Source organism: Mesorhizobium sp. WSM4884 (genome assembly GCF_029625675.1).
Classification (GTDB): domain Bacteria; phylum Pseudomonadota; class Alphaproteobacteria; order Rhizobiales; family Rhizobiaceae; genus Mesorhizobium.
In genome coordinates this window covers 340619-396141 of the sequence record NZ_JARTVO010000002.1, presented here as the reverse complement: position 1 = coordinate 396141, position 55523 = coordinate 340619, and the positions used below count along the sequence as shown (strand labels likewise).

Annotated in this window: 59 protein-coding genes and 1 pseudogene (2 of these 60 running past the window's edge); 37 read left to right on the top strand and 23 right to left on the bottom strand. The window is 64.5% G+C overall.

The features are described 5' to 3' along the window. From P9236_RS04560 to P9236_RS04540, 5 genes are all read right to left on the bottom strand, one after another. Nucleotides 1–30, bottom strand: the beginning of a protein-coding gene (locus P9236_RS04560; protein ID WP_278073400.1) for a LacI family DNA-binding transcriptional regulator. 993 nt of this gene lie to the left of the window's left edge; the window shows 30 of its 1023 coding nt (coding positions 1–30); it begins with the start codon at nt 28–30; its stop codon lies off the left edge, out of view. A gap of 59 nt (nt 31–89) precedes the next feature. Next, a complete protein-coding gene (locus P9236_RS04555) occupies nt 90–884 on the bottom strand; it encodes an ATP-binding cassette domain-containing protein (RefSeq protein ID WP_278073399.1) in 795 nt (264 codons plus the stop codon). Nucleotides 885–887: 3 nt separating this feature from the next. Next, nucleotides 888–1874, bottom strand: coding sequence for an ABC transporter permease (locus P9236_RS04550; protein ID WP_278073398.1), 987 nt, complete (start codon nt 1872–1874; stop codon nt 888–890). 103 nt (nt 1875–1977) lie between these two features. Beyond that, nucleotides 1978–2910, bottom strand: coding sequence for a substrate-binding domain-containing protein (locus tag P9236_RS04545; protein ID WP_278073397.1), 933 nt, complete (start codon nt 2908–2910; stop codon nt 1978–1980). A gap of 271 nt (nt 2911–3181) precedes the next feature. Continuing rightward, nucleotides 3182–4339 carry a fumarylacetoacetate hydrolase family protein gene (locus P9236_RS04540; RefSeq protein ID WP_278073396.1) on the bottom strand — a complete coding sequence of 386 codons (1158 nt, stop codon included), beginning with the start codon at nt 4337–4339 and terminating at the stop codon, nt 3182–3184. A gap of 194 nt (nt 4340–4533) precedes the next feature. Here P9236_RS04540 and P9236_RS04535 point away from each other — a divergent pair, with 194 nt between their 5' ends. From P9236_RS04535 to P9236_RS04510, 6 genes are all read left to right on the top strand, one after another. After that, nucleotides 4534–5817, top strand: a complete 1284-nt coding sequence (locus P9236_RS04535; RefSeq protein WP_278073395.1) for an FAD-dependent oxidoreductase — start codon at nt 4534–4536, stop codon at nt 5815–5817. 110 nt (nt 5818–5927) lie between these two features. Next, entirely contained in the window at nt 5928–6815 is an 888-nt protein-coding gene (locus tag P9236_RS04530; RefSeq protein WP_278073394.1) for an ABC transporter permease, read from the top strand. Beyond that, nucleotides 6812–7633, top strand: coding sequence for an ABC transporter permease (locus tag P9236_RS04525; protein WP_278073393.1), 822 nt, complete (start codon nt 6812–6814; stop codon nt 7631–7633). Before P9236_RS04530 ends, P9236_RS04525 begins: the two co-directional genes overlap by 4 nt. 26 nt (nt 7634–7659) lie before the next feature. Beyond that, a complete protein-coding gene (locus tag P9236_RS04520; protein ID WP_278073392.1) occupies nt 7660–8730 on the top strand; it encodes an ABC transporter substrate-binding protein in 1071 nt (356 codons plus the stop codon). 210 nt (nt 8731–8940) lie between these two features. Continuing rightward, entirely contained in the window at nt 8941–9549 is a 609-nt protein-coding gene (locus tag P9236_RS04515) for a cupin domain-containing protein (protein ID WP_278073391.1), read from the top strand. Then, nucleotides 9539–10624 (top strand): ABC transporter ATP-binding protein, encoded by a 1086-nt coding sequence (locus P9236_RS04510; protein ID WP_278073390.1) that lies wholly within the window; start codon nt 9539–9541, stop codon nt 10622–10624. The genes P9236_RS04515 and P9236_RS04510 overlap by 11 nt, the downstream gene beginning before the upstream one ends. Nucleotides 10625–10642: 18 nt before the next feature. Here the strand turns inward: P9236_RS04510 and P9236_RS04505 are convergent, their stop codons facing one another. Beyond that, nucleotides 10643–11344 carry a GntR family transcriptional regulator gene (locus P9236_RS04505; RefSeq protein ID WP_278073389.1) on the bottom strand — a complete coding sequence of 234 codons (702 nt, stop codon included), beginning with the start codon at nt 11342–11344 and terminating at the stop codon, nt 10643–10645. Nucleotides 11345–11573: 229 nt separating this feature from the next. Here P9236_RS04505 and P9236_RS04500 point away from each other — a divergent pair, with 229 nt between their 5' ends. The 9 genes from P9236_RS04500 to P9236_RS04460 all read left to right on the top strand — a co-directional run bounded on the left by P9236_RS04500 (nt 11574) and on the right by P9236_RS04460 (nt 20860). After that, on the top strand, nt 11574–12614 hold the full coding sequence (locus tag P9236_RS04500; protein WP_278073388.1) for an ABC transporter substrate-binding protein: 1041 nt from the start codon (nt 11574–11576) through the stop codon (nt 12612–12614). A 78-nt stretch (nt 12615–12692) separates the two neighbouring features. Next, nucleotides 12693–13772 (top strand): ABC transporter ATP-binding protein, encoded by a 1080-nt coding sequence (locus P9236_RS04495; protein WP_278073387.1) that lies wholly within the window; start codon nt 12693–12695, stop codon nt 13770–13772. Continuing rightward, a complete protein-coding gene (locus tag P9236_RS04490; protein ID WP_278073386.1) occupies nt 13769–14692 on the top strand; it encodes an ABC transporter permease in 924 nt (307 codons plus the stop codon). The genes P9236_RS04495 and P9236_RS04490 overlap by 4 nt, the downstream gene beginning before the upstream one ends. After that, nucleotides 14689–15489, top strand: coding sequence for an ABC transporter permease (locus tag P9236_RS04485; protein ID WP_278073385.1), 801 nt, complete (start codon nt 14689–14691; stop codon nt 15487–15489). Before P9236_RS04490 ends, P9236_RS04485 begins: the two co-directional genes overlap by 4 nt. A gap of 23 nt (nt 15490–15512) precedes the next feature. Continuing rightward, nucleotides 15513–17099, top strand: coding sequence for a gamma-glutamyltransferase (gene ggt / locus P9236_RS04480; protein WP_278073544.1), 1587 nt, complete (start codon nt 15513–15515; stop codon nt 17097–17099). A gap of 50 nt (nt 17100–17149) precedes the next feature. Next, on the top strand, nt 17150–18679 hold the full coding sequence (locus tag P9236_RS04475) for an acyl--CoA ligase (RefSeq protein ID WP_278073384.1): 1530 nt from the start codon (nt 17150–17152) through the stop codon (nt 18677–18679). Then, nucleotides 18679–19686, top strand: a complete 1008-nt coding sequence (locus P9236_RS04470) for a 2-dehydropantoate 2-reductase (RefSeq protein WP_278073383.1) — start codon at nt 18679–18681, stop codon at nt 19684–19686. The genes P9236_RS04475 and P9236_RS04470 overlap by 1 nt, the downstream gene beginning before the upstream one ends. 36 nt (nt 19687–19722) lie before the next feature. Next, entirely contained in the window at nt 19723–20367 is a 645-nt protein-coding gene (locus tag P9236_RS04465) for a 2'-5' RNA ligase family protein (RefSeq protein WP_278073382.1), read from the top strand. Between the two features lie 130 nt (nt 20368–20497). Next, nucleotides 20498–20860: a nuclear transport factor 2 family protein gene (locus P9236_RS04460; protein WP_278073381.1), complete on the top strand. Its 363-nt coding sequence runs from the start codon at nt 20498–20500 to the stop codon at nt 20858–20860. Between the two features lie 94 nt (nt 20861–20954). On the opposite strand, the pseudogene P9236_RS04455 reads toward P9236_RS04460, so the two are convergent. After that, a pseudogene (locus P9236_RS04455) lies at nt 20955–21089 on the bottom strand (polyketide cyclase); the annotation flags it as partial. A 92-nt stretch (nt 21090–21181) separates the two neighbouring features. Here P9236_RS04455 and P9236_RS04450 point away from each other — a divergent pair. After that, nucleotides 21182–21535, top strand: coding sequence for an ArsC family reductase (locus tag P9236_RS04450; RefSeq protein WP_278073380.1), 354 nt, complete (start codon nt 21182–21184; stop codon nt 21533–21535). A 52-nt stretch (nt 21536–21587) separates the two neighbouring features. Here P9236_RS04450 and P9236_RS04445 read toward each other — a convergent pair whose 3' ends face one another. The 3 genes from P9236_RS04445 to P9236_RS04435 form a co-directional block, all read right to left on the bottom strand. Then, nucleotides 21588–21938, bottom strand: coding sequence for a DUF488 domain-containing protein (locus P9236_RS04445; protein WP_278073379.1), 351 nt, complete (start codon nt 21936–21938; stop codon nt 21588–21590). 91 nt (nt 21939–22029) lie between these two features. Further along, nucleotides 22030–23286, bottom strand: coding sequence for an aminopeptidase (locus P9236_RS04440; protein WP_278073378.1), 1257 nt, complete (start codon nt 23284–23286; stop codon nt 22030–22032). Nucleotides 23287–23370: 84 nt separating this feature from the next. Further along, nucleotides 23371–24285, bottom strand: a complete 915-nt coding sequence (locus tag P9236_RS04435; protein ID WP_278073377.1) for a LysR substrate-binding domain-containing protein — start codon at nt 24283–24285, stop codon at nt 23371–23373. Between the two features lie 97 nt (nt 24286–24382). Between P9236_RS04435 and P9236_RS04430 the strand changes: the two genes are divergently transcribed. The 3 genes from P9236_RS04430 (at nt 24383) to sbmA (ending at nt 27280) form a co-directional block, all read left to right on the top strand. Next, on the top strand, nt 24383–24589 hold the full coding sequence (locus P9236_RS04430) for a hypothetical protein (protein WP_278073376.1): 207 nt from the start codon (nt 24383–24385) through the stop codon (nt 24587–24589). A gap of 148 nt (nt 24590–24737) precedes the next feature. Next, nucleotides 24738–25898 (top strand): YbfB/YjiJ family MFS transporter, encoded by a 1161-nt coding sequence (locus P9236_RS04425; RefSeq protein WP_278073375.1) that lies wholly within the window; start codon nt 24738–24740, stop codon nt 25896–25898. 122 nt (nt 25899–26020) lie between these two features. Continuing rightward, nucleotides 26021–27280, top strand: coding sequence for a peptide antibiotic transporter SbmA (sbmA, locus tag P9236_RS04420; RefSeq protein WP_278073374.1), 1260 nt, complete (start codon nt 26021–26023; stop codon nt 27278–27280). Between the two features lie 49 nt (nt 27281–27329). Here the strand turns inward: sbmA and P9236_RS04415 are convergent, their stop codons facing one another. Beyond that, the gene (locus P9236_RS04415) at nt 27330–28346 is read right to left on the bottom strand and encodes a polysaccharide deacetylase (protein WP_278073373.1); all 1017 of its coding nucleotides are present in this window, start codon (nt 28344–28346) and stop codon (nt 27330–27332) included. A 204-nt stretch (nt 28347–28550) separates the two neighbouring features. Here P9236_RS04415 and P9236_RS04410 point away from each other — a divergent pair, with 204 nt between their 5' ends. Together P9236_RS04410 and der are read left to right on the top strand one after the other, a co-directional pair. Further along, a complete protein-coding gene (locus P9236_RS04410; protein ID WP_278073372.1) occupies nt 28551–29216 on the top strand; it encodes a tetratricopeptide repeat protein in 666 nt (221 codons plus the stop codon). 67 nt (nt 29217–29283) lie between these two features. Beyond that, nucleotides 29284–30714 carry a ribosome biogenesis GTPase Der gene (gene der, locus P9236_RS04405; RefSeq protein ID WP_278073371.1) on the top strand — a complete coding sequence of 477 codons (1431 nt, stop codon included), beginning with the start codon at nt 29284–29286 and terminating at the stop codon, nt 30712–30714. A 96-nt stretch (nt 30715–30810) separates the two neighbouring features. On the opposite strand, the gene P9236_RS04400 is transcribed toward der, so the two are convergent. Beyond that, nucleotides 30811–31731, bottom strand: coding sequence for a LysR substrate-binding domain-containing protein (locus tag P9236_RS04400; protein WP_278073370.1), 921 nt, complete (start codon nt 31729–31731; stop codon nt 30811–30813). A 117-nt stretch (nt 31732–31848) separates the two neighbouring features. On the opposite strand from P9236_RS04400, the gene P9236_RS04395 reads away from it, so the two are divergent. From P9236_RS04395 to P9236_RS04365, 7 genes are all read left to right on the top strand, one after another. Then, nucleotides 31849–33126, top strand: a complete 1278-nt coding sequence (locus P9236_RS04395; RefSeq protein WP_278073369.1) for an MFS transporter — start codon at nt 31849–31851, stop codon at nt 33124–33126. Nucleotides 33127–33280: 154 nt separating this feature from the next. Next, on the top strand, nt 33281–34462 hold the full coding sequence (locus P9236_RS04390) for a cell wall hydrolase (protein WP_278073368.1): 1182 nt from the start codon (nt 33281–33283) through the stop codon (nt 34460–34462). A 266-nt stretch (nt 34463–34728) separates the two neighbouring features. Further along, entirely contained in the window at nt 34729–35121 is a 393-nt protein-coding gene (locus tag P9236_RS04385; RefSeq protein WP_278073367.1) for an AtpZ/AtpI family protein, read from the top strand. Nucleotides 35122–35187: 66 nt separating this feature from the next. Next, the gene (locus tag P9236_RS04380; protein WP_278073366.1) at nt 35188–35946 is read left to right on the top strand and encodes a F0F1 ATP synthase subunit A; all 759 of its coding nucleotides are present in this window, start codon (nt 35188–35190) and stop codon (nt 35944–35946) included. A gap of 80 nt (nt 35947–36026) precedes the next feature. After that, nucleotides 36027–36251: a F0F1 ATP synthase subunit C gene (locus tag P9236_RS04375; protein WP_027164582.1), complete on the top strand. Its 225-nt coding sequence runs from the start codon at nt 36027–36029 to the stop codon at nt 36249–36251. 62 nt (nt 36252–36313) lie between these two features. Then, nucleotides 36314–36895 (top strand): F0F1 ATP synthase subunit B, encoded by a 582-nt coding sequence (locus P9236_RS04370; protein WP_278073365.1) that lies wholly within the window; start codon nt 36314–36316, stop codon nt 36893–36895. A gap of 10 nt (nt 36896–36905) precedes the next feature. Next, nucleotides 36906–37397: a F0F1 ATP synthase subunit B gene (locus P9236_RS04365; protein ID WP_278073364.1), complete on the top strand. Its 492-nt coding sequence runs from the start codon at nt 36906–36908 to the stop codon at nt 37395–37397. Between the two features lie 288 nt (nt 37398–37685). On the opposite strand, the gene P9236_RS04360 is transcribed toward P9236_RS04365, so the two are convergent. After that, entirely contained in the window at nt 37686–38384 is a 699-nt protein-coding gene (locus P9236_RS04360; RefSeq protein WP_278073363.1) for a ribonuclease HII, read from the bottom strand. A 213-nt stretch (nt 38385–38597) separates the two neighbouring features. Further along, nucleotides 38598–39752, bottom strand: coding sequence for a PA0069 family radical SAM protein (locus P9236_RS04355; RefSeq protein ID WP_278073362.1), 1155 nt, complete (start codon nt 39750–39752; stop codon nt 38598–38600). 148 nt (nt 39753–39900) lie between these two features. Here P9236_RS04355 and P9236_RS04350 point away from each other — a divergent pair, with 148 nt between their 5' ends. Both P9236_RS04350 and P9236_RS04345 read left to right on the top strand, forming a co-directional pair. Further along, nucleotides 39901–40404, top strand: coding sequence for a glycosyltransferase (locus tag P9236_RS04350; RefSeq protein WP_278073361.1), 504 nt, complete (start codon nt 39901–39903; stop codon nt 40402–40404). Nucleotides 40405–40580: 176 nt separating this feature from the next. After that, entirely contained in the window at nt 40581–41555 is a 975-nt protein-coding gene (locus P9236_RS04345; RefSeq protein ID WP_278073360.1) for a hypothetical protein, read from the top strand. Between the two features lie 59 nt (nt 41556–41614). On the opposite strand, the gene P9236_RS04340 is transcribed toward P9236_RS04345, so the two are convergent. The 7 genes from P9236_RS04340 to P9236_RS04310 form a co-directional block, all read right to left on the bottom strand. After that, nucleotides 41615–42040, bottom strand: coding sequence for a hypothetical protein (locus P9236_RS04340; protein ID WP_278073359.1), 426 nt, complete (start codon nt 42038–42040; stop codon nt 41615–41617). A gap of 123 nt (nt 42041–42163) precedes the next feature. Further along, nucleotides 42164–42721, bottom strand: coding sequence for a molybdenum cofactor biosynthesis protein B (moaB, locus tag P9236_RS04335; RefSeq protein WP_278073358.1), 558 nt, complete (start codon nt 42719–42721; stop codon nt 42164–42166). Beyond that, on the bottom strand, nt 42708–43604 hold the full coding sequence (locus P9236_RS04330) for a 4-(cytidine 5'-diphospho)-2-C-methyl-D-erythritol kinase (protein WP_278073543.1): 897 nt from the start codon (nt 43602–43604) through the stop codon (nt 42708–42710). The genes moaB and P9236_RS04330 overlap by 14 nt, the downstream gene beginning before the upstream one ends. A 25-nt stretch (nt 43605–43629) precedes the next feature. Then, entirely contained in the window at nt 43630–43815 is a 186-nt protein-coding gene (locus tag P9236_RS04325) for a membrane protein (protein ID WP_027164591.1), read from the bottom strand. A gap of 83 nt (nt 43816–43898) precedes the next feature. After that, nucleotides 43899–44756, bottom strand: coding sequence for a S49 family peptidase (locus P9236_RS04320; RefSeq protein ID WP_278073357.1), 858 nt, complete (start codon nt 44754–44756; stop codon nt 43899–43901). 210 nt (nt 44757–44966) lie between these two features. Beyond that, nucleotides 44967–45761 (bottom strand): methyltransferase, encoded by a 795-nt coding sequence (locus tag P9236_RS04315; protein WP_278073356.1) that lies wholly within the window; start codon nt 45759–45761, stop codon nt 44967–44969. Beyond that, complete coding sequence (locus tag P9236_RS04310; RefSeq protein WP_278073355.1) at nt 45761–45985, bottom strand: DUF2007 domain-containing protein; 225 nt, start codon at nt 45983–45985, stop codon at nt 45761–45763. The genes P9236_RS04315 and P9236_RS04310 overlap by 1 nt, the downstream gene beginning before the upstream one ends. Nucleotides 45986–46146: 161 nt before the next feature. On the opposite strand from P9236_RS04310, the gene P9236_RS04305 reads away from it, so the two are divergent. From P9236_RS04305 to P9236_RS04285, 5 genes are all read left to right on the top strand, one after another. Beyond that, nucleotides 46147–47160: a polyprenyl synthetase family protein gene (locus P9236_RS04305; protein ID WP_278073354.1), complete on the top strand. Its 1014-nt coding sequence runs from the start codon at nt 46147–46149 to the stop codon at nt 47158–47160. A gap of 104 nt (nt 47161–47264) precedes the next feature. Beyond that, a complete protein-coding gene (locus tag P9236_RS04300) occupies nt 47265–47930 on the top strand; it encodes a GntR family transcriptional regulator (protein WP_278073353.1) in 666 nt (221 codons plus the stop codon). Nucleotides 47931–48137: 207 nt separating this feature from the next. Continuing rightward, nucleotides 48138–48737 (top strand): biotin transporter BioY, encoded by a 600-nt coding sequence (locus P9236_RS04295; RefSeq protein ID WP_278073352.1) that lies wholly within the window; start codon nt 48138–48140, stop codon nt 48735–48737. Between the two features lie 6 nt (nt 48738–48743). After that, the gene (locus tag P9236_RS04290; RefSeq protein ID WP_278073351.1) at nt 48744–49160 is read left to right on the top strand and encodes a DUF1284 domain-containing protein; all 417 of its coding nucleotides are present in this window, start codon (nt 48744–48746) and stop codon (nt 49158–49160) included. A 197-nt stretch (nt 49161–49357) separates the two neighbouring features. Continuing rightward, the gene (locus tag P9236_RS04285; RefSeq protein WP_278073350.1) at nt 49358–51133 is read left to right on the top strand and encodes a tetratricopeptide repeat protein; all 1776 of its coding nucleotides are present in this window, start codon (nt 49358–49360) and stop codon (nt 51131–51133) included. 83 nt (nt 51134–51216) lie between these two features. On the opposite strand, the gene P9236_RS04280 is transcribed toward P9236_RS04285, so the two are convergent. Both P9236_RS04280 and P9236_RS04275 read right to left on the bottom strand, forming a co-directional pair. After that, nucleotides 51217–51447 carry a hypothetical protein gene (locus tag P9236_RS04280; protein ID WP_278073349.1) on the bottom strand — a complete coding sequence of 77 codons (231 nt, stop codon included), beginning with the start codon at nt 51445–51447 and terminating at the stop codon, nt 51217–51219. A 171-nt stretch (nt 51448–51618) separates the two neighbouring features. After that, nucleotides 51619–52080, bottom strand: coding sequence for a GNAT family N-acetyltransferase (locus tag P9236_RS04275; protein WP_278073348.1), 462 nt, complete (start codon nt 52078–52080; stop codon nt 51619–51621). 168 nt (nt 52081–52248) lie between these two features. Here P9236_RS04275 and P9236_RS04270 point away from each other — a divergent pair, with 168 nt between their 5' ends. Next, nucleotides 52249–53193 (top strand): glycine--tRNA ligase subunit alpha, encoded by a 945-nt coding sequence (locus P9236_RS04270; RefSeq protein WP_278073347.1) that lies wholly within the window; start codon nt 52249–52251, stop codon nt 53191–53193. A gap of 398 nt (nt 53194–53591) precedes the next feature. Further along, nucleotides 53592–55523, top strand: partial view of a glycine--tRNA ligase subunit beta gene (gene glyS, locus P9236_RS04265; RefSeq protein WP_278073346.1) — the 5' portion only. Its footprint extends 366 nt past the window's final position; 1932 of the gene's 2298 nt are visible here — the first part of the coding sequence; the start codon lies at nt 53592–53594; the stop codon falls past the right edge of the window.

Here is a 55523-nt window from a genome sequence, read left to right as displayed (position 1 = left end):
TCTGGCGATGTCGGCGACGGTGGCTTTCATGGGTGCAGTCATAGGATGGAATGCGAGCCCCTGTTAGGCCAAATCAACGCCAGGCCAAATCAGCCATGCGGCTGCGGGCCGTCGGAAATCGCGTCGCGGATCTCCTTGTCCGACATGCCGGTGATGATGCGCTCGACCTCCGCGACCGTGGTCTTCTTCGGATCGATGTCGTCCGCCACCACCTTGCCGCGCCGCATCACCACGATGCGATCGACCACCTGGAAGACGTGATGGATGTTGTGGGCGATGAAGATGCAGGAGTGACCGGAATCGCGCGCGCTGCGCACGAAGCTCAATACGCCTTGCGTCTCGGCGACGCCGAGATTGTTCGTCGGCTCGTCGAGGATAATGAGGTCGCTGTCGAAATGCATGGCGCGCGCGATCGCCACCGCTTGCCGCTCGCCGCCGGAGAGCGAGCCGATCGGCGTCGTTGGCGGGATGTTCTTCGAGATGCCGACCTGTTTCAGCAGGTCACGCGCCACCGAATTCATCGCCTCCTGGTCCATGCGGTTCAAAAAGCGCGGCGGCTTGATCGGCTCGCGACCGAGGAACAGGTTGCGGGCGATCGACAGCTGCGTGACGAGTGCCGAGTCCTGGTAGATCGTCTCGATGCCTTCGGCGATGGCGTCGCTGGTGCTGCGGAAGTTCACCTTCTTGCCGCGCACGAAGATGTCGCCGCTGGTCAGCGGCACCGCGCCCGACAGCACCTTGATCAGCGTCGACTTGCCGGCGCCGTTGTCGCCGAGCAGGCCGACGATCTCCCTTTCGTTGACGCGGAAGTTGGCGTCCACCAGCGCCTGCACGCGCCCATAGGACTTGCGGATGTTCGTCATGCGGATGAGGGGTTCGGCCATGGTTCACGTCCCTGCCTGGTGCCGGCGTTCGAGCCATGAATGCAGCGCCATCATGCCGAGGATGATCGCGCCGATGAAGATGTTGTAGGCGAGCCCCGGCACGCCGATCAGCACGATGCCGTTGCGCATGACGCGCAGGATCAGGATGCCGAGCACCGTGCCGACTATGGTGCCGCGCCCACCGGTCAGCGCCGTGCCGCCGATCACCACCATGGCGATGACCTCGAGCTCGTAGCCGGTGCCGCTGTTGGGGTTGGCGGCCGAAGTGCGCAGCGAGGAGATAACGCCGGCGAGCGAAGCCATCACCGCCGACAGGATGAATAGGCCGATCTTGACGCGGTTGACGTTGACGCCGCGCGCACGCGCCGCATTCGGGTTGCCGCCCGCAGCCTGGATCCAGTTGCCGGTACGGCTTTGCGTCAGCACGTAGCCGAGCAGGATCGCAGCGCCGATGAACCAGAACAGCGATGCATAGATGCGGAACGGCCCGATGTAGAAGTCTCCGACCAGGATGTCCGCGAGCCAGCTGCCTTCGGCGCTCCAGGTACGTTGCGGAAAGCCGTCGGTGACGAAGAGCGCCGTGCCGCGCACCACCAGAAGCATGCCGAGCGTGACCAGGAAGGACGGGATCTTGAGCTGGGTGACGAACCAGCCATTGACCAGCCCGATCAAGGCCGCGACCGCCAGCGCGATGACGAAACCCATCTCCAGCGAGGTGACGCCGCCGTTGAAAAGCGTCCACATCAGCACCGGCGAGAAGCCGAACAGCGAGCCGACCGAGAGGTCGAACTCGCCCGATGTCATCAACAGCGTCATCGCCAGCGCGATCAGGCCGAGCTCGACGGTGAAGGCGAGGATGTTGGAGATGTTCTGCGGCGACAGGAAATCCGGGTTGATGACCCAGAAGACGACGAGTTCGACGATGAGCAGCACGAGCGGACCGAATTCCGGCCGCGCGATGAAACCTTGGATGAAGGAACGGTTTTCCATTGCGCCCGCGACGTGAATGAACTTGGCTGAAGCCCGCGCGGCGGCAGGCTCGGCGAAAGGAATGGCCGTGGCCGGCAGGAGCGGCCACGGCCATTGTCGCGGATTATTTGCCGGACAGGATCTTGTCGTAGACGCCGGCTGTGTCCTTCTCATAGAGCGCGCCGGTGATGACGTTGAAGCCTGGAGGAATGCCCGCGGATGCCATCGCCGCCATCGACAGCGCGATATAGCTGGTCGCCTGCGGATCCTGCCACTGCGCGGCGTTGACATAGCCGTTCAGCACTTCCTGCGTGGTGTCGAGCGAGTTGCCCCAGCCGACGACCGGGATCTCGCCCGGCTTGACGCCGACCTGGTCGAACACGCGTTTGACCGAGCCGGTGACGAGGTCGCCGAGGCCGATCATGGCCTTCACCTTGCCTTTGTGGGCGGTGAGGTAGTCGACCATGCGGTTGATCACTTCGGCCTGGTCGAGCGTCGCTTCGGTCACTTCATAGGTGATGCCGAGCGGTTCGAACACGCTCTTGATGCCTTCCTCTTCCTGCACGCCATAGGTGGCGCCGGGCACCTCGACGGGCATCCACACGAAATCGCCCTTCTTCACCAAGCCCTTGTCGACCAGATACTGAGCCCAATGCTTGCCGAACGTGACGTTGTCGCCGCCGACATAGGCGTTGAAGTTCGCCTTCGGATCGGGCGTGTTGAAGTTGATGATCGGGATGTTGGCCGCGCGCGCTTCCTTGACGATCTCGACGAGGCTGCCCGGATCGGGGCTGGTGGTGACGATGCCGTCGGCCTTGGCCGAGATGGCGGCGCGCACCGCCTCCTGCTGCGAGGCGACGTCGCCATTGTGGAACGAGGTGTTCACCTTGTTGCCGGTATCGGTCGCCCATTGCTTGGCGCCGGCCAGGAAGTAGGTCCAGACCGGATCGGCCGGACCGCCATGCGAAATCCAGTAGAAGGTCTTGGCCTCTGCCATCGCCGGAATGGCGATGGCAGCGATCAAGCCAAGCACGAGCAGTCTCAGCCTCGAAAGCATTCGATTTCCTCCCATGTTGAAATTCATCTCCACATCAGGCGCGATACGATCCGCGAGGATCGCATCTCCTGCCCGCGCCGACCGGAACGTCTAGAGCATTCCCTTTTTCGGCCGCTGACAAGCCTCCATCGCCAATGGATGTTGGGGCAGGCGCTCGCGCCATCAGCGAACCCATCAGATTGCATCAGTTGCGGTGATTTTTCTTTGGGCAAGCAACGCCATCAGCCCATCGGCTTGCGGGCTTTGGGCAATGTCACGCTTGGCGTGGGCGCTAGATCAGGTTGGCCTTGGCGAGATCGCGCATGAGGTGGCTGGCGCCGTAGGTCCAGTGCGGGCAATCCGGCGACAGCCGCACCCGGTTGACCAGCGCGCCCAGCTTTTCGGACGAGATGGTGACGATGTCGCCGATCTTGTGCGTGAAACCCTTGCCCTTCTCGCCGCGATCCTTCGAGGGCACGAACATGGTGCCGAGATAGAGCGCCAGCCCGTCCGGATACTGGTGATGCGGGCCCATGGCGGCCTTGACCAGCTCTTCCGGCGAGCGGCTGATTTCCGCCATCGAGCTTGCCCCTTCCAGCGAAAACCCATCCTCGCCCTCGACGCTGAGACGCACCGTGGCGCGCTTCACGTCGGCGATTGCGAACGTCTCGTCGAACAGCCGGATGAAGGGTCCGAGCGAGGCGGAGGCGTTGTTGTCCTTGGCCTTGCCGAGGAGAAGAGCGGATCGCCCCTCGACGTCGCGCAGGTTGACGTCGTTGCCGAGCGTGGCGCCGACGATGCGGCCCGAACTGTCGGCGATCATGGCGATCTCCGGCTCCGGATTGTTCCAGGTCGAGACGGGGTGCAGCCCGACATCGGCGCCGAAGCCGACGGAGGCCATCGGCTGGCATTTGGTGAAGATTTCTGCATCCGGGCCGATGCCCACTTCCAGATATTGCGACCAGGCGCCGCGCGAAATCAGCTTGGCCTTGATCTCCATCGCTTCCGGCGAGCCGGGCTTCAGCTTCGACAGATCATGGCCGATCAGCCCGGCGATGTCGGCGCGGATAGCGTCGGCCTTCTCCGCCGAGCCGCGCGCCTGTTCCTCGATGACGCGTTCGAGCAGACTGACGACGAAAGTGACACCCGAGGCCTTCACAGCCTGCAGGTCGACGGGGGAAAGCAGGGTCGGCTTCGTCGCATCGCGCTTTGCTTCGAAGCTGTTTGCGGCAATGTCTTCCAGCGCGCCGATCGCCTTGCCCTTGGCCGAGCGCACGTAGCCGGCGGGATCCTTCAGCTCGCACAGGTCGCGCACCGTGGGCGCCGCGCTCGAGGTGATGTCAATGACCTCGCCGTCGCGCACCGTGACTACAAGCGGATGGGAGGCTTGGCTGGTCCTGGCGCGGCCGACGAAAAGGCCATCGGCGGGAAGGCGGGTCGGGTGGGTCATGGTTTTATCCTCTCGATTGGCGCGCGGCACTTTCCCCGGATTTAACGCAAAGGTCTATCCCGTCGATAGCCAGCTTATGGGCCATCGGCATGCTGTCACATAGCCAAGCCCGGACTGGCCCATCGACCACTCTTTCAAGTTTGTGAAATCGGCAATAGGATTTTCACGACACTTCAGCGCTTCAGGTGAACCACGTGCCCGCAGCCTTTTCCGATCCGATCTGGCGGAAGCCCAATACGGCCCCGGCATTTCAGTCCGAGCTGTCGGACGGCGGCACGCTCGACGCGATCATCGTCGGCGGCGGCATCATGGGCTTGTCGAGCGCCTTGCATGCGGCCCGCGCCGGTCTCTCGGTCCAGGTGCTGGATGCCGGCGCGATCGGTGAGGGCGCTTCGGGCCTCAATGGCGGCCAGGTCATCCCCGGCCTCAAATACGATCCCGAATGGCTGGTCGGGCATTTCGGCAGGGAGCGCGGCGAGGCCCTGGTCGACTTCGCCGCCTCGACGGCCGATGCCGTGTTCGATCTGATCCGCGACGAGAAGCTCGCGGTGCCGTTCACCCGCAATGGCTGGATCCAGGCCGCGCATACCGAGACCGCGTTGAAAGCGGCCGCCAATCGCGACCGGCAATGGCTGGCGCGCGGCGCCGACGTCAAGCTGCTCGACCGGGCTGAGATCGCGGCGATGACCGGCGCCAAGGGCTATTTGGGCGGCTGGCTCGACCGTCGCGCCGGAGCCATCGACCCGCTGTCCTACACGCTGGAACTGGCGCGTGTTGCCGCGGCGGCCGGCGCAAAGGTCGCCGAACGGCAGAAGGTGGTGAAACTCGCCAAGGAAGCCGGCCTGTGGCGGGTTTCGACACAAGACGGGACCGAGTTGCGCGCGAAGTCGGTCGTACTCGCCACCAACGCCTATACGGACGGCCTGCTGCCCGGCCTCGCCCGGACGATCGTGCCGCTGCATTCCTTTCAGATCGCCACCGCGCCGCTTCCGGCCGAGCTCGCGGCGGGCATCCTGCCGGGCGGGCAAGCCGTTTCCGATTCGCGTCGCATCCTCGTCTACTACCGCAAGAGCGCGGACGGCCGGTTGGTGCTCGGCGGTCGTGGCCGCATGGCGCTGCCTTCCAGCGCCGCCGACTGGGCGCATCTCGAACGCGCGCTCATTCGCCTCTATCCCGCGCTTGGCGGCATCACGATCGAAAAACGCTGGTTCGGCCGCGTGGCGATGACGCCTGATCACCTGCCGCATCTGCATGAGCCGGAAAAGGGCCTGCTCGCCGTGGTCGGCTGCCAGGGCAGGGGCGTCGGCTTGATGAGTGCGCTGGGAAAACGCATGGCGGATTATCTGCCGAGCGGCGACGCCAGGCAATTGCCGTTCCCGCTGTCGCCGATCCGGCCGATCCCGTTCCACGCCTTCCGCCAGGTCGGCGTCGCCGCCACCATCACCTGGTACCGTATGCTCGATGCATTCGAGCGCTGACGCTGAACGCGTGCAGTGCACAAGCGATTCCGCTTGACAGTTTCATGAATATGAAAAAGCATTAGATGATTTCAAAAAAACCGATGGGCAGCCCCCAATAAGGCAGTCAGATGTCCACCATCGTTGCAGCGCGGCCATCGCCGGAAACCCGCATCTCGCCGGTCTTCCGCTTCGCCATGCTGCTGCCGGGCGGGCTTGTCACCTTCTTCCTCATCCTGTTCGCGCTCGGCCTGGTGGTCTTCCTCGCCTTCAGGGGCAATGACGGCTCGCTACTCGGCGCCGGCTTGACGGCAGAAAACTTCGTTACCGTCACCACCGATCCGCTCTACTGGACGGTGACGCTGCGCTCGCTGATCATTGCCGGCCTGGTGACGCTGGCAACCGTCGTCACCGCCTATCCGGTTGCCTACTATCTCGCCTTCCATGCGGGGCGGCGGCGCAACCTGCTGCTCTTCCTGGTCACGCTGCCGTTCTGGACCAGCTATCTGCTGCGCGTTTTCGCCTGGAAGATCGTGCTTGCCTATAACGGCGTGCTGAATTCGGCTTTCATCGAAAGCGGCCTCTGGTCGGAACCGACGCTCGCCTTCCTCAACACGCCGGCCGCGGTGGTCGTCACACTCGCCCACGCCTACGCGCCCTTCGCCATCCTGCCGATCTACGTGGCGCTGGACACAATCCCGAAGTCGCTGCTCGAAGCCGCCTCCGATCTCGGCGCGCGGCCGTTCACGTCGTTCCGCCGTGTCGTGCTACCCAATTCGATGCCAGGCGTGCTGGCTGCAGCGCTCGTCGTCTTCGTGCCGACCGTCGGCGACTATGTCACGCCGGCCATGGTCGGCGGCCCGGCCAGCACCATGATCGGCACGCTGATCCAGTCGCAATTCGGCAAGGCCAATGACTGGCCGTTCGGCGCGGCACTCTCGGTCTGCGTAATGCTGGTGATCCTGTGCGTGGTTCTTCTCGCGCGCGGCGCCGACCGCAGATTTGGCAGCCGCACATGAGCGGCGCGCGCACCGACACCAATGCCGGCGGCCGCTGGCTCGGCTTCTATGTGCTAGCCTATCTGGTCTTCCTCTATCTGCCGATCCTTTTGATCCCGCTGTTTTCCTTGAACGATTCCATCCAGGCCGCGTTTCCGCTACAGGGCTTCACGCTTGGCTGGTACGAGACGCTCTACGACAATCCGGCGCTCTCCGGAGCGCTCGCCAACAGCCTCGTCATCGGCGTCATTGCCGCTTCCGGCGCGACGCTCTGCGGCATCACCGTTTCCTACATGGACCTCTACGGCCGTTCGCCGCTGGCGGCCACGATCAGCGCCGTCGCGCGGCTGCCGATCCTGATCCCCGGCGTCATCGTAGGCATTTCGCTCTTGATCCTGGTCAACCTCATCGGCCTCGGCCCGTCGCGCGTCGCCATCGTGCTCGGCCATATCCTGGTCGCCCTGCCGACGACGGTGGTGGTGATGCGCAGCCGCTTCGCAGCCATCCCGAAAACTATCCGCGAGGCGGCGCTCGACCTTGGCGCCTCGGACTGGACGACGTTCCGGCGCGTCATGCTGCCGCTGAGTGCGCCCGCCGTGCTGTCGGCCTTCATGCTCGCCTTCCTCACTTCCTTCGACGAGTTCATCGTCGTCTTCTTCCTCGCCGGCACCGAGCCGACGCTGCCGCTCTACATCTGGAGCCAGCTGCGCTTCCCACGCTCCCTGCCGACCGTGATGGCGCTCGGCACCGTGATCCTCACCGTGTCTTTCATTATCGCTGCGCTCGCCGAGATCCTGCGCCACCGCGGCCTCGGCGCCGCGCGCCGCAATCCAGCCTGAACCACAACAAGAAGAGGAGAACGGAAATGACATTCCACCTGAAATCGATCACCGGACATAAGGCCCGGGCCGGCCTTGCCGCATTGGCCTTGGCGCTGTCGTCGACGGTCGCGTTTGCCGCCGACAAGCTGCAATATTTCACCTGGTCGGGCTACGAGCTGCCCGATTTCAACAAGAGCTTCCTCGCCGCGCATCCGGACGGCGTCGAGGCGACGATCTTCGGCGACGACGACGATGCCTTCACCAAGGTCAAGGCCGGCTTCCGTCCCGACATCGCGCATCCCTGCTACGACAAGGTGGCGCGCTGGAACAAGGAAGGCCTGTTGCAGCCGATCGACACCAAGCGAATCAAGAATTGGGATTCGGTCTTCCCGGTGTTCAAGAACCTGCCGGACCTGCAGGCCGGCGACGGCAAGGTCTGGATGGTGCCGTGGGACTGGGGCAACACCTCGATCCTCTATCGCACCGATCTGGTGAAGAACCCCGAGGCGAGCTGGAACCTGCTGTGGGACAAGCAATATGCCGGCCGCATGGCGACCATCGACGCCGTGCACGACACGCCGATCGTCGCCGCACTGCTGGCGGGCGTGAACCCCTTCGACATGACTCCGGACCAGATGGACAAGGTTGCGGCAAAACTGCGCGAGCAGCGGCCGCTGCTGTCCAGCTACACCACCGACATGACCTCGGTCGAGCAGGCGCTGGCCAGCGGCCAGCTGGTCGCCGCCATGACCTGGAACGCATCCGCGACTTCGCTGAAGAAGCAGGGCGTTCCGGTCGAGTTCATGAAGCCGAAGGAAGGCATGCTGACCTGGGCCTGCGGCTTCGTCATGCTGAAGGACGCCAAGAACGTCGATCTCGCCTATGACTTCATCAACAGCCGGCTCGACGCCGACTCCGGCAAATATCTGATCCAGTCCTATGGCTATGGCAGCTCGCTCTCGACCGCTTTCGCCGGCGTGTCGAAGGACGAGCTGGACAAGCTGCAGCTGCCGGCGGACCCGGACGTGATGCTGAAGAGCACTATCTTCACCGGACCGATGAAGCAGAATGACGATGTGGCGAAGATGTTCGAGAAGGTGAAGGCGGGCGGCTGAGCGGCGCGGCCTCCCCTTCTCCCCTTGTGGGAGAAGGTGGATCGGCGCGCTAGCGCCGAGACGGATGAGGGGTGTTGGAAGGAATGAGACGTTAGCATTCTCTGGAACACCCCTCATCCGTCGCCTTCGGCGACACCCTCTCCCACGAGGGGAGAAGGGGGAGCCTGGCGGCGCTACGCTGCGCCGTAGAAAGACAACGAGGACCATTGCATGGATGTTTTTGACGAAGCCACCGAAAGGCCGAAAGACGATGCTGACGTCCGCGTCGGCCGGCGCGTGCGGGCGCTGAGGCTCGAGCGCAAGCTGTCGCTGGCCGAGCTTGCGGCCAAGGCCGGCATCTCCATCGGCGCGCTCAGCCAAATCGAGCGCGGCATGTCCTCGCTGCGCGTCAAGGTGATCTGGCCGCTCGCCGCCGCCCTCGACATTGAGCCTTCGGCGCTGATCGCCGACGGTAATGAAGCGGTCAACGACCTCTACTGCGTGCGGGCCGACAAGCGGCGCGCGATCCCTGTGAAATCCGAAGGCATCGCCAAGTCGCTTCTGTCGCCGCCCGCCGCGACGCTCACCGGCATGCTGGTGATGGTCGAGGCCGGTGGCGGCACGGCGGAAGCCTACGCCCATGCCGGCCACGAATTCGGCTTCGTGATGACAGGCGAGGTCGAACTGGTGGTCGACGCTACGACCTATGTGCTCAAGGCCGGCGACAGTTTTGCCTTCAAGAGCACGCTCTTGCATGCCTTCCGCAATCCCGGCGCCGAGCGCTGCCAGATCCTCTGGGTCAACACCACCAAGCCGTCCGAGGTGCGCGATGGCGCCTGATGCGCTCGTTCGGCTGCAGAAAGTTTCGAAGGTCTTTCCCGGCGGTATCGTGGGCCTCGATGCCGTCGATCTCGACATTGCGGCGGGCGAGTTTCTGACCCTGCTCGGCCCCTCCGGCTGCGGCAAGACGACGAGCCTGCGCGTCATCGCCGGATTCGAGAGCCCGACCAGCGGCAACGTCCTGCTCGAAGGCCGCGACATCACCGGCCTGAGACCCTTCGACCGTCCGGTCAACACCGTCTTTCAGGATTACGCGCTGTTTCCGCACATGGACGTCGCCGACAATGTCGGCTTCGGCCTGTCGCTGCGCAAGCTGTCCGGCATCGAGCAGGCCAAGCGTGTCGGTCAGGCGCTCGACATGGTCGGGCTCGCCGATAAGCTACGCGCCCGCATCTCCGAACTCTCCGGCGGCCAGCGCCAGCGCGTCGCGCTCGCCCGCGCCATCGTCTGTGAGCCGCGCGTGCTCCTGCTTGACGAGCCGCTGTCGGCGCTCGACGCGCATCTGCGCGAGCAGATGCAGGTGGAGCTCAAGCGGCTGCAGTCGCGGCTCGGCACCACCTTCGTCATGGTCACTCACGACCAGACCGAGGCGCTGTCGATCTCCGACCGCATTGTCGTCATGGACAAGGGGCGCATCGAGCAGATCGCGCCGCCCGCAACGCTTTACGACCGGCCCGCGACGAAGTTCGTCGCCTCCTTCATCGGCACGATGAATCTTCTGCAGTCGCGCTTTGTCGGCCGCGACGGCGAGCGCCTGCGCTTTGCCGCCGGCGAGCTGCCGCTGGAGGCTGTCTCGGACACCGGCGAGACGCCGGCCGTGGGCGATACGCGCACCATCGGCGTGCGCCCGGAGGATCTGCTGGCGGCCGCCGAAGCCGCCGAAGGCACTGCGCCGGCCAGGGTCAGCGGCATCGTCTTCCACGGCCGCTCGCTGCGCCTGCACGCCGAGCTGAAGCAGGGGACTGCGATCATCATCGATGCTCCGCGCCGCGCCGACGGTTTTCAATTCCGCATTGGCGACGTGGCGCATGTCAGCCTGCGCCGCGGCGCCAACTGCCCGATGCTTGCGAGCTGATGCGATAGAGAGCTTCGCTCACGACGCCTTGGCGAAAAACCCCTGGTAGTCGGACTTGGCTTGCAGCAGGCGCAGAATGTTCTCGCGCGAGCCGCGCACATGGGCGCGGGCGCGCTCGCCGGCCAAAGCGACGTCGCCGGCGCAGATCGCGTCGACAATGCCGGTGTGCTCCTCGCGCGTAAGCTTCCATTCGTCGAGCCACAGAAGCTCGGTCCAGACATATTGCTGACACTTGTCGAGTATGCCGCAGAGCATGCCGCAGAGCATCTCGTTGCCGCTGATTTCGGCGATCACCCGATGCAGGTCGATGCCGACCTGCAATTCCTCGAATTTCTCCCGGGTGCTGCGGTCGGGGATCGCCGCCAGCCGCTCGCATTCGGCAAGCATCTCACGCAGCCTCGCCTTGTCGGCGGCGGTCGCGTTGGCCGCCGCCAACTCGGTCGCGCGCCCGTCGAGCAGTTCGCGGATATCGAAGGCCTCGCGGAACATGGTCAGGTTGAACTCGGCGACGATATAGCCCTGGCGCGGACGCCCGATCACCAGCCCGTCGCGCTCGAGCCGGTTGAAGGCTTCGCGCACCGGGGTGCGGCTCACCTTGAGGCGTTCGGCCATGTCGGCCTCCGTCACGCGGCCGCCTGGCGGGATCTGCCCGGTGATGATCATCGCCTTCAGCTTCTCGAACACCGAGTCGCGCAGCGTGTTTTTCCGTTCCTTGCCCAAACTTCCCGCTCCAACGGTCTGTGACGGATTCGCAGTCTAGTGCCTTTTAGCGCCTGCTTGAAACAGGACAGTTTCGAGAAGCAGTCACCCGAAACGCGCTCCATTTCTCCCGTAGCCAAAAAAGCGATCATCCGAGTTGACATCGGCTCCCGCCGAATTACACTCAAAATTGTATACAAATTCGCATACCAAATCAACGATAACGGGAACACCGGTTGGAGAAGCGAAAATGACGAAGAGACTTTGCATTCGCGGCCTAGCGATCGCCGGGCTGCTGGCCTCGGTTGCCGTTCCGGCATCGGCCGCCGACACCATCACCGTCGCCTCATGGGGTGGCACCTACCAGGAAGCGCAGACCAAGGCCTTCTTCGATCCGACGGCCAAGGAGCTCGGCATCACCATCAAGCAGGACACCACCAACGGCCTCGACGACGTGCGCCTGCAGGTCACCGGCAATGCCGTCAAATGGGACGTCACCGAGCTTGGCGCAGACGAATGCGCGCGCGGTTCCAAGGAAGGCCTGTTCGAAAAACTCGACTACAGTCTCATCGACAAGAGCGGCATCAATCCGAAACTCGTCCATGACGACTGGGTCGGCGTCTCCTACACCTCGGTGGTGCTGATCTACCGCACTGATGTCTTCGGCGACAAGGGACCGAAGACCTGGGCCGATTTCTGGGACGTCGAGAAATTCCCGGGCCGCCGCGCGCTCTCCGGCAGCCAGGCGACCGAAACGCTGAGCGTTGCCGCGCTCGCCAAGGGCACCCCGATCGACAAGGTCTATCCGGTCGACATCGACGGCGCGCTGCAATCCGTCGACAAGGTCAAGGGCCATATCGACGCCTGGTGGACTTCCGGCGCGCAGGCCATGCAGCTCGTCAAGGACGGCGAGGTCGATATGGCGAGCATCTGGAACGGCCGCGCCGGCACTTTGAAGAAGGAAGGCGCGCCGGTGAGCTTCACCTTCGACCAGGGTGTGCTCACCGCCGACTGCCTGGTCATCCCGAAGGGATCGAAGAACAAGGATCTCGCCATGAAGGCGCTGGCCAAGTTCGTCAGCCCCGAACTCCAGGCCAATTTGCCGCTTTATGTCGACAACGGCCCGGCCAACGAGAAGGCGTTCGAGACCGGCAAGATCCCGCAGGAGCGGATCAAGGACATCAACTCCTCGCCTGAGAACGTCAAGAAGCAGGTGCTTCAGGATCCCGAGTTCTGGCGCGACAACCTCGTCGAGGCGACCGAGAAGTTCAACAACCTGATCCAGCAATAACGACTGCGTCGGAGCGACGCTCCGAGGCGTCGCTCCGCCCATTCCGCCGACCATGATCCGGAGTTGAAGGAGATGCTCTTGTCTCTTGCGCCGTCAGCGCTGCCCATCGGCATTCACGGCATCGAGAAGCGCTTCGGCGCCGTCTCGATCCTGAGCGACCTCAGCCTCGATGTCGCGGCGGGTGAATTCCTGACGCTGCTTGGTCCGTCCGGTTCGGGCAAGACGACGCTGCTGATGATCCTGGCCGGCTTCGTGCGCGCCAATGCAGGCTCAATCAAGGTCGGTGGCGAGGAGATCATCACCATGCCGCCGCACAAGCGCAACATCGGCATGGTGTTCCAGAACTATGCGCTCTTCCCCCATATGAACGTCTTCCACAACATCGCCTTTCCGCTCAAGCAACGGCGCGTGTCGGCGGCGGAAACGGCCGAACGTGTGGAGAGGGCGCTCGATCTTGTGCAGTTGAAAGGTCTGGGCGAGCGCCGCGTCGATCAGCTTTCCGGCGGCCAGCGCCAGCGCGTGGCGTTGGCTCGCGCCATCGTCTTCGAGCCGCGCATCGTCTTGATGGACGAGCCGCTGTCTGCGCTCGACAAGGGCCTGCGCGAGCACATGCAGATCGAATTGCGCAACCTGCATCGGCGGCTCGGCATGACGACGGTCTACGTCACCCATGACCAGCGCGAGGCGATCACTATGTCGGACCGCATCGCGGTCATGAATGCCGGGCGCATCGAGCAGATCGACCAGCCCGAGGCGCTCTACGCCAGGCCGAAGACGAAGTTCGTCGCTGGCTTCATCGGCGAATCCAACTTCATCCCGGTCGAAAGCCGCAACGGCAGCGTCTGGTATGAGGACAGAAAGCTTCGCATGAACGATCCGGCGCCGTCCGCCGGTCGGCATCTGATGGTGGTGCGGCCGGAAAAGCTGCGGCTGCTCACCGATGCGGATCAGGCAGGCATCAATGCGCTGCCGGCGACAGTCGGCGACGTCATCTATCAGGGCGACAGCTTCATCTGCTACGCGATGCTTCGCGACGGCCGCCAGGTGACGCTGCGCGACTATTGCCGCTCCGACGTGCTGGCGAAGCTGCCTGCGCCCGGCGAGCCGATCACGCTCGGCATCGATGCGCAGGATGTCGTGCTGGTGACGGACCGATGAGCGTCGAATCCGCCAGCCTCGGCCATGCCGGCAGGCCGGACGAGGTGCTGAACGCCGATGCATTGCGCGCCGATGCGCGGCGCCAGGCGCTCGGGCTGTTGGCGCTGCTGTCGCCCGGGCTGTTTCTGGTCTTCGCCGTCATCATCGTGCCGATCGGTTGGCTGTTCTGGCTCTCGCTCTTCGACGAGACCGGTGAGCTCAGCCTCGCCAACTATGCACGCTTCTTCGAGCAAGCGTCCTACATCAAGACCTTCGCCACCACCTTCAAGGTTGCCTTCGTCGTCACCGGGGCCTGCGTGCTGTTCGGCTATCCGCTGGCATACATGCTGTCGCAACTGCCGCGTCGCGCCGCCTCGGTCTGCCTGATCTTCGTCATCCTGCCGTTCTGGACCTCGGTGCTGGTGCGCACCTATGCCTGGCTGATCATCCTGCAGCGCAAGGGGCTGATCAACAATTGGCTGATCGACCTCGGCCTGATCGGCCAGCCGTTGCCGCTCGCCAACAACTTCGCCGGTGTCGTCATCGGCATGAGCCACATCATGCTGCCGTTCCTGGTGCTGCCGCTCTACGCCTCGATGAAGACGATCGACGTCGACTGCCTGCGCGCCGGCATGAATCTCGGCGCCAGCCCCGCCGCCACCTTCCGGCAGATATTCTTCCCGCTGTCGCTGCCTGGCCTTGCCTCCGGCGTGGTCATCGTCTTCGTGCTCTGCCTCGGCTTCTTCGTCACGCCGGCGCTGATGGGCGGCGGCAAGGTCATCATGTGGGCGATGCGCATGGAGCAGGCCGCCAGCCTCTATTCCAACTGGGGCGCGGGCGCGGCACTCGGCGTCGTGCTGCTCGCGGTCACGCTGGCGCTCCTCGGCCTGTTCCAGTGGCTGCTCGGCGCGCGCGCTACCGGCGTCTGGAGCCGGCGATGAGCGCGGAAAACAGTCTGCCCATCTCGCATTGGCAACGCCTGTGGCTGTATCTGCTTGGCGGTCTAGTCATGCTGTTCTTGATCGCGCCGTCGGTGATCATCGTCATCATGTCCTTCTCCGGCTCGACGCTGCTGCAGTTCCCGCCCGAGCAATGGTCGCTGCGCTGGTATGAGAGCTATTTCGGATCGGTGGAATGGCGCGACGCCACCATCGTCTCGGTCAAGGTGGCGGTGATGACCGCGATCGTAGCGACACCGCTCGGCACTGCCGCGGCCTATGCCATCAATGCCGGCACGCTGCGGCTGACCGGCGCCATCAACGCGCTGCTCACGGCATCGCTGATCATTCCGGTCATCCTGATCGGTATCGGCACCTTCTTCCTCTATGCCCGCATCGGCCTCAACAACACGCTGACCGGCCTCGTCATCGCCCACACGGTGCAAGCGTTGCCGCTGGTCGTGCTCACTGTCCTGTCCGGGCTGCGCTCCTACGACATGAACCAGGAGATGGTGGCGCGCAGCCTCGGCGCCGGGGGCTTCGCCGCCTTCTTCCAGGTGACCATGCCCCAGCTGCGCTTCTCGATCGTCTCGGGCGCGCTATTTGCCTTCATCACCTCCTTCGACGAGGTGGTGGTCTCGCTTTTCATCTCGGGCGGCGAGACCACGACGCTGACGCGCCGCATGTTCAATGCGCTGCGCGACCAGATCGATCCGACGATTGCCGCCATTTCGACTTGCCTGATCGTGCTTTCGATCGTCTTGTTGTCCGCCGCCCAGCTTTTCGGCCGCGGACGTTGAAGTTGAGGGGTACCAACACCAGCATGCGTGATTTCCAGTTCCCAGGCCGCTCGCCGGTCCGCGCCACCGAAGCCATGGCCGCGACCTCGCATCCGCTGTCGACGCTCGCCGCCGTCGAGATGCTGCGCTCCGGCGGCAACGCCATGGACGCGGCCGTCTGCGCCGCGGCCGTGCAGGCGGTTGTCGAGCCGCAATCGACCGGCATCGGCGGCGACTGTTTCGTCCTCTATTGCCCGAAAGGGCAGGGCGAGGTGATCGCCTTCAACGGTTCGGGGCGCGCGCCTCAGGCCGCGACGGTCGGCTGGTATCTCGAGCATGGCTTCAGCGAGCTGCCGAAGCAGGGCGCCCATGCGGTGACGATTCCCGGTGCCGTCGACGCCTGGTGCCGGCTGTTGGAGGACCATGGCCGCAAGGGCATCGCCGACGCGCTCGCGCCGGCTATCCACTATGCCAAAGAAGGCTATGTCGTGCATGACCGCGTCGCTTTCGACTGGGCTGATCCGGAAACCGATCTGTCAGCCGACGAGGTGGCAACCCGCATCTTCCTCCCGGGCGGCAAGCCGCCCAAGGCCGGCGACGTGCATCGCCAGCCGGAGCTCGCCGAGACATTGCGCATCATCGCCAAAAAGGGCCGCGCCGGCTTCTATGAAGGCGAAGTCGCGGCGGATCTGGTCGGCCGACTTCGCGCGCTCGGCGGCCTGCATACGCTCGACGATTTCGCAGCGACCAAGGGCGACTACAAGACGCCGGTCAGCACATCCTATCGCGGCTATGACATCCAGCAGATGCCGCCCAACAACCAGGGCCTGACCGCGCTGTTGATGCTCAACGTGCTCTCGGGCTTCGACCTTGGCGCGCTCGACCCGGATGGCGCCGAACGGCTGCATCTGGAGATCGAAGCCGGGCGGCTCGCCTACCGCGATCGCGACAACCTGCTTGCCGATCAGGACCATGTCGCGGTGCCGGTAAAGGAGCTGCTCTCCAGCGCCTATGCCAACCGGCTGCGTGCAGCGATCGACCCGGAGCGCGCCATGGCCGGATTGCCGCGCCTCGACCTGCCGGGCAGCGACACGGTCTATATCACCGTCGTCGACAGCGATCGCAACGCGGTGAGCTTCATCAACTCGACCTATTATTCCTTCGGCAGCGGCGTCGTCGGCCCGAAGACCGGCGTCGTGCTGCAGAACCGCGGCACCAGCTTCCGGCTCGATCCCAAGCATCCGAACGCGATCGCGCCCGGCAAGCGGCCGATGCACACGATCATGCCGGGCATGATGACGAGGAACGGTCGCGCGGTGATGCCGTTCGGCGTCATGGGCGGCGGCTACCAGCCCTTCGGCCACGTGCATCTTTTGACCAACATGATCGATTTCGGCATGGACCCGCAGCAGGCCCTGGATGCGCCGCGCGTATTCTACAATCTCGACGTGGTGGAGGCCGAGCGCAGCGTGCGCGCCGATGCCATCGAGGGCCTGCGTCGCCGCGGCCATCGCGTTGTCGAGCCGGATCATCCGCTTGGCGGCGGTCAGGCTGTGCTGATCGATTGGGAAAGAGGCACGCTGACCGGCGCCTCCGATCCGCGCAAGGACGGCCTGGCGCTCGGATATTGAGCAGCCCTTTGCTGGACAGCGGCCGACCGTTCGAAACATAGTCTGGAACCATGACAAACAGCGCAAATTCCATCGATCTCGCCCATCGCCTCGCTCCCGGCGCCGAAGACGCACCGGCCATCGCGGCGCCTGAACGGACCGCACTCTCGCATGGCAAGCTGCGCCGGCTGATTGGCGAGACGGTGTCGCGGCTCAACGCCTTCGGCATCGGCCGTGGCGATCGCGTCGCCATCGTGCTGCCCAACGGCTCGGAGATGGCGGCGGCTTTCATCGCGGTGGCAGCTGCTGCTTCCACCGCGCCGCTCAACCCGGCCTATCGCGCCGACGAGCTCGACTTCTATCTGAGCGACATCGGCGTCAAGGCGATCCTCGTCGGCAAGGACGAGGCTGGTCCCTCTGTCGAGGTCGCCGAGCGTCTCGGCATCCCCGTGCTGCGCCTGGTCGTGCCGGACGGCGCGCCGGCTGGTGTCTTCACGATCGAGGGCGATCCGGTCGGCCCACCGGTCGCGTCCGGACTGGCCGAGGGGGGCGACACGGCGCTTCTTCTGCACACCTCCGGCACCACCTCGCGCCCCAAACTGGTGCCGCTCAGCCATGCAAACCTCGCCGCTTCGGCGGCACATATCGGCGCCACGCTCGGCCTGACCACGGCCGATCGCTGCCTCAACATTATGCCGCTGTTCCACATCCACGGGCTGATCGCGGCGGTGCTGTCCTCGCTCGCCGCCGGCGGCAGCGTCTTCTGCACGCCGGGCTTCAACGCGCTGCGCTTTTTCCAATGGCTCTCCGAAGCGAAGCCGAGCTGGTACACGGCGGTGCCTACCATGCATCAGGCGATCCTGCCGCGCGCCGCGCGCAATCCCGAGCAACTGGCCGAAGCGAAGCTGCGCTTCATCCGCTCCTCATCGGCGTCCCTGCCGGCGCAGGTCATGGCCGAGCTCGAGGCGACATTCGGCTGTCCGGTGATCGAGTCCTACGGCATGACCGAGGCCGCGCACCAGATGGCCTCCAACCGCCTGCCGCCCGGCCAGCGCAAGCCGGGCAGTGTGGGCGCTGCGGCGGGACCGGAAGTCGCCGTCATGGCGCCGGATGGGCGGCTGCTCAAAGCGGGCGAAATTGGCGAGATCGTCATCCGCGGTCCGAACGTCACCGCCGGCTACGAGAAGAATCCGGACGCCAATGCCAGCGCCTTCGCCCATGGCTGGTTCCACACCGGCGACCAGGGCGTGCTCGACGAGGACAACTATCTGCGTGTCACCGGCCGGCTGAAGGAGATCATCAATCGCGGCGGCGAGAAAATCTCGCCGCTCGAGGTCGACGGCGTTTTGATGGATCATCCGGCGGTGGCGCAGGTCGTCACCTTCGCCATGCCGCATGACAAGCTCGGCGAAGAGGTCGCGGCGGCGATAGTGCTGCGCGAAGGGCAGAGCGCCAGCGAGGCCGACATCCGCGGCTTCGCGGCGACGCGGCTCGCCGATTTCAAGGTGCCACGCAAGGTGTTGATCCTGGACGAGATCCCGAAGGGCGCGACCGGCAAGTTGCAGCGCATCGGTCTCGCGGCAAAACTCGGTCTCGGCTGATGCGCATTGCAGTCTTCGGCGCCGGCGCGATCGGCGGCTACCTCGCCGCCAAGCTGGCGATCGCCGGCCAGGTCGATCTGTCGATCGTGGCGCGTGGCGCGCATCTCGAAGCGATCAAGGCCGGCGGCCTCCGTCTGATCGAGGATGGCAAGGAAACGGTCACGCGCATAAGGGCGGCGGCGCGAACCGAAGAGCTCGGCGTTCAGGACTATGTCGTGCTGGCGCTGAAGGCGCATTCGCTGGCGCCGGCGCTGGACGAGATCGCGCCGCTCTTGGGCGATGGGACCGCGGTGGTCACCATGCAGAACGGTGTGCCCTGGTGGTATTTCTACAAGGCCGGCGGCGCGCTCGAAGGTACCCGGCTCCATGCGGTCGATCCCGGCGGAGCGATCTGGCAGCACATCGGCCCTGAGCGCGTCATCGGCTCCGTCGTCTATCCGGCTGTCGAGGTCGATGCGCCTGGCCTGATCCGCCATGTCGAGGGCACGCGCTTTTCGCTCGGCGAGCCTTCGGGCGAGAAGAGCGAACGTGTGACTGCTCTGGCGCGCGAGATGGTCAAGGCTGGACTGCAGGCGCCGGTCCGCGAGGACATACGCTCCGAGATCTGGGTGAAGCTCTGGGGCAATCTTTCCTTCAACCCGATCTCGGCGCTGACCGGCAGCACGCTCGCGACAATCGTCGCCGACGAAGGCACGCGCGCGCTTGCCCGCGCCATGATGCTGGAAGCGCAGGCGATCGGCGAGAGCCTCGGCGTGCGCTTTCCCATCCCCGTCGACCGGCGCATCAAGGGCGCCGGCGACGTCGGCGAGCACAAGACCTCGATGCTGCAGGATCTGGAGCGTGGCCGTCCGATGGAGATCGATGCCTTGGTGGGCGCCGTGCAGGAACTCGGCCGCCTGACCTCTCGGCCGACGCCGACTATCGATAGCGTGCTGGCACTGGTGCGTCGCCTGGCGATCGAGCGCGGGTGTTGTTCTCCCTTGTGGATTGTTCCTGTTTTGTTCTAGTCTGATCCTTTGGACGATATCCGAAAGGGATCAGCCATGAATGGCCAGCTTACGTTCGGGACACAAGAGAACGGCCAGACTTATTTCGGCTGGGGCGAGTTGAAGGCCAGCGGGAAACGGAGGCGGACGAATGAGCCGCATATGTTTTATGGAATCCTGGTCGGAGAACCTACTGGCACCCTGCTCGAGCAATGGGCGAGGGGGTGTCGCCAAGAGTTCGGATTGCGGCAAGCTTGGCTAACTCCCGCCAAGCAAACGCACATTACCTTGATGGGCCTCGGCGACGGCAAGTCCCCATACGTGGTCGAGACGGCCTGCCGCGTCGGTTCGCTAATACAAGCGAAGCCCTTTGACGTTTGTTTCGACCGCTTGTCTGCTTTCGGCGGCGGAGCCCTTGTGCTTCGTAGCGGCGATCGTTCGCCGGCACTACAAGAGTTCTGGCGCAAACTCTCGGCCGTGGTTCACGACAGCCCGCTGCAACCTTTCGTGACCAATTCGCTGGAGCCGCATGTGACGCTGCTCCGCGATAGAGACGGCGTGCCAAAGATACCGGAGCGGCTCGTCGACCCCGTCAGGTGGACCGTGCGGAGTTTCGCGCTGATCCACAGCTGTGAGGGGAAATACGAATTTCCCGGTTTTTGGCGATTGAGCGGTCGGGACGACGCGCATGCCGTCATGTGAGCATCTAAATCGTCCGTATCGTCATTGCAGGCAGCCATCCTGACACGAATTGTCACCTGCGGAGCCACGTCCCAGTGGCAGACCGGCAATCGGTCCCTAATTGACGTCTAGTCCAAACAGGGAGGAAGTCATGACCACCGCGACCACCACGGATATTGCCAAGGATTTCACCGAACTCCTCAAGAAGGGCGACAGCCACACCGCTGCCGCGAAGTACAATGCCGACGACATCGTCAGCTACGAAGCGATGGAAGGCCCGATGGCCGTTTGCAGCGGCAAGGATGCCGTGAAGCAGAAGGGCGAGTGGTGGGAAGCGAACCACGAGGTTCATGGCGGCTCGGTCGAGGGCCCTTATGTCAACGGCGACCAGTTCGCCTTGCGCTTCAGCTTCGACGTGACGCCCAAATCCACCGGCGAACGCGTCAAAATGGATGAGGTTGGCCTCTACACGGTCAAGAACGGCAAAATCAGCGAAGAACGCTTTTACTATTGAGGCCGATCGGCGTCAGACGGCTCACTGCTTTCGCGACTTGAATTGAAGACCAGGCATGACGGCTGGACAATGCCCTGGCCGCCACGCCTGCGTCTCAAATCGTCTTTGCATACTCCGCAAGCTGGTCGGCCACCGTGCCCCAGCCGTCGAAGAAACCCATCTCCTCATGACTGTCGCGCGTCGCCTCGTCGCGGTGGATGGCGGTGGCGGCATAGCGCGTGCCTTTGCCCAAAATTCCGCCCGCCGCAAAGCGCTGGCAAAGCGGGCAGGGCAGGCCTAGGGTTCGGCCAGATTCGCAATCCATCCGCCCGAGGGTCTGTCTTGACGATCACCATGTATGGCATTACCACCTGCGACACGATCAAGAAGGCGCGCGTCTGGCTGGAGAGCCATGACGTCCCTTATCGCTTCCACGACTACCGGGCCGAAGGCATCGAGGCGGAGAAGCTGAACGGCTGGGTCGGCAAGATCGGCTGGGAGAAGCTGCTCAACAAGGCAAGCACGACCTTTCGCGAGTTGCCGGAGAAGGACAAGGAAGCGCTCGACGAGAAGAAGGCCAAGAAGCTGATGCTCGCCAAGCCGACCATGATCAAGCGGCCGGTGCTCGAGGTGGGCGAGCGCATTCTGGTTGGGTTCAAGCCGGAGGTCTACGAGGAGGCGGTTGGCGGGAAATAAGGCTCGATCTTCGTAAGCCGCGTTCCTTCGCTGTCCCGCCGGCATCTCGACGTTACGCCTTTAGGTACTCCGCCAGCACCACTGCATTGTTGTGCGCCTCGTCATGCGCGCCGTAGAGCAGCGTCACCTTGCCGTTGCCAAGCAGGTCGCGCAACTGCGCCACAGCCTCCTCGTTGCGGTCGAGCTCCGCCCGGTACCGCTTCTGGAACTCCGCCCAGCGCCCAGGCTCATGCCCGAACCATTTGCGCAGCTCGTCGCTCGGCGCGATGTCCTTGAGCCATAAGGTTAGCGCGGCATCCTTCTTGGCGACACCGCGCGGCCAGATGCGATCGACCAGCACCCGCTGGCCGTCGGTCTTCTCGGGCGTCTCGTAGACGCGCTTTGTCGCAATGTCGAAGGCCACTACGCCTCCTTTGCCAAGCAATTCCAGCGGTTGGGCTCGGCGACTTCGCCGTAGCCGTCCGTCCGGGAATTGCGCAAAACAATGAGTCCTGTCAGGCCCACTCGCCCTTGCGCATCACCGGCACGCGGCCGCCATCCTTGCCGACGCCGTCGATGTCGATCTTGTCCGAACCGATCATCCAGTCGATGTGGATAAAGCTCTTGTTGCCGCCGCGCTGCGCCATCTCATCCTGGCTGAGCGAAGCGCCGTTGACGAAGCACTTCGAATAGCACTGTCCGAGCGCGATGTGGCAGGCGGCGTTCTCGTCGAACAGCGTGTTGAAGAACAACAGGCCGCTCTTCGAGATCGGCGAGGAATGCGGCACCAGCGCCACTTCGCCGAGCCGGCGCGCGCCCTCGTCGGTGTCGAGCACCTTCTTCAAGACGTCCTCGCCCTTCGAGGCCTTGGCCTCGACGATCCGTCCGCCCTCGAAGCGCACCGAGATCTCGTCGATCAGCGTACCCTGGTAGGAGAGCGGCTTGGTCGACGAGACGTGACCTTCGACGCGCCAGGCATGCGGCGTGGTGAAGACTTCCTCGGTCGGGATGTTCGGGTTGCAGGTGATGCCGTTCTTCGCGGTCGAGGCGCCGCCCATCCACTCATGCCCCTCCGCCAGTCCGACCGTCAGGTCGGTGCCCGGCCCGGTGAAATGGAGGGAATGGAAATTATGCTCGTTCAGCCATTTCGTGCGCTCGGCCAGGGCAGCGTTGTGCGCCTTCCAGTTGCCGATCGGATCCTCGACATCGACGCGCGAGGCGGAGAAGATGGCATCGGCAAGCTTCGCCACCGCGACGTCGTCGGGCTCCCCCGGGAATACCTGCTTTGCCCAGGCAAGGTCCGGATAGGCGACGATGTTCCAGTTGATGTCGAAGCCGGTGATCTTCTCCAGCGCCGGCTGGTAGGCCATCGAGTTCGCCTTGTTGGCGCGCGCCACCTTGGCCGGGTCCTGCGCCGAAAGCAGCGACGGGTCCTCGCCGCGCACCGCAAGCCGCGCCGCATTGTTGGCGAAGGCCTTCGCCATGCCTTCGTACAGCCAGCCGGCGGCGCGGTCGAAGCCGGCGTCGGCGCCGTAGCGGAAGCGCGCCAGCGTGATCTCGTCGTCGTTGAAGATCGGCGTCACCAGCCCGGCGCCGGCCTTGTAGGCATGCTCGACGATGCGCCGGGTGAGAGGCAGCGCCGCGATCGACGAGGTCAGCACGAGGTCCTGTCCCGGCTGCAGCTGCAGCCCGACCTTGACCGCCACTTCGGCCAGCCTGTCGAGCTTCACCAGGTCGATTGTTGCCGAGACGCCGCGCGAATGTGTGGTCATGATCCTGCCTGCCATTATGTTGGGGTCTTGTCCTTACATAGACCGCTGCGGCTGGCCTTTCCACCGAGATCGACTGGGCCTGATTTACGCGGCGCTGTCCAACGCCCGGAACTGCGCCATGGTCGCCTCGATCTCCTCGCGGATCCAGGCCTTGAAGTCCCGCACCTTGCGGCTTTCGCTTTTCGTCTGCGACGTCACCAGCCAGTAGCCGAGCCCGCTCTCGGCCCGCACGCCGAAGGGCGCGACCAGCCGGCCGTCGGCCAGCGCATCGGCGGTCAGCAACTGCCAGGCGAGCATCACGCCGTGGCCGGCGATCGCCGATTCCAGGCAAAGCATAGGATCGGTGAACCGCGCGCCCTTGAGGAAGGTGACCGGCTCGACGCCAGCCGCCTCGAACCAGCTGTCCCAGCTGATCATCGCCCGCTCGTCGGTGATGGCGCAGGTCTGCGCCAGATCCTCGATCGACTTCAGCTTGGCCGCGATCGACGGCGCGCAGACCGGAAACACCTCTTGCGCGAGCAGCAGTTCCGCCCGGCCGCCTGGCCACTTGCCGTCGCCGAGCCGAATGGCGATGTCGATGTCGGAATGGTCGAGATCTGCGATCCGGGCGGAGGCGTCGATGCGCAAGAGCACGTTCGGATGCCGGGCGAAATGCCGCGACAGCCTGGGCAGAAGCCATTTCGAGGCGAAGGCCGGCGCCACCGAGACCACCAGCGTGCATTCCGTCGCTTCGCCGGCCAGTGCCACCGCTTGCGCCAGCTCGCGAAAGCCGGCGCTCAGCCGGGCCGTGAAGACAGCGCCGAACTCGGTCGGCACCAGCCCGCCAGGCGTTCGCTCGAACAGCGCCTGTCCCAACTGCTTTTCCGTGCGCTTGATCTGCTGGCTGACGGCGCTGGCCGAGACGTTGAGCTCGGCGGCCGCGGCGGCGAGCGAGCCAAGCCGCGCTACGGTTTCGACGGCGCGCAGGCCGTTGAGATGGACGCTGTTCAGCATAGCCATTCAGTTTTTCTAAACCGGCAGGAGCGAAATCTCAATTGAAACCTGGATGGGAAAGGCGGATTTTACCCAATGCAGCCCTGACCTTGGAGGCAATCCGATGAAGATTTTATCTTTGCTGAAGGGTCTTTCCGATGCCGCGCCGACAAAGGGCCGGCATGATGACGGCGAGGTCGCGCGCTGGGTCGTCGACCCGCTGTCGCATCCGGTGCTCGACGCCATGTCCGAGCGCGAGCTCGGCGACATGCCGTTCCGGCTGACGGCCGGTCGCACGGCATACGAGACGGCCTGCACGACCTGCCGGTGAATCGCTGACCGCGGCCCGGCATTCCTTATCGTCGACGTCGGCGGCGCGGCACTGACAATCCTGGCGTGAGCCGGTCGTCGTCGCGAAGGCCAACTGGCCCAACACAAGCGCGTTGTTTCGCCAGCGCACACACCTATGTTGCGCTGCAATGAATGTCGCATCGCCATCCCCTTTGCGTCTTGCCGTCGCCGGCATGGTTGCGCTTGCCGTCGCCATGGGCATCGGCCGCTTCGTCTACACGCCGATCCTGCCGGGCATGATGGAGGAGCTGCATTTGACGCCGGCCGATGTCGGCTGGATCGCGTCCGCCAACTATCTCGGCTATCTCATCGGCGCGCTTGCCGCCGCCGGCGGCTGGGCGCACGGCCGCGAGCGCCTGCTGATGTTTTCCGGCCTCGCCGCCAGTGCCGTGCTTGCGGCTCTGATGGGTTTGAACGAGACGATGGCGGCATTCATCGTCATCCGCTTCCTTGCCGGGCTCGCCAGCGCCTTCGTCATGGTGTTCATGTCGTCGATCGTCTTCAGCCACCTTGCCGCGTCCGGCCGTGGCGACCTGCAAGCGCTGCATTTCGGCGGCGTCGGATTGGGTATCGCGGCGTCCTCGGTGCTGTTGGCCATTCTCGTCACTTCCCATGCCGGCTGGGCCGCCGGATGGCTCTGGTCCGGAGCCGCCTCTGCCGTCGGCCTGCTCTTCGTCGCATTGCTCGCGGGCTCCGCCACGCCGGCCAACGGCGTCGACGGGCCTGAACCGGCGTTGCCGAGGGACAGGTGTCTGACGAAGATGATCCTTGCCTACGGGCTGTTCGGCTTCGGCTATGTGGTGACGGCCACTTTCCTGGTCGCCATCGTTCGCCAGGGCGGCGGCGGGCGCGTCTTCGAGGCCACCGTCTGGATGGTCGCCGGCCTTGCCGGTTTCCCGTCGACCTGGTTCTGGCAGAAGCTCGCCGCCAGGACCGGGATCTATGCGGCTTATGCCGTGAGCTGCCTGGTCGAAGTAATCGGCGTCACCGCCAGCGTTGTCGTCAAGGGTTTCACTGGGCCGCTGCTCGCCGGCGTGCTGCTCGGCGGCACCTTCATCGCCATCACCGCACTCGGCTTGCAGACGGCAAGGCAGCTTGCGCCACAGGCGCCGCGCCGCATCTTCGCGGTGATGACCGCGGCCTTTGGCCTCGGCCAGATCATCGGTCCGATCGCCGCCGGCCTGCTTGCGCAGGCTTCGGGCAATTACGTGCTTGCCTCGGTCATGGCGGCTGCCGCTCTGCTGGTGTCCGGCGTCATTGCTTGGTCGGCTGCACCAAAATCGCCATGATTTGTGGTCTTGCTCGATGCCGGGCATCGGGCAGGGCATTTTCTTTCCCACTAATGTGTGACCTTATGCCCGCCGAACAGCAACGCCGCTGATTTGCGGTCAGACCGAGGAAACCCGCCACAGTGTTCGTATCCTTCTTCCCGCAGCCGAAGCTCTTTTTCACCTCGGCCGCCGTCTGGAGCCTTGCCGCAATCCTGTTCTGGTTCTTCGGCGGCGAGCAGTTGGGGGCCCTCTTCGGCTTGCCGCCGGCAGCGGCTGGGGCGCCGCCCGTCGTCGGCATCGCCGTGCTCTGGTCCACGCCGTTTCTGTGGTTCTACATCTACTTCGCTTTTTGCGTGCTGGTCTTCTATGCGTTCTGGAGATGGTATTCGCCGCACCCCTGGCAGAATTGGTCCATTCTGGTCGCGGCCTTCATCCTGTTCCTGATCTACTTCAACGTGCAGATCAGCGTCGCCATCAACGACTGGTATGGACCATTCTTTGACTACATTCAGGGACTGATGGCGAAGACGATGGAGTCCACCGACACCGAATTCTACACCAAGCTGGCCACGTTCGCCTGGTTGGCGCTGGTTGGCATGAACGTTCAGGTGGTCAACAACTTCATTGTCAGTCACTGGATATTCCGCTGGCGCACGGCGATGAACGACTACTTCATGTCGAACTGGAAAAGGCTGCGCCACATCGAGGGCGCCTCTCAGCGCATCCAGGAAGACACGATGCGCTTCTCGCAGATCATGGAGGATCTGGGCTCCAGTTTCATCCAGTCGATCATGACGCTGATAGCGTTCCTGCCGGTGATGATTCAGCTGCAGGCCCATATCACCGAGCTGCCGATCATCGGCGCTGTTCCCCAGCCGCTGGTGATCGCCGCGCTGGGCTGGTGCCTGTTCGGAACGGCCTCGGTCATGATCGCCGGCCTCAAGCTGCCGGGCTTGCAGTTCCGCAATCAGCGCGTGGAGGCCGCCTATCGCAAGGAACTCGTCTACGGCGAGGATCATGCTGACCGCGCCCAGCCGGCGACGACCGCCGAGCTGTTTGCCAATGTGCGCCACAACTACTTCCGGCTCTATTTCCACTACATCTATTTCAACGTCGTCCGCTACACCTACCTGCAGGCGGACAACATCTTCTCATTCTTGATCCTCGGGCCGTCGATCGTGGCGCACAGGATCACATTCGGCGCTCTAAATCAGATATCGAACGCGTTCGGCAAAGTGACGAACTCGCTGCAGTTCCTGTTGAACTCCTGGTCGACCATCGTCGAGCTGCAGTCGGTGCACAAACGTCTGCGCGCCTTCGAGGCGACGCTGGAAGGGGCGCCGCTGCCCGACCTCGACCAGCGTTATCTTGCCCGGCAGGGTGTGAAAGACCCGGCCTGAACGAGAGCATATCCAGGAAGAGTTTTCACGGGATCGGACTGTGGGCGGCTCAGCCGCCCACAGTCGCCTGCTTTTGATCGGCGCGCTGGCGCGCGAGATAGTCGCGGAAGCTGATGCACTCGACCTGCTTCATGACGCAGACCTCGTCCGCGAAGCGCTCGAGCGCGTTCCAGTAAGTGCCGCCGTTCATCTGCGTGAAGTGGAAGCCAAGCTCCAGCGGAAGGCGCTTGCCGTTATATTGTGCATCGAAGGCGGCGCGGAAAGCCTGATAGGCGCGGTCGGCGAACTCGTCCGCCCCGGCCGGCTGCTCGAAGCCGCCCGAGTGGCGGACATAGAGATTGTAGTCCATGGCGACAACCGACTTCGACTTCGGCCCTTCCGGGATCAGCGGCAATGCGAAGCGCGTGATGCCGCTCTTCGTCGGCGGCAGGGCGGGGCCGTTCGAGACACCGCTCGCGTCGTACTGAAAGCCGGCTTCCGGCAGCGCTTCGTAAAGCGCCTTGTCGGTCGACAGATACGGCGCGCGAAAACCAATCACCGCATGGCGGGCGAAGTCGCGCCAGCCGGGCGGCTCGGGTGAAATGCCGTTGATCGCATAGGCATTTTCGAGGATGCGCCTGAAGGCGCCGAACTCGGCCAGCCAGTCGGCCTTGCTCCAGTCCTTGCCGTCGAAATGGCCGCAGGCATGGCTGCCGATGTCATGGCCTTCGCTGGCTGCGAGCCGAATTTGTTCCAGCCTCTCAGCGACGTCCTGCTTCGAGGCGGCAAAGCCGATATTCGATTTGCCGGCGCCCTTGCCGGGCGCGACGTACTCGGCGCGCGTTTCCGGCGACAGCAGGAAGACGCAGGACAGAAAATAGGTGAAGTGCGCGCCGGTGCGTTTCGCCAGCGCGCGGCTGCGTTGCCACTGCGAGATTTCGCGCGCGCTGTCGAAGGAGATAAGGACGAGCTGCTGTGGCGTCGCCGGCATCGGATCCCGCGATCCGGGCGGATCGGCGATAGCCGCGGCAGCCGAGGTGGCAAGCGAAACGAGACTGAGCGCTAGGACGCGGAACGGATGTGGCACTGGCAACCTTCGGCAGCGATCTTTCAGACTGTTGGAAGCCGGCTATTGCCCAATTGTGGCATCGGTGCGTTGCGACGCACTCGCAAGCCGCTCTGGCTTGTCCCGCCGATTTTCCGGTGATCCCCCTTCCATGCCGACGAAATTTCGCTAAAACGCGGGGCTCGAAGAAGCGCCCCGTTCCGGGGCCGCAATGGTTTTTGATTGATGTCGGACGACAGTTTTATCCGCGAAGTCAACGAAGAGATGCGTCGCGAGCAGGCGCAGGCGCTGTGGGATCGTTTTGGTCCGATCGTGCTTGGTGCCGCGATCCTGATCGTGGTGGCGACGGCCGCCGTCGTTGGCTACCGCTATTGGGACGAGACCCGCGCCAACCGCTCGGGCGATGCCTTCTCAGCTGCGCTCAAGCTTGCCAATGACGGCAAGAACGACGAGGCGATCGCCGCTCTCGATCAGCTGGAAAAGGATGGCTACGGCGCCTACCCGCTGCTCGCCCGCATGCGGGGAGCGACCGTCAAGGCCGACAAGGGCGATGTCGAGGGAGCGGTCAAGGATTTCGACGCGGTCGCCGCCGACAGCGCCATTCCTGCCGGCATCCGCGACATGGCCCGCCTGAGGGCGGCGCTGCTTCTTGTCGATCACGGCTCCTTCGCCGATGTCTCCAGCCGGGTCGAGGCGCTGACCGCCGACACCAATCCGCTGCGCCACGCCGCGCGCGAGGCGCTCGGCCTTGCCGCCTGGAAGGAAGGCAAGTCGGCGGACGCGCTGAAACTGTTCGACCAGATCGCTTCGGATGACGGCGCCCCGCGCAATTCGCGCCAGCGGGCGCAACTGATGTCCGAGCTGATCCGCGGGTCGGGCAATGCGTCGTAGCGCATGTCGCCCAAAAGTGCGCAGCGGTTTTGGGATCAACGACATGCGCAACAAATGGTAGAGTCGGATGGGCTTCAAAGTCGCCATCATCGGCCGGCCTAACGTCGGCAAATCGACTCTTTTCAATCGGCTGGTGGGAAGGAAGCTGGCGCTTGTCGACGACACGCCGGGCGTGACGCGCGACCGTCGCGTCCACGCCGCCAAGCTCTACGATCTTCACTTCGACGTCATCGACACCGCAGGCTTCGAGGATGCGGCGGCGTCCACGCTGCCCGGCCGCATGCGCCAGCAGACCGAGATTGCGATCCGCGAGGCCGACCTGATCTTCTTCACCGTCGACGCCAAGTCGGGCCTGATGCCCGACGACCGGACTTTCGCCGACGTGGTGCGCAAATCCGGCAAGCCCGTCGTGCTGGTTGCCAACAAGGCCGAGGCGCGAGGCGCGCAAGGCGGCATGCTGGAAGCCTGGGAGCTCGGCCTCGGCGAGCCGATCCCGGTCTCGGCCGAGCACGGCCAGGGCATGCCCGATCTGCGCGACGCGGTGATCGCCGCGCTTGGCGAGGAGCGTGCCTTCGGCGAGGCCGAGGAAAGCCCAAGCGACGAGATCGCCGTCAGCGAGGTGCTGATCGGCGAGGACATCGCCGACCCCGATGCGGAGCCCGCTTATGACGACACCAAGCCGCTGCGCATTGCCGTCGTCGGCCGCCCCAATGCCGGCAAGTCGACGCTGATCAATGCGCTGATCGGCGAGGAGCGGCTGCTGACCGGCCCGGAAGCGGGTATCACCCGCGATTCCATCTCGGTCGACTGGGACTGGCGCGGCCGTCGGATAAAACTCTTCGACACGGCCGGCATGCGGCGCAAATCGAAGGTCCAGGAGAAGCTCGAGAAGCTTTCGGTGCAGGACGGCCTGCGTGCCATCCGCTTCGCGGAGATCGTCATCATCGTGCTCGATGCCACCATCCCCTTCGAGAAGCAGGATCTTCAGATTGCCGACCTGATCATCCGCGAGGGCAGAGCGCCGGTGATCGCCTTCAACAAATGGGACCTGATCGACAATCCGCAGGAGCTTCTGGCCGAGCTGCGCGAGAAGGCCGAGCGGCTTCTGCCGCAGGTGCGCGGCATCCAGGCGGTCACCGTCTCGGCCGAGACCGGGCGCGGCCTCGACCGGCTGATGGACGCCGTCATCAAGACGCACAAGGTCTGGAACAGCCGCGTCTCGACCGGCAAGCTCAACCGCTGGCTGGAAGGCATCCTCGCACACCATCCGCCGCCCGCCGTCGCCGGCCGCCGGCTGAAGATCAAATATGTCACGCAGGCAAAAACCCGGCCGCCGGGCTTCGTCGTCTCCTGCTCGCGCCCCGATGTGATGCCGCAATCCTATGTCCGCTATTTGTCGAACAGCCTGCGCGAGGCCTTCGACATGCCCGGCGTGCCGATCCGCATGGCTCTGCGCACCTCGGACAATCCCTTCGCGGGCAGGGCGAAGAAGCGGTGACCTCCCGGGAGAAGCGCCAACGCTGATTCCTCGTCATCCTCGGGTCTGCGCTCCGCTTCGCGTCGCTCCGCCCGTGGATGACGAACAGCCTGGGACCTAAGCGACCTCTCGCAACGTCTCTTTCGTCTCTGCCCCCTCGGGCAGCGCCTCCATCGCCGACTGCAAAAGAATCTCCGCCAGCCGCGCCGCCACCGGATCGAGCTCGGCATCCTTCTGGTGCAGGTGCAGCGCCATCTTCGGCAGCGGCGGCAGCCCAAGCACTCCCGGCGCGAGCGCTCTGACATTGGCGGGCAGGCCGATATCGGTGCGGATCGTCAGCCCAAGGCCGGCCGCGACCGCCGCCCAGATGCCGCTAAGGCTGGGGCTGGAGAAGGCCATGCGCCAGGCGAGGCCGGCTCGGTCGAGCGTCTCGGTCGCCACCGTGCGCAGCAGGCAAGGCGCCTCGAACACTACCAGCGGCAGCGCCTCGCCATCGCCGGAGCCCGCATCCATCGGTTTCGCCGGACCGATCCAGCGCGCCTGCACGTCGGCGACATGCCGGCTGTAGGGCAGCGTCGTGCCGTCGTGCCAGGCGAGCGCGATATCGAGGCTGCCGGACAGGACACGGTCGGCGAGCTCATGGCTGCGTCCGATGCGCGCCTCGATCCGGACTTTTGGATGGGCGCGGGCGAAGCGGCCGAGCACTTCGGGGAGCACGGCTTCGCCGAAATCCTCCTGCAGGCCGAGCCGCACCCAGCCTTCCAGCTCGACGTCGCGGATGGCGGAAGCCGCCTCGTCGTTGAGCTCGATCAGGCGCCGCGCATAGCCGAGCATGGTCTCGCCGGCCTCGGTCAGCGCCAGGCCGCGACCCGCCTTGCGGAAGATCGGCGTCGACGCCTGCTCCTCGAGCTTCTTCAGCTGCGCGCTCACCGCTGAAGTCGAGCGGCCGAGCCTTTCCGCCGCCTTGGCGAAGCTGCCCAGCTCCATACCGGTGACGAAGGTCCGCAGCACATCGAGGTCGAAGGTGACGCGTCGCATAAGACCGTCCTTGTTTTCAGGATTATAGATCAAAAACTTCCTGATTTTATGAACGAAGCTATAGCGCTACATCCATCCCGTCAAGGTCGGTCATCCGGCCGTCACGGGAAGTGAGTCATGTCAGCCGTCGTCACCCGCAGCGATTGCCAGCCGTCCGCGAAAGGCACAGCCGCCGCCCCAACCGGCCGCGCCTTCGGACCCAACCATCGCTGGAAGGTGCTGGGCACCGGTGTCGCCGCCAATGCTGGCTTCTCCGCCACCTTCTCCGGCGTTCCGGCGACCGCGGTCGTCATGCGTCAGGGCTACCATCTCGACAATGCCTCGCTAGGCCTGGCGCTCGGTCTGCTCGGCCTCGGCGTAGCGCTCAGTGAGTTGCCCTGGGGCGTGCTCACCGACCGCTGGGGCGACCGCCGCGTGCTCCTGACCGGGCTTGGCGCGACGGCGGCATGGCTGTTCATCATGGCCATGCTCGTCGTGCCGACGAAAGCAGCCGTTCCCGGCGTCACACTGCTTTCGGCAAGCCTGCTCGTCGCTGGCCTGCTCGGCGGCAGCGTCAACGGCTCCAGCGGCCGCGCCATCATGGGTTGGTTCGGCCAAGGCGAGCGTGGCTTTGCCATGAGCATCAGGCAGACGGCGGTGCCGCTCGGCGGCGGGCTCGGTGCGATGGTCCTGCCTTCGCTTGCCTTGTGCTTCGGCTTTGCCGCCGTCTTCGGCCTCCTTGCGGCGCTATCCGCGCTGTCGGCCTTCTTTGCCTGGCGCTGGCTGCACGAGCCGCCGACGCAAGGCAATGTCCACGCCGCCGGCGCAACGAGCTGTCCGGCGCCGCTGCGCAACATCGAGGTCTGGCGCATCTCGACGGCCATCGGCCTGCTCTGCTTCCCGCAGGTGGCGGTGCTCACCTTCGCCTCCGTCTTCCTGCACGACTTCGCCGGCATGGGCACGTGGGTGACCAGCGCCGGCCTTGCCGCCGTGCAGACGGGCGCCATGGTGATGCGCGTCTGGAGCGGCCGCTTCACCGACCGTCGCGGTAACCGCAGGCCGTTCCTGAGGCTCTGCAGCGCGCTCAGCGCGTTTGCGTTCCTGGCGCTTTGGTTGCTGGTGATCGCGGCGGCCGGGCAACCGGCTCTGATGGTGCTCCTGCCCGTCATGGTGGTCGTGGCCGGCATCTCCGTCTCGGCCTGGCATGGCGTTGCCTATACCGAGCTTGCGACGCTCGCCGGCCCCGGCCATGTCGGCACCGCGCTCAGCCTCGCCAACACCCTTGTCTTCGTCGGCTTCTGCCTGGTGCCGATCGCCATTCCCTGGCTCTTGCTTCTCTTTGCATGGCCGGGCGTCTGGCTGGCGGCCGCGATCTGCGCGGCGATCGCGTGGCCGATCTTCCTGCGCCCAGCCTGATTCACCAAGCCTGATTTTTTCGCCGGCTTGCCGAGGCAGTGGGAGGCCGGCTTGCCTTCAACATGAAAAAAACACGATCGATGTCGTTAACCCCCCATCAAGGTTAATGCTTCATTTTGGCTCTCCGGGGTCAGTAGCGTTTCTGGAGAGTTCCGTGCATCGACGCGTTTTTACGCGGCTCGTCGCCGCCGCCGTTGCGAATAAACCTTCCTTCCTTACTCCTTTGGTTCTGGGGCTCGGCTTCTGGGTCGGCTTTCCATCGGTCGTCGCCTATCAGGACATGGCGAGCCTCGTCTCCGGGCTGGAGTCGCCTCACGCTCGCTGGAACGCCTATGTCGAAAAATCCGTCGCCGGCTCGGTGCACGCCGCCGAGATGCCATTTGTCGATTCGGCCGCCACCGGCTCGATCTCTGGTTCGGGCGTGGAATTGCCGGGCGTCGGCGCGGTTGCGTTCCGCGGCAAAGGCAATGTCGGCGGCACCACCCCGGATGAGGATCGCGTCGTGCGCTCCGACAAGAAGGGCCGCCTCGTTCAGGTGTCACCGGTGGCGCCGCCGAAGAATTTCAGCGCCGGCTCGATCTTCGAGCGCAGCTCCTCGTTGCTCCGTCCGAGCATGGACAGCAACCTGAAGCTCACCTTCGCCAAGCCCGGCATCAAGGGCAAGGAAGTCCAGATCGCCCAGGCCTTCCACATCCGCGAGGACAAGAAGCCGGATGCGGATTTGCCGGCGGCGCTCGTCGCTCTCGTCAACAACGACAAGCCGGATATCCTCGCCACTGCCTATGCGCAGTCAGCACCGGACTACGCCAAGGCGTCGCCCTTCGAAGCGCTGCTGCAGGACGATCCGAACGACGGCCGCTTCATCCCGCCGATGGGCAAGGGCGACCATGCATGGATGCAGAACCCTTTGCCGGCGACGGTCTTCTCCATGCCGGAACAGGAATGCCTCGCCAAGGGCATCTATTTCGAGGCGCGCAGCGAGCCGGTGCGCGGCCAGGCCGCGGTGGCGCAGGTGATCCTCAACCGTGTCCGCAACCCCGCCTATCCGAAGACGATCTGCGGCGTCGTCTACCAGAACGACGACTGGTTCAACCGCTGTCAGTTCTCCTTTGCCTGCGACGGCAGGAAGAAGCGCATCAACGACCCGGTCGCCTACAAGACCGCGCAGGATGTCGCCATGGCGGTGACCGCAGGCAAGATCTTCATCCCCGAGGTCGGTTCCTCCACGCATTACTACGCTAACTATGTCCATCCGGGCTGGGCGCGTGCCATGCATCGCATGACCAGGATCGGCCTGCACATCTTCTATCGCACCTATGGCGGCGGCTGGAGCTGAGCCGTTCGAGCGAGCCTCCGGTAGCGTTCCGCGTGGCCTGCCGCTCGCACCGATCGGTGCGGCTTGCCGCGCGGATTCGCGCCGAGTCCCCCGCGCGGGCGTGACGGGCACGATGTCGCACCCGAATAAACCATTGATTTAAAACAGGAAAATACATCGCTTTGAAGTTCGACCCGTGGCTTGACGGGCGCGGACCCTCTAACTATGTTGCCGGCGACTTTAGAAGCGGACGGACGGTGATAGTCTGCCCGGGCAGGGGGGTTGCGATGGCCGACAAAAACAGGCCAGACGGAACCGGAGAAACCGGCCGCGGCAGGCAGCCAGAAGCCACCATCCGCGGCGACGAACTTGAGCGCCGCCGGCGCGAGCTTGAAGCATCGCTTGCATCAAGACGCACGGACCGGCTCGAGGGGAAAGACGAAGCGAAAGCTGCGACCGGTTACGGTCAGGCACTGAAGCTGTCCAGCGAGTTCATCGCCGGAGTGGTGGTTGGTGTCGGCTTGGGCTGGATTGTCGACCGCCTGGCGGGTATCGCGCCATGGGGTCTGATCGTCGGCCTGTTGCTGGGCTTCGGCGCCGGTATACTCAATGTCCTGCGTTCGGCGGGACTTGCGTCGGAATTCGGTCAGGGCGGGAAGCCGCGCGAGCCGAAGGAATGAAATGAGGCGCCGCAAGGCGCTAAAGCGAACTCAAGAAGCCGGTTGCGGCTTTGACGGGGATAAAAAGTGGCTGCTGACAAGGTCGATCCGATCCACCAGTTCCAGATCCATCCGATCATTCCGATTCATATCGGCGGCTACGACGTCTCCTTCACCAATTCCGCTCTGTTCATGGTCGTGACGGTCATCGTCGCTTCCGCCTTCCTGTACATGAGCACCGCCAGCCGCGCCCTGATCCCGGGCCGCCTGCAGTCGGTGTCGGAAATGGCCTACGAATTCGTCGGCAACATGCTGCGCGACGCGGCGGGCAAGCAGGGGATGCAGTTCTTCCCGCTGGTGTTCTCGTTGTTCATGTTCGTGCTGGTCGCCAACCTCATCGGCCTGTTCCCCTATTTCTTCACCGTCACCAGCCACATCATCGTCACCTTCACGCTGGCCGCGCTGGTGATCGGCACCGTCATCGTCTACGGCTTCGCCAAGCATGGGCTGGGCTTCCTCAAGCTGTTCGTGCCGCATGGCGTGCCCGGCTATCTCTTGCCGCTGGTGGTGGCGATCGAAATCATTTCCTTCGTCTCGCGCCCCGTCAGCCTCTCGGTTCGTCTTTTCGCCAACATGCTGGCCGGCCACATCACGCTGAAGGTGTTTTCGGGCTTCGTCGTCAGCCTCAGTGCGCTCGGCGCCGTCGGCGTCGCCGGCTCGGTCCTGCCGCTCGCCATGGCGGTCGCGCTGACGGCGCTGGAACTGCTGGTCGCCTTCCTGCAGGCCTACGTCTTCGCGGTGCTGACCTGCATGTATCTGAACGACGCCCTGCACCCGAGCCACTGATCGATTTTCTCCGGCGCTTCGGCGCCAGCTTACCCAACGTACCAACTGCAACGATTACGAAAAACCACAGGAGTTTTGAAATGGACGCAACTGCAGCAGCTGCTATCGGCGCTGGTATCGCCTGCATCGGCATGGGCGGCGCGGGCATCGGCCTCGGCAACATCTTCGGCAGCTATCTCTCGGGTGCGCTCCGCAACCCGTCGGCTGCTGACGGCCAGTTCGGCCGGCTGATCTTCGGCTTCGCCGTGACCGAAGCTCTGGGCATCTTCTCGCTCCTCATCGCGCTGCTCTTGGTCTTCAAGTAAGAAGCACGCGCTGACGAAAGGGGCCGCATGGTGCGGCCCCGCCGTATGGACAGGGGAATGACATGTTCGTGACATCTGCCTTTGCGCAAGAGTCCGCGCCGGCTGCGGCCGAAGGCGATACGCATGCGGGCACTGCCGTGCCTGCCGAGGAGCATGGCACGTTCCCGCCGTTCAATGCCGAGACCTTCCCGTCGCAGATTCTGTGGCTGGTCATCACCTTCGGGCTCTTCTATCTGTTCCTGAAGCGGGTTGTGATGCCGCGCGTCGGCGGTATCATCGATGTCCGCAACGATCGCATCACCCAGGATCTCGACCACGCCGCGAGGCTGAAGGGCGAGGCCGATGCGGCCGTTGCGGCCTACGAGCAGGAACTGGCGGAAGCCAAGGCGCGCGCCAACACGATCGGCCAGCAAGCGAGCGACGCCGCCAAGAGCGAAGCCGAAAGCACGCGCAAGAAGCTCGAGGCGGAACTCGAAAAGAAGCTCGGCGAGGCCGAGGCGAGCATCGCCTCGATCAAGGCCAAGGCGATGAAGGAAGTCGGCACGATCGCCGAGGACACTACGTCGGCCATCGTCGAGGCGCTCGTCGGCGGCAAGACTGACAAGGCCGAGATCTCGGCCGCGGTCAAATCCGCGAGCCGGTGAGGAGGGCATCATGGACGCCACATCACTCGCGACGCTCTGGGCAACCATTGCCCTGATCATCTTCCTCGGCGCCGTCATCTACCTGAAGGTGCCGGGCATGCTCGCCAAGTCGCTCGACGCCCGCGCGGCCAAGATCAGCAGCGAGCTCGAGGAAGCCCGCCGGCTGCGCGAAGAGGCCCAGCAACTGCTCGGCCAGTATCAGCAGAAGCGCAAGGAAGCCGAGAAGGAGGCCGCCGACATCGTCGCCGCCGCCAAGCGCGAGGCCGAACTCCTTGCCTCCGAGGCGCATAAGAAGACCGAGGACTATGTCGCCCGGCGCACGGCGCTTGCCGAGCAGAAGATCAGCCAGGCCGAGCGCGAAGCGATCGGCGAGGTGCGCGCCAGCGCCGTCGACATTGCTGTCGAAGCCGCCCGCGCGCTGCTTGCCGCCAAGGTCGACGCCAAGGCCGGCGCCGATCTGTTCAAGTCTGCGCTGCAGGACGTGAGGGCCAAGCTGAACTGAGCGGCTCTACCGTCGCCAACAGGAAGCCGCCTGGGCAACCCGGCGGCTTTTTTGTTGGAAAGGACGCCCGGCGCTGAAGCTGCCAATTTCCCCCTTGTGGGGGAGATGCCCGGCAGGGCAGAGGGGGGCGCGAAGGATCGCCGGCGTTGCATTCTGGTCCGCCGCGCCGACGCGGATTATTTGAGGAATCTGGGCTCCAATGATAGACAGGCTGGAGGGCCAGCGCCCCCCTCTGGCCTGCCGGCCATCTCCCCCACAAGGGGGGAGATCAGCAGCGTCGCCGTCGCCTCACTCCAGACCGATCAGGCCTTCCTCTTCCTCAACCAATTCCGTGCCGCCCAGCCGGAACGGCGCGAAGGATGCGCGGTGCAGTCTTGCCACCGGGCCGTGCGCTTCGATCGCGGTCCGGTGCCGGACCGTCGCATAGCCCATATGCACCTCGAAGCCGTAATGCTCATGATGGCCGCCACAGCCGCACATCATGCGGTCGCGCATCACTTTGGCGACGATCGAGGCGGCGGCGATCGATTGCGAGCGCTGATCGCCCTTGATCAAAGCGCGGCCCTCGCAGGCGAGCCCTGGCGGCACGTCGCGGCCATCGGCCAAAGCCAGCTTGGGCCGCAGCGACAGGCCGGCGGCGGCACGGCGCATCGCTTCCAGGCTGGCTTTCAAAATATTGCTGTTGTCGATGCCTTCGGCGCTGATCGAGGCCATCGAGACGCTGAGCGCCGAGCCCAGGATTTTCAGGAACAGCGCCTCGCGCTGCAGGTGGGTGAGGCGCTTGGAATCATCGAGGCCTTCGGGAATGTTGGCGGGGTTGAGCACGACGGCTGCCGCCACAACCGGACCGGCCAGCGGCCCGCGGCCCGCCTCGTCCATGCCCGCGACTGGCCAAAGTCCCTCGGCCATCGCCTTCGTCTCGATGGAGAAGTCAGGCTTCTCGACCATTTCAAACAGAAGCGGAGAATCGGAACGCGCGCGAGCCATGGTGCGGCGAGGTTCGCATCGGCTCCGATTCTCCGCAAGTCCCTCCGGGTCGGATGGGGCGTCGGACCGGGAGGGCACCGTCTCACGGCCGGGGGACTGGGCCGGACGGGATTCTTGAGCAATTCCAGGAAAGTGCGCAGCGGTTCTTCATCCTGGAATTGCGTAAAAACAAATACTTAGCGGATCGCAGGTCTTTCGTGGCCAGCGCCGTCATCACAGCAGCATCAGCTGCTCGCCAGCGCCGGAGCCTGCGACGAATTGATCGGTCCGAAGCTGCCGCCGCTCGGCATTGAGGCCGAGCCGCTTGGCGGCGATCTCGAAGCGCCGGCCGATCTGGCAGGCATAGGGACCGGCGCCCTTCATGCGCTTGCCCCATTCCGAATCGTAGTCCTTGCCGTCGCGCATCGAACGGATCAGCGACATCACGTGCCGGTAGCGGTCGGGATAGTGCCGCAGCAGCCAGTCCTTGAAGATCGGCGCCACTTCCAGCGGCAGCCGCAACACGACATAGCCTGCTTCCCTGGCGCCGGCGGCGCGAGCCGAATCGAGGATGCGCTCCAGTTCCGGATCGTTGAGGCCTGGAATGATCGGCGCCACCATCACTGAGGCGGGGACGCCGGCATCCGAAAGCTGCCTTATCGCCTCCAGCCGCTTCGTCGGCGTCGATGCGCGCGGCTCCATGGTTCGCGCCAGCATGCGGTCGAGCGTCGTCACCGACAGCGCCACCTTGGCGAGGCTGCGTTCGGCCATGCGCGACAGGATATCGATGTCGCGCGTCACCAGCGCCGACTTGGTGACGATGCCGACCGGATGGCCGCGCGCCTCCAGCACTTCGAGGATCTCGCGCATGATGCGATACTGCTTCTCGATCGGCTGGTAGGGATCGGTGTTGGTGCCGATGGCGATGGTGCGCGGCTGGTAGCCGGGTTTCGACAATTCCCTGTCCAGCATGCGTGCTGCATCCGGTTTGGCGAACAGCTTCGATTCGAAATCGAGTCCCGGCGACAGGCCCATGAAGGCATGTGTCGGCCTGGCGAAGCAGTAGACGCAGCCATGCTCGCAGCCGCGGTAGGGATTGATCGAACGGTCGAAGGAAATATCCGGCGATTCGTTGCGGGTGATGATGGTGCGCGGCTTTTCTACCTGCACCTCGGTCTTGAACGGCGGCAACTCCTCCAGCGAGTTCCAGCCGTCGTCGAACACATGCCGGCTGACGGGCTCGAAGCGGCCGGATGGATTGATGCCGGCGGAGCGTCCGCGGTTGCGGTCGGGGCGGACGCGCACGCCGCTCTGTTCGATCACGGCATTGGCCATCTCGGCCCTGCCTGCGCCGAAGGCGGCAATGTCGGCGCGGACGATCTGTTCCATTTTCGCCCTCTCCCAAGGACTGTCGGCGGGATGTCGAATCGCTCTGTTCATGAAACTATTCCTATTTTGCCGATGAGAACAAAGCAAGAACTTTTTCGCTGGGAACGTGCAACTGGCGCATCGCCGCGCTTTCCGCTATTCGGCTAAAATGCTCAGCGTTCTCATCGAGACCAAGAACGACGAAGAGGGCCTTGCCCGCACGCTCGCCTCGCTGATCGGCGGCGCGGTCGAGGGCATGGTGCGCGACGTCATCGTCTGCGACGCCGGGTCGACCGACCAGACGCATCGCGTAGCAGAGCATGCCGGCTGCCATTATGTGGCCGGCGGCATTGCCGCCGGTATCAGCCGGGCCAAGGGAGATTGGCTGCTGCTGCTGGAGCCCGGCGCGCGATTGGCAGAAGGCTGGATCGAGGAGGTCGCGGCCCACACGGCAAGGCAGACCATGCCCGCGCGCTTCTCACGCGCCCGCGGCAATCGCACACCGTTCCTGGCTCGTGTGTTTTCGGGCAGTCGTGCGCTGGCCGAAGGTCTCGTCATCAGCAAGCGCCAGGCCGCGGCTCTGGCGAAAAGCGCGCGCAGCGCCGAAGCCCTGGCGCGTGGCCTGGCTACCAGGAGGCTCAACGCCGAAGTCTGGGTCGCGCCGACGAAGTGATGCAAGCGCCCGCATGAGGAAAGCCGAGCAGCAAATTTCAGTCCTTGCTTTATTGTGCATTGCACAAAATTAACGGCGAGGTTAGCATCCCGGCATGCGGGACAATCGGGATTGGGTAATGCCGAAGCGATAGGCGGGCGTCGCTTCGTCGAACGTCAATGCATATGAGGACCCCGATGAATCTTGCTCCCCCAGACAATTCCGGTGCGGCCAGCCTGGAGGCCATCGCCCGCGATGGCAGCCTGCTCAGGCGCATCGCCGTGCGCATCCCGACCTATTTGAAGGATCTTCGCGAGAACCCGGCCTGGCTGCCGATGTTCGTGCTGGCGCGCACCATGCCGGGGCGTCGCATGCATTGGCTTGGCGCCAGAGCTACCCGTCCGCTCGACGATGCGGGTGCAACGATGTTCACCGGCATCGAACGCGACGCGGTCGTCGAGGCGCTGCGCTCCGATGGGCTGTTTTCGGGCTTCATGCTGCCGCCCGCGATCCGTGAGGAGATCGCCGCTTTCGCGCAACGCACGCCCTGTTTCGGCAATTTCGACCGCCGTCTCGAATTCATGCCGGGCGACCATGCCGAGGCCGAGAAGCGTTTCGGTCGCTCGCTGCTCAGCGGTCACTATTTCGAGCGTATACTTGACTGCAACGCGGCGCTCGCCATCCAGAAGGATCCGCTGCTGCTCGACGTCGCCCGGCATTATCTCGGCGGCCAGGCGAAATTGATCACGACGCGCGTCTGGTGGAGCTTCCCGACCGGCAAGGCTTCCGACGCCGACAAGAACCTCGCCTCGCTCGGCAAATACCATTTCGACCTCGACGACTGGCGCATGCTGAAGTTCTTCTTCTATCTGGCGCCGGTCGACGCCGGTACCGGGCCGCATGTCTATGTCCGCGGCAGCCACAAGCGCCGCGCGCTCAAGCACCAACTGACGCTCCTGGTCGGCCATCCGGCGGAAGAGGTGCTGGATGTCTACGGCCAGCAAAGCCCGGTCACGCTGACGGGCGAGGCGGGCCTCGGCTTCGTCGAGGATCCGTTCGGCTTCCACATGGGCACGGTGCCGGCGAACACGCCGCGCCTGATGATGGAAATCGGCTTCGGCGTCTCGCGGCCTTCGCGCCGCCGCTTCCACGGCGAGCCGGTCATTCGCTAGAGCAATTCCAGGAAAAGTGCCTAGCGGTTTCCGTCCGGAATTGCGTCAAAACAAACGGGTCAGATCCCACGGACTTCAACCGGCATCCAGGCGGTGCGACGCCTGGCCAGTCGCTGCTCGCGGCTTTCGGCGTCGTAGCGGACCGGGATCGGCTCGCGGGAGAACTGCTCTCGATCATCCAGCGCATTGATGATGACGATGGCCCTGGCGTCAGCGCCATCGCCGGCGATCGCCGCGACATAGACGCCGCATTCGCGGCAGAGGAGATAGTCGGCGGTGCGCAGGCCGAAGCGATAGATCTGCAGCCGCGCGCTGTCTTCGACCGAGACGACCAGCGTCCCGTCCGGATCGGCAGCCGCCCGCGATCCATGCCGGATGCAAAACGAGCACTGGCAGGCGCGGATTTCCATCCCGCCGGGATCGAGAGCGCTGGAGAAGCTCAGGCGGATGTTGCCGCAATGACATCCGCCGCTGTGAACGGTCATGGCACGGTCCCTTGTTTCCTCGCACAAGGTACTTCGCCGGCATCGACTTCGGAATGGCGCCTCGAAGGCGAGAGCGCCATTCCGCCTGCAAACCGGATGCCGATCGGGTGCTTTGCCCGTGCTTTACGAGGCGGCCTTGCCGCCTCGCCTGAGATGCTCGTCCAGCCGCGGCATGATCTCGACGAAGTTGCACGGCATGTGCCGGTAGTCGAGCTGCGCCTTGATGATGCCGTCCCAGGCGTCCTTGCAGGCGCCGGGCGAGCCCGGCAGGACGAAGACGAAGGTGGCGTTGACGACGCCGCCGGTCGCCCGGCTCTGGATCGTCGAGGTGCCGATCTTGTCATAGGAGATGCGGTGGAAGACTTCCGAAAACCCATCCATGCGTTTTTCGAAGATCGGTTCCAGCGCCTCCGGCGTCACGTCGCGCCCGGTGAAGCCGGTGCCGCCGGTGGTGATGATGACATCCACCGCTTCGTCCCTCGACCAGCCAAGCACTTTCTCGCGGATCTTTTCGCGGTCGTCGATGACTATGTCGCGGGCGGCCAGGATATGGCCTGCCTCCGCGATCCGGTCGGCCAGCGTCTGACCCGATTTGTCGTCGGCTAGGCTGCGCGTGTCGGAAACGGTCAGCACCGCGATGCGCACCGGAATGAAGGGACGGTTTTCGTCAATCTTGGCCATGAGCGTCGGCCTCCATGCTGCGCGTCGCTGCGACGAACCAGCCGGGATGGCGGCCGCGGATGTCGATCGCCGCGCGCTTGGCGACATTGCCGGTTTCGAACAGGCCGAAGCAGGTGGCCCCGGAGCCGGACATACGGGCGAAGGCGGCACCTGCTTTTTTGAGTGCCTTGAGCGCTTCGCCGACGGCCGGCTGGATGGTTTGGGCGGCGGGTTCGAGATCGTTGCGGGTCGCTTCGAGCCAGTTGCGGATGGTGTGAAAATCCAGACGGCTCGGCAGGGGCGGCAATGCCTCATTGTCGCGCCTGGAAAGTGCTTTGAACACGTCGGGCGTCGAGACGGCGGCGCTGGAATTGACCAGAACCAACGCCAATGCCGGAAATTCCGCCAGCGGCGACAATTCATCGCCGATGCCGCGCGCAATCAGCGGCTTCGCCTTGAGACACATCGGCAGATCGGCGCCGAGCGCCAGCCCGATCCGCGCCAGACCGGCTTCGTCGATATCGAGCTTCCAGAGACGCGCAAGACCGTCGAGCGCGGCCGCGGCGTCGCTCGAGCCGCCGCCGACGCCGGAGGCGATCGGCAGGTTCTTTTCCAGTTGTATGGCAACGGGTGACGTCCGCTCCGGACCGGCCTCTTGGCGTAAGGCCTCACGCGCCCGCACGACCAGATTGTCGCCACCGAGCGGCATGCCGGCGGCGAAGGGGCCGGATACCGAGAACGCGTCATGCTCCGCCGGCTCGATCTGCAGCCGGTCGCCGAACCGGGTGAACACGGCCAGGCTGTCGAGCAGGTGGTAGCCATCGGCGCGCCGTCCGATGACATGCAGTGCCAGATTGATCTTGGCAGGCGCAAGCCATGTCCGGGACTTGGCCTCGGGCTCCAGAATGTCGGCTGCTGGCGAGATGGCTTCAGTCCTTGGCCAGACGGTACTCGCCGGTCTTCGGATCCTTGACCAGCGTGCCCATCGTGCCGTTGGCCGCCTGTTTCTCGGTGCGCCGGATTTTTGCCGTCACGCGCTCGGCCTCACGCACGAAAGCGCGATAGCCGAAATAGGCGGCGGCGCCGACGACAGCGAAGAAAATGATCTGCGGCATCTCAAAACTCCTCCCGCGTTCGCGCGGCAAGGCCGGCCGTACAGGTCGGTCAAGCGATCATGCTAGCCACTTTCATGGCGTTTTCAAAGCCCGAAGCGCGCCCACAGCGCGCGCTCTTCCGCCGCATCGATGACACCGCTCGCGGCGGCCGCGGCGATATCCGGCGCCGAAAAACGCGAGCCGAACAGGCCGAAACGGCCGAAAAACCCGCGCGGAGTGGTGATCAGCTTGAGCTGCGTCTTTTCGCCGAAACGGGTCTTGAGCACGCTGCGCATGTCGCCCAGCGCATCGACGAGACCGAGCTCGAGGCCCTTCTTGGCGGTCCAGAACAGGCCGGTGAACAGATCCGGATCGTCCTTGAGCTTGGTGCCGCGCCGCTCCTTGACCAGATCGATGAAGGTCTCGTGTACTTCGAGCTGCAGCGCCTTCAGCCGCTCGACGTCTTCCTTCTTCTCCGGCTTGAACGGGTCGAGCACCGCCTTGTTCTGGCCGGCGGTGTGGACGCGCCGCTCGATGCCGATCTTCTTCAGCAGTTCCTGGAACCCGAAGGAGGCGGAAACGACGCCGATCGAACCGACGATCGAAGAGGGGTCGGCGAAGATCTCGTCACCGGCGATCGCGATCATGTAACCGCCGGAAGCCGCCACATCCTCGACGAAGACCAGCACCTTCTTGTTCTTTTCCGCTGCCAGATCGCGGATGCGCTTGAAGATCAGCCGCGACTGCACCGGCGAGCCACCCGGTGAGTTGATCGAAATCGCGATCGCCGGCGCGTCGAAGCTGAACGCCTTCTCGATCATGCCGGCCGTCGAGGCGAGAGACAGGCTCGGCCGGAACTGGCCGCCGCCGGGCAGGATGGTGCCGTGCAGCCGGATGACCGGGATGGTGACGACTGTCGAGCGCCAGGATTTCGGCAGCAGGCGATTGAAGAAGCGTTTCACGAAAGCTCGTCTCCAGAAGAGGTGCAAGAGCAGGGGTGAGACCTCATCCTTGCTCCCGGCATGTAGGAATTCGCCGGCCAACGGCAATGGCGATTGCCGGCCAGTGCATGTCGAGCAAAAGTGTGAAGCGGTTTTGCGAAAAAGACATGCATAAAATAAATACTTGAAGCGCGTCGCCAGAATCCGTTTCAACGCGACGCGCTTCAAGGATCAATCGCCGAAAAGCGACGCCAGCCCATTGTTGATCATCTCGGTTCGCTCCGTCGGCTCGCTGCCGGATGGTCCGTGCAAGATGAGCGGCGGCCGGATCGACAGCTTGCCGCGCGCGCCGAGCGCCGCCCTGACGACGATGCGGATCGCCGCCGCGTCCGGGCGAGGGTGGACGCAAAGCATCTCGGCGTCGCCGAAGCGGCCTTCGAGCGCATCGAGGATGGCGACGAGCTGCTCCGGCCGGGCGATCATCGCCAGCCCGCCGCGGGGCTTGACGACGGCGGCGGCGCTTCTGATCCAGCTCTCGAACAGCCCGTCCTCCGTGACATGCGCTTGCTTTCGCAGCGCATCCGGCGTGGCGCGATCTTGCGCCGCGTTGAACGGCGGGTTCATGATGACGAAGTCGAAGGAATTGTCGGCAAGCCCGGCTTCGGCCCGAGCGCGGCCGGCAAGCGTGACGTCGGCCGTCAGCGCCGAGGCGCGACCAACGAGATGCGCATTGCCCGGATGTGCAAGCGTGGCGGCGGCAAACGCCGCCATCTCTGCGGAGCGCTCGACCAGAACCGCGCGCGATTGCGGACAGCGCGACAACACGGCCAGCGCGGCCGCACCTGCGCCGGCGCCGAAATCGGCGAGCCCGCCGGAAAAGGCAGATGGAACAGCAGCGGCCAGCATCATGGCGTCCATGCCGGCGCGGTGGCCTTGTCTCGGCTGAACCAGCCAGAAACGCCCGCGATGGAAGGCATCGACCGTGTGGGCCGGCGTGTCGGGGGCGAGGGCGGTCGAGGCTGCCATTATTTCCGGCGAATCTCGTTTTCGATGCCGGCATCCTTCAGGATGCGCCGCGCCGCATCCGCCTTGTCGGCATCGACCATGACGCGCCTGGGCAGGATGCCGATCGATCCGTCGAGCACGCTCATGTTCTGGTCGGCGACGAAGCAGGCGATGCCGGCGTCGCGCATCAGCGATTCGACGAAGGAAATGACGACGGCGTCGTTGGTGCGGACGAGTTCAATCATGAAATGAAAATCGCAGGTTGCGGCGTTTATGTAAACGCCAAGGCAGCCTCGTACCAGCCAAGCCGCGCCAATTCGCCTCTTGCCGTGCCCGGTTGTGCCGACCTAGAGTCTTCTCGGGACCAGGGTGTTGTCGTGCGCGTCAATAGACGGGAGTGATCGTGGTGGGTGTCGTTCTGAATATCGAAGGCAAGCGGGAACCCGCTTCCATCAAGGATCTCATCGATCTGACGGCAGCCGACATGGGACGCGTCAACGAGCTGATCCTGTCCAAGGCGGGCTCCGACGTCGAGATGATCCCGGAGATCGCCAACCACCTGATCTCGTCCGGTGGCAAGCGGCTCAGGCCGATGCTGACGCTCGCCGCCGCCCAGATGTTCGGCTATGCGGGCGAAGGCCACGTCAAGCTCGCCACTGCGGTCGAATTCATGCACACCGCGACGCTGCTCCACGATGACGTGGTCGACGAGAGCGCACTTCGCCGCGGCAAGAAGACGGCGCGCATGATCTGGGGCAACCAGGCAAGCGTGCTGGTGGGCGATTTCCTGCTCGGCCAAGCTTTTCGCATGATGGTCGAGGTCGGCTCGCTGGAAGCCCTCGACATTCTGTCGAGCGCCGCCTCCATCATCGCCGAGGGCGAGGTGATGCAGCTTGCCGCCGCCAAGAACCTGGAGACCACCGAGGACGAGCATTTCGCCGTCATCAAGGCCAAGACCGCCGCCCTGTTCTCGGCCGCGGCCGAAGTCGGTCCGGTGATTGCCCAGGCCTCCCGCAACGACCGCGCCGCGCTGCGCTCCTACGGTATGAATCTCGGCCTTGCCTTCCAACTCATAGACGACGCGCTGGACTATGGCGGCTCCAGCAAGGAGCTCGGCAAGAATGTCGGCGACGATTTCCGCGAGGGCAAGGTGACGCTGCCGGTGATCCTCGCCTATCGGCGCGGCACCAAGGCCGAGCGCACCTTCTGGAAGCGTGCCATCGAGGACAACGTCACCGACGATGCCGGGCTCGAGAAGGCGATCGGCCTGATGACCCGCCACGGCGCCATCGCCGATACGATCGGCCGCGCGCGTCACTTCGGCGAGATTGCCCGCGACGCGCTGGCGCCGCTGGAAGCGACGCCGCAGAAGTCGGCGCTGATCGACGTCATCGATTTCTGCATCAGCCGCGTCAACTGAGAGCGTCGGTCTTCCCGGAGCTTGCCTGGCGCCGGGTGAGGTGATCTGTGAATCCCGCTCCGGTCGTCTCGACAAACGGCCGTCGCGCAAATTATCTATAAAATATGGCCAGCACTGACGACACGATCGCCGTCCGCATCAGCAAGGAACTGGCGGACCGCATCATTTCGGGCGCGATCGAGCCCGGATCGCGGCTGCGCCAGGACCATGTCGCCGAGGAATTCGGCACCAGCCACGTGCCGGTGCGCGAGGCCTTCCGCCGCCTGGAGGCGCAAGGGTTGGCGATCAGCGAGCCGCGCCGTGGCGTGCGCGTCGCCGCGTTCGACCTCGGTGAGGTCCGGGAAGTGGCCGAGATGCGCGCGGCGCTGGAAGTGCTGGCGCTGCGCCACGCCGCACCGCATCTGACGCCGGCGATCCTCGACCAGGCCGAGGAGGCGACCAAGGCGGGCGACAAATCCCGCGACGTCCGCTCCTGGGAAGAGGCCAATCGCACCTTCCACCGGCTCATCCTGGCGCCCTGCAACATGCCGCGCCTGCTTTCCACCATAGACGACCTGCATGCCGCGAGCGCCCGCTTCCTGTTTGCGGCCTGGCGCTCCGAATGGGAGACCCGCACCGACCAGGATCATCGCGCGATTTTGAGCGCGCTCAGGCATGGCAATACGGAATCGGCCGCCGCCACGCTTGGCCGGCACGTGCAATGGATCGGCCAGAAACCGGTCAAGACCGCTTCCGGCAAGACCCGCGACGCCTTCGCCATAGTCGGCTAGAGAACGCAGACACAGTTACGCTTCTGCGCTCCATCGCAGCCAAATGTCGGTTTTGGGCACCCTAACGGCCCTTGAATGGCTCAGCCTCATCGCGCGTCGATCTATGTCTCCGAAAGGGAGCACTTGCCATCTCTGCAAAAATATGGATTCGATAATAGATCGAACGCATAAATTATCTATAATTTTAAACCAGCCAGGGACATCACCGTGACAAACATCGCCGTTTCGACCCGCAAACCCTCCTTCAGCCCGCTCAGACTGGATAGTCGCTCCGTCGCCTGGAAGGCCGGCGCCGTCGTCCTCGGCTCGCTGTTCCTGGCGCTGTCGTCCTATATCGAGGTGCCGATGGTGCCGGTTCCGGTCACCATGCAGACTTTCGCCGTGACGCTCGTCGGCGCCCTCTATGGCTGGCGGTTCGGTGCGCTCACCATCGCGGCGTGGCTCGTCGAGGGCGCCGCTGGCTTTCCGGTTCTGGCGGGCGGCGCCGCCGGCCTACAGCATTTCGTCGGCCCGACCGGCGGCTATCTCTTCTCGTTCCCGGTCGTCGGCGCGGTCGTCGGCTGGCTGGCCGAGCGCGGCTGGAACGGCAATCGGGTGATGCTTGCCTTCGCCGCTATGCTCATCGGCAATCTTATGTGCCTGGTTCTCGGCACGGCCTGGCTTGCCGTCATGATCGGCGCCGAGAAGGCGATCACCTTCGGCTTCCTGCCCTTCATCGTCGGCGGCCTGCTGAAGTCGGCGCTGGGCGCCGCGACGCTGAAGCTCTTCTCGACCTATCGCGCCGAACCGCGCGATCCGCGCGCCTAAGACGCGATGACCGTCCGACTGCGCGCCCACCATCTGCTCTGCTTGCTGACCTATGTCGGCAAGGGTTATTCGCCCGCCTTCACCGCCAACTATGACAAGGTGGTGGGGCGGCTGGGCGAGGGCGAGGCGGTCTTGATCGTCTCCGGGCCGGACGACATCTGTGCCCCGATGCTGGACGAGCCCGAGCCGCACTGCCTGCGCGAAAGCGCCGCCGAGCGGGATGGGCTCGCCGCGCGCGATGTCGGCGCCCTCCTCGGCCGGCCGGTCCAGGCCGGCGACCGGCTCGCCCTGGACCCCGCCGGCTTGGCGCGGATGCGGACGGCGTTTTCCTCCGGCCAGACGCGCCAGGCATGCTCCGGCTGCGAATGGTCTGGCCTCTGCGGTGCGGTCGCCGCCGGCGGATTTCAAGATGCCCGCCTATAGGCGGCCGATACCGCCGGGCCGCAGGCGCCCGCTCCGGACTTTTCGGTCGCCGGGCATCGTTTTTTAAGTTGGATGATCGCATTGTGATTCGCGCCGGATTGAAGCCCGACCCCAAAAAGGCCATGCTTTGTCTGGAAAAGATCGAGTCTGTGGGCGGTCCGCCAAGGGCGGGAACCCGTCTGGCTGAAAGGGATAAGATGCAGCAAAGACGTGCGCGCTGGCTGACAAGGCTGGCATTTTTGACGGGTGTGGCGCTTTCGGTGCTGCCTGCCCATGCCAAGGAAAACGCCCAACCGATCCAGATCACGTCCTTCTCGGGCGCCTATCTTGCTGCCCACATCGCCGAAAGCGACAACGATCTCAATAATGCCATCGCCTATTACAAGCAGGCGCTGGCCTTTGCTCCCAATGACACGGAGCTGCAGCAGAGCCTGATGCTGGCGCTGGTCGCGCAAGGGCGTTTCGAGGAATCGCTGGTCTATGCCGACAAGCTCAAGGAAGTGCCCGATGTCGAGCGCTTCTCGCGGCTGGCGCTTGCCGTCGATTCCTTCCACAAGAAGGACTACGCCAAGGCCCAGTACTGGCTGAAGCTGTCGCTCGAATCCGATCTCGACCGGCTGCTCTCCGGCGTCATGGACGGCTGGGCCAAGGAAGGCGCGGGCAGTGCGTCGGAAGCGATGGAATCCATCGACAAGCTCAAGGGACCGGACTGGTTCGGCCTGTTCAAGTCCTATCATCGCGCGCTGATCGCCGACGCCGCCGGTCTTTCCGACAAGGCCGATGAAATCTACGCCGCCACCCTGGCCGACACCGCCGCTGGTGGCTCCGCGCCCGAGACGTGGATGCGCAACGCCCAGGCCTATGCCTCGTTCCTCTCTCGCAAGGGCGACAAGACGAAGGCGCTTGCGGTGCTCAACCAGGCCGAGGCCTTCGCGCCGGGCAAGCTCGAAATCACCACGCTGCGCGACAGGATCAACAAGGGCGACAAGATCGAGCCCTTGGCCGCTACCCCGGCCGACGGCGCCTCCGAAATCCTGCTCGACCTCGCCACCGCGCTCAATCGCGGCGGCGGCGAGCCTTTCGTGCGGCTCTATCTGCAATATGCGCTGGCGTTGAAGCCGGACAGCGATGCCGCCCTCGTTCAGCTCGCTGCCGTCGCCGAGCAGCTGAAGGACGGCGAGGGTGCGATCGCGCTCTACCGCCGCATTCCGGCCTCCTCGCCGCTGAAAGAACTTTCGGAGCTGCAGCTTGGCCTGAACCTCGCCGACATCGACCGCAACGACGAGGCGATCGCGCACCTCAAGGGTTATGTCGATGCGCATCCGGCCGACATGCGCGGCTATCTCGCGCTCGGCGGCGTCTATTCCTCCAAGGAGGATTACCGCTCGGCCGCCAATCTCTACGACAAGGCCGTCGAGGCGCTGAAGACGCCGACCGCAGCCAACTGGAACATCTTCTACCAGCGCGGCATCGCCTATGAGCGGCTGAAGGAATGGCCGAAGGCAGAGCCCAATTTCCGCAAGGCGCTGGAGTTGCAGCCCGACCAGCCTCAGGTTCTGAACTATCTCGGCTATTCCTGGGTCGATATGAACACCAACCTCAAGGAAGGCCTGGCGATGATCCAGAAGGCCGTGGATCTCAGGCCAAGCGACGGCTACATCGTCGATTCGCTGGGATGGGCCTATTACCGCCTCGGCCGCTTCGATGACGCCGTCCGCGAAATGGAGCGCGCCGTGTCGCTGAAGCCGGAAGATCCGGTCCTCAACGACCATCTGGGCGACGCGTATTGGCGCGTCGGCCGCAAGCTGGAAGCGACGTTCCAGTGGACACAGGCACGCGACCTTAAGCCGGACCCGGACGTGCTTGCCGCCCTGCAGCAGAAGCTGCTCAAGGGCCTGCCGCCGATCGAATCCAACACGGCGCAGGAAACCCCCAAGGTCAAGCCGGTCACGCCGCCCCCGCCGAAGGGGTGACCCTTCCGCCAACGTTCAAGACGACGGGGCTCATCTAGCCCCGTTTTCGTTTCGGCTCGGCGTCTGCCGAGCCCGGGCCGGCCTCACTGAATATCGGCAAACGCCAGTTCCCTGGCGGAGAAATCTTGACCTGTAGGCTGTTTGCGTTGGCAGGCGGCATGCGTTGGAGATTGGCCGAAACGCCCATCGCGATCGTCATCCACGGGCGGAGCAAGGAGCGAAGCGAGGCGCGCAGACCCGAGGTCCATTCCGTAACGCATGAGCGCTGCTGCGGCGCAGAATTCTGCTCCGCTGCACTCTTTGATCAGGGTCACGGAATGGATTCCAGGGTCTCCGCGACGCCGCTTCGCGGCTGCTCCGCCCTGGAATGACGAGATTCGGGCGGCTTCAGCCAATCTCAGCGTTCGTGCCGATTTCACGGAAATGACCGGCGAAAATCTTACTCGTCGACAATGGCGACTTTCAAAAATCCCTGTGTCGAGGACCTAAAACATTTTCCGGTAAACGACGAACCCCGAGCGCTCGCCGATCTTGTCGTAGAGCTGCATGGCGGTGTGGTTGGTCTCGTGCGTCAGCCAGTAGACGCGGCCCGAGCCAGCGGCTTTGGCGCGCTCGTAGACGCCCTCGATCAGCGCCCTGCCGACGCCTTGGCCGCGCGATGCCAGCGACGTGAACAGATCCTGCAGGTAGCAATTCGGGGCGATCGCGGTGGTCGAGCGGTGGTAGAGATAGTGGACCAGGCCGAGAAGCTTGCCGTCGCGCTCGGCCACCAGCGCATGCATCGGCTCATAGGCATCGAAGAAGCGCGACCAGGTCATCTGGGTGATCTCGCCGGCAAGCGCGGTCTCGCCCGAACGGCCGTAGAATTCATTATAGCCGTCCCAGAGCGGCAGCCATTGTCCGTAATCCTGCCGAGTGACGGGGCGGACGATCAATTGGCTTGACATGACATACCCCTCAGATTGAAGCGGCGAGAGCAAACGGCCAACTGCGACGCCCAGCAATGGGCCAGCCGCTGGCAAAGCGTTCAACCTCTCCGTGATGCGGCGCTCTGCCTTGACGCTCGCCGCCCCGGCAACTAGGGAATGCCCATTCCAGCGCTTTCCGAGGCCGCCGTGACCGTCGAAATTCCTGCCCACATGCATCCCAGCCGCTCCTTCCAGGGGCTGATCCTGACCTTGCATAATTACTGGGCCGCCTATGGCTGCGTCATCCTGCAGCCCTACGACATGGAAGTCGGCGCCGGCACCTTCCACCCGGCAACCACTTTGCGCGCGCTTGGGCCGCTGCGCTGGAACGCGGCTTACGTGCAGCCGTCGCGCCGCCCGAAGGACGGCCGCTACGGCGAGAACCCGAACCGGCTGCAGCATTACTATCAATATCAGGTGATCCTGAAGCCGAACCCGCCCAACCTGCAGGAACTCTATCTAGGTTCGCTCGAGGCTATCGGCGTCGATCCGCTGCTGCACGACATCCGCTTCGTCGAGGACGATTGGGAAAGCCCGACGCTGGGCGCCTGGGGCCTCGGCTGGGAGTGCTGGTGCGACGGCATGGAAGTGTCGCAGTTCACCTATTTCCAGCAGGTCTGCGGCATCGAATGCGCGCCGGTGGCCGGCGAGCTCACCTATGGGCTCGAGCGTCTCGCCATGTATGTGCAGGGCGTCGACAATGTCTACGACTTGAACTTCAACGGCCGCGAGGGCGCCGAGAAGGTCACCTATGGCGAGGTCTTCCTGCAGGCCGAGCAGGAATATTCGCGCCACAATTTCGAATTCGCCAACACCGCGATGCTGCTTCGGCATTTCGAGGACGCCGAGGCCGAGTGCAGGGCGCTGCTTGCCGCCGGCGCGCCGGCGGCGAACGACAATCTGGCGGCGCACCGCATGGTCTTCCCGGCCTACGACCAGTGCATCAAGGCGAGCCATGTCTTCAACCTGCTCGACGCGCGCGGCGTGATCTCCGTCACCGAGCGGCAGAGCTACATCCTGCGCGTCCGCAATCTGGCCAAAGCCTGCGGCGAGGCGTTCCTGAAGACGCGGGCGGGCGGTCTGGCGGCTTAGCTCAGGAAAGCTTTCGCGATCTCAGCGGCAGTCAGCGTCAACGCGCTCTGGCTGCTTGCGCTTTCGATTGTGCGCAGCGCTTGCCTCACGCCAGGCATCGAGAACGTGCCATGCATCTGGGCGGCGAAGCAGGCGCTCAGTGCCAGGATCTGCAGGGTTCTCGATGCCGTTTTCATCGCCGTTCAGCCAATAGTTCTCCGCCTGAGCGTTGGTCGCTTCAGTGCTGTGTTTGGTTCATGGGATTTCTGGTTTCTTAGGACGGGCGGGTCCGCCGCGTCCCGACAAGGACCTGAAAATTTCCTGAAAACGGGCGAACTGGAGACCGGCAGGCAAGGGGTGACAGCGGCGAGCCGAGTTGCTATGCCGCCCGGACCCTCCGCCAGCATGAGCTGACCCCTATGCCTGACCTGCTCCTAGAACTCCGCTCGGAAGAGATTCCCGCCCGCATGCAGCGCAAAGCGGCGGGCGATCTCAGGAAGATGCTGACCGACGGTCTGGTCGAGGCGGGTTTGACCTATGAGGCGGCGCGCGAATATTGGACGCCGCGGCGCCTGGCGTTCGACATCCGTGGGCTGACCGCGCGCTCGAAAGATATTCGCGAGGAGATCAAGGGCCCGTCGACCACGGCGCCCGAGCAGGCGGTGCAGGGTTTCCTGCGCAAGGCAGGTCTCGCCTCGATCGCCGAGGCGCATGTCCATTCGGATCCCAAGAAGGGCGACTTCTACGTCGCCCACATCTCGAAACCGGGCCGGGCGGCCGAAGAGATCATCGCCGAGCTGGTGCCGGGCATCATCAGAAACTTCCCCTGGCCGAAATCGATGCGTTGGGGGCCGGCCTCGGCCAGGCCAGGCTCGCTGCGCTGGGTGCGGCCGCTGCAGTCGATCGTCTGCACCTTCGGGCCGGAGACAGAAGAGCCGGTGGTGGTCGATTTCGAGATCGACGGCATCCGCTCCGGCAATGTCACTTACGGCCATCGCTTCCACGCGCCAGGCCCGATCATCGTTCGCCGCTTCGACGACTACACGGCCAAGCTCGAGGCGGCCAAGGTCGTGCTCGATGCCGACCGGCGCAAGCAGATCATCCTCGCCGACGCGCGCAACGTCGCTTTCGCCAACGGCCTCGATCTCGTCGAGGACGAAGGCCTGCTGGAGGAAGTTTCCGGCCTGGTCGAATGGCCGGTCGTGCTGATGGGCGAGTTCGAGCAGGATTTCCTCACCATTCCGGCAGAGGTTATCCGCCTCACCATCCGCGCCAACCAGAAATGCTTCGTCACCCGGCCGCACGGCGCCGCCGAAGACCTCTCCAATCGCTTCATCCTCGTCGCCAATATCGAGGCGACCGATGGCGGCAAGGAGATCGCCTACGGCAACGGCAAAGTGGTGCGGGCGCGGCTCTCCGACGCGGTCTATTTCTGGAAGACCGACCAGGGCGACCTTCCGGACCTCGACCAGTTGTGGGAGTCGGCGGCAAAGTTCGACCTGGACCTGAAGAAGCCGCTCGACCAACGCATGGCGAGGCTCGACCATCTCAACGTGACGTTCCATGCCAAGCTCGGCACGCAGGGTGCCCGGGTCGCGCGCATCAGGCGTCTAGCCGAGGAATTGGCGCCGGTGGTCGGCGCCGATCCCACGCACGTCGCCCGAGCCGCGGTGCTCGCCAAGGCCGATCTGCAGACCGAAGTGGTCGGCGAGTTCCCTGAGCTTCAAGGCGCCATGGGCCGCAAATACGCGCTGCTGCAGGGCGAGCATCCGTCCGTGGCCGCGGCCGCCGAGGAGCACTACAAGCCGCAAGGTCCTTCCGACCGGGTGCCAACCGATCCCGTGTCGGTTGCCGTAGCGCTTGCCGACAAGTTCGACACGTTGAGCGGCTTCTGGGCAATTGACGAGAAGCCGACCGGCAGCAAGGATCCCTTCGCGCTACGGCGCGCGGCACTTGGCGTGGTCAGGATTTTGATCGAGAACCGCATTCGCTTGGGGCTGACTTCGATCTTCTTCAAGGCCTTTGCGAACTTCACGGGCGGTGCCGGCCAAATGTCGGACCTCCTCGCATTCTTCCACGATCGCCTGAAGGTCTATCTGCGTGAAAGCGGCGCACGGTATGACCTCATCGATGCCGTGCTGTCGGCGGGCTCGCGCCCCATCTCCCCCCTAGTGGGGGAGATGTCGGCGAAGCCGACAGAGGAGGGCGCTGTCCCGCCGGCCCTTCATTCTGTCACGCCCCCCTCTGCCCTGCCGGGCATCTCCCCTACAAGGGGGGAGATCGACCAATCGTCGAACGATGACCTCCTGCAGATCGTCCGCCGCGTCGAAGCGCTGGGTTCCTTCCTCGAC

Excerpts from the sequence above, each read along its gene's own strand:
- P9236_RS04555 (WP_278073399.1), bottom strand. The coding sequence starts at position 884 with ATGGCCGAACCCCTCATCCGCATGACGAACATCCGCAAGTCCTATGGG.
- P9236_RS04550 (WP_278073398.1), bottom strand. The coding sequence starts at position 1,874 with ATGGAAAACCGTTCCTTCATCCAAGGTTTCATCGCGCGGCCGGAATTC.
- P9236_RS04545 (WP_278073397.1), bottom strand. The coding sequence starts at position 2,910 with ATGCTTTCGAGGCTGAGACTGCTCGTGCTTGGCTTGATCGCTGCCATC.
- P9236_RS04540 (WP_278073396.1), bottom strand. The coding sequence starts at position 4,339 with ATGACCCACCCGACCCGCCTTCCCGCCGATGGCCTTTTCGTCGGCCGC.
- P9236_RS04530 (WP_278073394.1), top strand. The coding sequence starts at position 5,928 with ATGTCCACCATCGTTGCAGCGCGGCCATCGCCGGAAACCCGCATCTCG.
- P9236_RS04525 (WP_278073393.1), top strand. The coding sequence starts at position 6,812 with ATGAGCGGCGCGCGCACCGACACCAATGCCGGCGGCCGCTGGCTCGGC.
- P9236_RS04520 (WP_278073392.1), top strand. The coding sequence starts at position 7,660 with ATGACATTCCACCTGAAATCGATCACCGGACATAAGGCCCGGGCCGGC.
- P9236_RS04515 (WP_278073391.1), top strand. The coding sequence starts at position 8,941 with ATGGATGTTTTTGACGAAGCCACCGAAAGGCCGAAAGACGATGCTGAC.
- P9236_RS04510 (WP_278073390.1), top strand. The coding sequence starts at position 9,539 with ATGGCGCCTGATGCGCTCGTTCGGCTGCAGAAAGTTTCGAAGGTCTTT.
- P9236_RS04500 (WP_278073388.1), top strand. The coding sequence starts at position 11,574 with ATGACGAAGAGACTTTGCATTCGCGGCCTAGCGATCGCCGGGCTGCTG.
- P9236_RS04490 (WP_278073386.1), top strand. The coding sequence starts at position 13,769 with ATGAGCGTCGAATCCGCCAGCCTCGGCCATGCCGGCAGGCCGGACGAG.
- P9236_RS04485 (WP_278073385.1), top strand. The coding sequence starts at position 14,689 with ATGAGCGCGGAAAACAGTCTGCCCATCTCGCATTGGCAACGCCTGTGG.
- ggt (WP_278073544.1), top strand. The coding sequence starts at position 15,513 with ATGCGTGATTTCCAGTTCCCAGGCCGCTCGCCGGTCCGCGCCACCGAA.
- P9236_RS04475 (WP_278073384.1), top strand. The coding sequence starts at position 17,150 with ATGACAAACAGCGCAAATTCCATCGATCTCGCCCATCGCCTCGCTCCC.
- P9236_RS04470 (WP_278073383.1), top strand. The coding sequence starts at position 18,679 with ATGCGCATTGCAGTCTTCGGCGCCGGCGCGATCGGCGGCTACCTCGCC.
- P9236_RS04465 (WP_278073382.1), top strand. The coding sequence starts at position 19,723 with ATGAATGGCCAGCTTACGTTCGGGACACAAGAGAACGGCCAGACTTAT.
- P9236_RS04460 (WP_278073381.1), top strand. The coding sequence starts at position 20,498 with ATGACCACCGCGACCACCACGGATATTGCCAAGGATTTCACCGAACTC.
- P9236_RS04440 (WP_278073378.1), bottom strand. The coding sequence starts at position 23,286 with ATGACCACACATTCGCGCGGCGTCTCGGCAACAATCGACCTGGTGAAG.
- P9236_RS04435 (WP_278073377.1), bottom strand. The coding sequence starts at position 24,285 with ATGGCTATGCTGAACAGCGTCCATCTCAACGGCCTGCGCGCCGTCGAA.
- P9236_RS04430 (WP_278073376.1), top strand. The coding sequence starts at position 24,383 with ATGAAGATTTTATCTTTGCTGAAGGGTCTTTCCGATGCCGCGCCGACA.
- P9236_RS04425 (WP_278073375.1), top strand. The coding sequence starts at position 24,738 with ATGAATGTCGCATCGCCATCCCCTTTGCGTCTTGCCGTCGCCGGCATG.
- P9236_RS04410 (WP_278073372.1), top strand. The coding sequence starts at position 28,551 with ATGTCGGACGACAGTTTTATCCGCGAAGTCAACGAAGAGATGCGTCGC.
- der (WP_278073371.1), top strand. The coding sequence starts at position 29,284 with ATGGGCTTCAAAGTCGCCATCATCGGCCGGCCTAACGTCGGCAAATCG.
- P9236_RS04400 (WP_278073370.1), bottom strand. The coding sequence starts at position 31,731 with ATGCGACGCGTCACCTTCGACCTCGATGTGCTGCGGACCTTCGTCACC.
- P9236_RS04395 (WP_278073369.1), top strand. The coding sequence starts at position 31,849 with ATGTCAGCCGTCGTCACCCGCAGCGATTGCCAGCCGTCCGCGAAAGGC.
- P9236_RS04385 (WP_278073367.1), top strand. The coding sequence starts at position 34,729 with ATGGCCGACAAAAACAGGCCAGACGGAACCGGAGAAACCGGCCGCGGC.
- P9236_RS04375 (WP_027164582.1), top strand. The coding sequence starts at position 36,027 with ATGGACGCAACTGCAGCAGCTGCTATCGGCGCTGGTATCGCCTGCATC.
- P9236_RS04370 (WP_278073365.1), top strand. The coding sequence starts at position 36,314 with ATGTTCGTGACATCTGCCTTTGCGCAAGAGTCCGCGCCGGCTGCGGCC.
- P9236_RS04365 (WP_278073364.1), top strand. The coding sequence starts at position 36,906 with ATGGACGCCACATCACTCGCGACGCTCTGGGCAACCATTGCCCTGATC.
- P9236_RS04360 (WP_278073363.1), bottom strand. The coding sequence starts at position 38,384 with ATGGCTCGCGCGCGTTCCGATTCTCCGCTTCTGTTTGAAATGGTCGAG.
- P9236_RS04355 (WP_278073362.1), bottom strand. The coding sequence starts at position 39,752 with ATGGAACAGATCGTCCGCGCCGACATTGCCGCCTTCGGCGCAGGCAGG.
- P9236_RS04350 (WP_278073361.1), top strand. The coding sequence starts at position 39,901 with ATGCTCAGCGTTCTCATCGAGACCAAGAACGACGAAGAGGGCCTTGCC.
- P9236_RS04345 (WP_278073360.1), top strand. The coding sequence starts at position 40,581 with ATGAATCTTGCTCCCCCAGACAATTCCGGTGCGGCCAGCCTGGAGGCC.
- P9236_RS04340 (WP_278073359.1), bottom strand. The coding sequence starts at position 42,040 with ATGACCGTTCACAGCGGCGGATGTCATTGCGGCAACATCCGCCTGAGC.
- moaB (WP_278073358.1), bottom strand. The coding sequence starts at position 42,721 with ATGGCCAAGATTGACGAAAACCGTCCCTTCATTCCGGTGCGCATCGCG.
- P9236_RS04325 (WP_027164591.1), bottom strand. The coding sequence starts at position 43,815 with ATGCCGCAGATCATTTTCTTCGCTGTCGTCGGCGCCGCCGCCTATTTC.
- P9236_RS04315 (WP_278073356.1), bottom strand. The coding sequence starts at position 45,761 with ATGGCAGCCTCGACCGCCCTCGCCCCCGACACGCCGGCCCACACGGTC.
- P9236_RS04310 (WP_278073355.1), bottom strand. The coding sequence starts at position 45,985 with ATGATTGAACTCGTCCGCACCAACGACGCCGTCGTCATTTCCTTCGTC.
- P9236_RS04300 (WP_278073353.1), top strand. The coding sequence starts at position 47,265 with ATGGCCAGCACTGACGACACGATCGCCGTCCGCATCAGCAAGGAACTG.
- P9236_RS04290 (WP_278073351.1), top strand. The coding sequence starts at position 48,744 with ATGACCGTCCGACTGCGCGCCCACCATCTGCTCTGCTTGCTGACCTAT.
- P9236_RS04285 (WP_278073350.1), top strand. The coding sequence starts at position 49,358 with ATGCAGCAAAGACGTGCGCGCTGGCTGACAAGGCTGGCATTTTTGACG.
- P9236_RS04275 (WP_278073348.1), bottom strand. The coding sequence starts at position 52,080 with ATGTCAAGCCAATTGATCGTCCGCCCCGTCACTCGGCAGGATTACGGA.